Source organism: Rouxiella badensis (assembly GCF_002093665.1).
Classification (GTDB): domain Bacteria; phylum Pseudomonadota; class Gammaproteobacteria; order Enterobacterales; family Enterobacteriaceae; genus Rouxiella; species Rouxiella badensis.
The window spans coordinates 1-47,894 of record NZ_MRWE01000038.1; the positions used below are offsets into that span (position 1 = coordinate 1).

Here is a 47,894-nt window from a genome sequence, read left to right on the forward strand (position 1 = left end):
TGTGTCAATGATCGACACCAAATAACCCATTTAACACGTGTTAAATGGGTTATTTGGTGTCGATCATTGACACAGAGTCAAGTAATGACTTATTTTGAGTTCTCAGACATTGTTCTGAAATGTTCTTGATTATTGTTTCAATAATGCGGTGATTAAATATTATCCAGATCCTTGATATGTTCTGAATTTGTGTTACGATAATCTCAGTTAATTTTTATAGGAAATACACATGGCAAAGATAAAACTAGGGGAATTGATTCAGGCGCTCCAGAAGGAAGTCAGCGACGCGGATGCGTCGGACATGCCGCAGGGAGAAAAGACGAAGCGTTACAAGGCCGCTGCGTCGCGGTTTAAAAATGCGCTGTTTACAGATAAGCGAAAATATCGAGGTAAAACACTGGAAAAACGCATTACAGCAGGCACTTACAGCAACTACATGGCGCGGGCTAGAAAGCGGTTTGATGATTTATTACATCACCATTTTGAGGCCAATATTCACAGGCTAGCGGCCAAGTATCCTCTGTATGCCAATGAGTTGAATGAATGGCTCACCTTACCGGCGGCAGATATTCGTCGGCGTTATAGCGACCTTCTGGAGCACCTGAAATCCATTCTTTCGCTGGCCGAAGACCTCACCGGCATCAAGCCCGCCGTAAAAGCAAACGCGGGTAAGCTGGCACGCATCGCGAAGAAATATCCGAGCTGGGAATTTGCAGTGCTCGAGCTGGCAGACGAAGATGGGAAAGCGGCGCTGGCACACCTGCACAAGCTGTTCCAGCAGGGTCGCCTTTTGCTTGAGGACATCAGCAAGCTACGAATCAACCACGACGTTCTTTATAGCCTGCAATTGAGCGCAGCAGAGCGGAATTCTCTACAGCAGCGCGCCGATGCCATGTTGAGCGAGAAAAAGCGTAATACTATTCTGATTGATTACCCGGTCTACATGCAGGCCATTCATGAGCTGGTGGAAACCGCGCCTGAAAAATTCAACAACGGCACCCGCGTCGGCATGGCTCCCTTGGCATTCGCATTGGCCGCCGTATCGGGCCGTCGAATGATTGAGATAATGTATCAGGGTGAATTTGAAGTGACGGGTCCGAATACCGTCGAGTTTCTCGGGCAGGCCAAAAAGCGTAGTGATGACGGCAGGCCGCGCACGATTTATACCCTTTGCGACGCGGGACTGTTTGTTAGCCGTGTGAACGCGCTGCGCGGCTTCGCAGCGGTGGCGGATTTTGATGATGTGGTCGAGGGTTATGGCGCGCTCGATACGCGTTCCGAAAATGGACGCCTGAATGCCGTCCTCGCAAAAGCATTTAACCCGTGGGTTAAGCGCTTTTTTAACGACGGAAACCGCGTCTACAAAGACAGCCGTGCCATCTATGCCCGAATTGCATACGAAACATGGTTCCGCCATGACCCCAGATGGGAGTCGCTCGACGAGGATGTTTTCTTCGCGGAAATTTTGGGTCATGACGACGAAAATACCCAGCTGCACTATAAACAGTTCAAGCTTCACAACTTTTCGCGCACGTGGCACAGGACCGCTGGCAACGAGAACAGGCGGCTCCTGGCCCTGCAACGACTTGATGACGTCATGCCGGATTTTGCCCGAGGTGATGCCGGTATTCGTTTGCATGAGGAAGTGAAAAAGGTCATTGAGGAAACGCCGGACGCGTTGATAAACAGCAACATGCTTCGCAAGATGAAATTCAATCCAAAGCTGGTGGCGCGCTATCTGGAACTTGCCGCATCGGCACTCGGGCAGGTCGTCGGCGAAAACGGCCAATATCAGCTGCAGGATACCAGCCCACCGATGATTTTAAATGTCGAGACCCACGCCGACGAGCTGGACGACGAGGAAGACGAGGACGACGAGTCGCTGGACGACGACGAAATCGACACGGACGAGGACAACATAGAATCACCTGAGCAGGCTAAAGAGAGCAAGCCGGAAAAGCCTCGTTTCGGGACTACGCAACGCCGCGATGATGGCACGTGGAAGGTTGTTTATGAGTTTTGCGGCAAGGAATATAGCTGGGTTGGACCGGCGGACAATATCCGCGATGCCATGCTGAAAGCGTGGGAGGCTTGTCATGGCTAAAAGTGTTAACGTGACAGAAATCGCTGTGGAGTGTGCTGATTTTAGGGCTTTAGCCCTAAGTGCAGACGAATCAACTTTGTACATGCATATAGAAGACGGCCCGCTTGGCAAGCACTGGTATTGGTGGAAGCGCGGAAAGCCAGGCACTATGCGCGCTGAATTTGTCAGGCTGTCGAATAAATATCCACAAGTGGTGAATGGTAAATTTCAGATTAAGGCAGATGATTAAACCTATTGGGACCACGGTCCCAATCTTTGCATCAGTATCTTGAATTCCCCCAAAATATAGAAGGCAATAATGCTGCTATCGACGGGTGTTATTGCGCGATCGATAACTAGAATCGCGTCCTTTTTTATTCCTACACGCATTGAGGCTGTACTAGCCTTAAAAAGATAAACCGGCGCGCCACGCATATTACACAACGAGTCTAACGATAATGTTTTTTCGACGTACTCCGTCGCTGATGATGAAAATCCCATAAGATTTACCTCGCTAATACTGTTTATTTATACAGTAAATAAGCCGAAGGGAAATAATGAAAATGCAATTATCAGTTATGGGCGTTATCAATCTGAAACTAGGGGAAAATTATTTCCAGCGCATACCAATCGCGGGCGTTTATTTAATTTTACCTCCGTTAGCCATTATCCTAGATGCTAATCATTTCAACCCTGTAAACGTGATCCAGATGTTTTGTTATCTCTAAACACTACCAAACGATCTGGATCATCATTTCAACACCATTCTGCCCCTTGTCAGCTTGCCTCGAGGCGTTTAAGCGCCGCATGGTCGGACGTACTCAGGCTGCCAATATGGTCGGCCAGATACATTCCTGCCAGCGTAGAACGGGTCAGGTTGGCAGGCATGGTTGCCAGTTGTTTCATTTCCGACGTATTCAGCACGCGACATACCCAGCCGAACGGGACCGGCGTATTCGCGACCGCCTGCTTCACCGCAGCCATGTCTGCATTTTCACTGGCGGTGGTTTGGTCGGCATGGAGTGATCCAGATGTTTTATTATCTCTAAACACTACCAAACGATCTGGATCATCATCTCCTGGCATTTCTTCCGCGTCGTGCTTCATGCTGTAAAACGATTTCTTGGCCTGTACGCGGCGACTGTGCAGCTCCTGCATGAATGCGAAGGTATCGGCTTTAACCGTCATAACACGCGCACCACGCGCGCCAAGGCGGGAATTCTCCACTTCCCAACCCAAAGCCCCGCAAATGTCCTTAAATACGACGTCAGGGCGCTTGTTAGCGCCGTTGCGGCCGAGATAACCTCCGAAACGCAGGGTGGTATTAAAGGAACGCACGCTGACCATATCGACCACAGCTTGCAGGGCTGCTTTTTGCGCCTCTCGGGTCGCGTAGCCCTCGCCGGTTTCGATATCAATGCCGCAGGTCTTAAAGTACAGGCGCAGCGCGTTGCGGTGATACAGCGCGTTAATACGGTTCGGGATTTCGACCAGACGGACCCATCGCACTTTCGGGCTGCTCACCGCAGGTTGTAGGCGGCTGAATTTTTCGTCAGCTTCTTCTCGGGTATGCGCCAGCACGTTCACAAACTGCATGCGCCCGGCGCGGCGGAAACTGTAGCTGAAACTTTTTAGCTTCTGGTTGAGGTCGATAGCCGCCGCCGTTTCCTCATCCATGCGCATCAGCTCGAGCAGGCTTAATTTCTTTCGGCCCTGTTCAAGCATGAATTCCAGAGATTCCGGCGTCACCGGTAGCATCAGCTCGTTTTCGATTTCGTAACGGGCCAGCTGGGCCTGCTGGATAACGTCCAGATATTCGCACTCGAGCAAAGCATTGCGTTCTTCTTCGCTTGGCGTCTCGGCTTCCATGTGAATCAGTACGGTCTGGTTCCAGACGCGCTCGCGGGCATCGCGGCGCATGGCCTTTCCGGCCTCGCTAGCGGCATTGTTCTCGGCCAGTCGCTCAACGTCGTAGCCGTCAGCTTCGAGGATTAGCAGCAGGTTATTGCGAAAATCATTCCGCGATTCGGCTTCCTGCGCTGCAAGATGGATCTGCATGTCGGCAAAGTCGGAATCATCCAGCCCAAAGGTTACGCGTCCGGTTTCTTTGTCGAACATCACGTCGGACACGTTGCCGAGCACGTTATCAGTGTAAAGGGTGGCATCGGCATATGCGCCCCGCCTTTCGTCGACGCTGGTTTCCTTGCGGCCGTTTTGCTGCTCGACGCCGAGCAGGAACGTATGCGCATTGCGGTCACGGCGTAACATCTGGATCGCATCGGATGGAACAATCTGGCCGCAGAACATGCCGAAATGGCGCGTGAAGTGTTGCACCTCAAGCGACACGCCGGACGAAATGGCAGGGCTATAAATCAGGGCGTCATATTTGACTGCCTCGGCGTTCGGCTTGTCCGTGAACGCTTCCACGTCCGGCAGCTGCTTGGTGTCTTGGCTGACGTACAGAAATTTCTTGTCAGGAAACTCGGTGCAAAGCTGGTCATACATACCGCTGCCAAAGGCTTTAGAGTCGGTCGCCAGCAAGATTTTTTCGCCCTGCTTAACGGCGCGCACGGCTTCGACAAACAGGCGGTCGCGATCGGTATGCACGGCACGGCGGCGGCGTGGTTCGGTTTCGCCGTGCGGGGTAAACATCACATCGGTGGTGAGATCGATAACATGAATTTTCGACCAGCCAGGAATACCTAGTGATTCACGGCGTTTCATGACCAGTTCAAGAAAAGTAACCAGCGTATCGTTGGCATCGGCATCGGCCATCAGGGCGGTTCCGTCAGTGCGTGCGAACGCGTCCACCAGATGATTAAACACGGCCACCTGTCGTTCCATCGCCTTGCCGACCAGAATAGCGCGAAGGCATTGCGTAGCCTCATCTAGACCGACGAAGTCGTGATTGTGTACCAGCGGCTGCCACTTGTCTTTGATAATCGAGTTAATGCAGATAGTCAGCTTGTTGATAGCTTCCGGCGGAATACCGTTCAGGTCATCGCGGTAATAGAAAATACCGGCATCTGTCGCGGTGTTGTCGTCGCCCAGCTGCATTACGTCGTGCATTGAACTCATGAGGGCCACGCGGTTCGCCATGACGAAAGCGCGGAACGCTGCCTGCATTAGAGGGCGCAGCATTTCCTTTGTCTTGCCGCTGCCCATTGGCGCGCGCAGGATAACGGGACCAGTTAGGGAACGCTTTTGCACCATTGCCAGAATTTTCTTTGTGATCTTGGTGTCAGGCAGGCGGGTATAGGTCACGTGCGCTGCGCGCTTGCTCGGATCAGTGATGCTGCTGGTGAACGACCTCGGGGACTGCGCCTTTTGTTTCTTGGTCCGATATTTCCAATCAAGGCGACTTTGTACCTTCTCAATGATTTGTTCTGGCGCTTTCAAATCGCGCAGTTCTTCGTTCAGCAAGGTTTTCAAGTGATCGAAGGAAATGATGGCCGGGCAGCTCAACATGCCGGTATCCACACATTCAAAGGCTGCCTTTTCAAATGATGCTGTCTGACGAGAATCGGCAAAGCCAAGATTCATCAAAGCAGCATCAAACAGATTAGTAGGTAGAGTCAGCCGGTTGCTTTTGCTTTTCAACTGGTCAGCTGTTGCCTTTTGACCTTGCAATACAAATACATCATTGAAGTCGGTACCCTTTTCGCTGTCGAATGTCGGATAAACGCATCGGACATTGTCATCGCGAAACAGCTTGAGGATCTCGACACCGGTACGCATGCCGGTGTTGCCGTGTCCAATTTCCTTACGGTCGTTATCCAGAAGACAGACGATTTCAAAACTGCTTTCCAGTTCAATCAACTGGCTAACGATGTTTTTGATATTGTTGGCAGAACCGGCCATAAATACAGCGTCAAACTTTCCGAAATCTGCAAGATAGGCAGACGCTGCTGAGGCGAAACCCTCTGCAACGCCTACTCGCTTGGCATTAACCAGCGAGCCAATCATATGAGCAGCCCCGGAATAACTTACTCCCTCTACCGCTTCTGTATATTTTTTACTGCCATCCGCAAAAATTCTCTGCCAGCCTGCGACTTTACCGGCCAGTGGTCCGTTAATGTGCGACATCGGGATAGCCATAAACTCGGTCTTTTCAGAATTGGGACCACGGTCCCACAGCGTGACTCGGCGCACATTGCAGTGCGGGAACACGTCGGCGATCTGCTTATCGACGGCATACGGGAAAGACCCATTTTCGAGTGGCGCGGTGCTGAATGCTTCTTCGGTTCTTTGATAGTTGGCAAGGCGACGTGCGTTATCACGGCGCTTTTTATCTTCCGCCTGCGTCAGCAGGGCTTCGCGGTGGGCTTTATCAGCTTCGCGTTTTTCCTGTTGCTTTTGACGGCGTGTTTCCTCGTCCACAGAATTTGGGACCATGGTCCCAATTCGAGCACGTTCTTCTTTGTACAACTCCCATAGGAAGCTGTGGCCGCTCCAGATACCGCCATCATGACCTTTGCGTACAAAGTTAATGAACGGTGCGATAAGCCCGTCTTTTTCTTCCAGACGCGAGAAGAAATCAACCTTACTTTTATCGGACACGTTGAGGGGCTGGGGTTTGGAACGGGAATATTTCGAGAACCGGCTTTCAGGTCCGCCAGTGTTATGCAGGATTACTTGCGAGGATGTCGCGGACCAGTCAATACCGGCTAAAGCCGCCGCCGTCCGTAAATCATGCTCACCCGCGCGCATGAGCGCGTACGGGTCAGATCCAAACTCTGATTGATAGAATTCTATTAAATTCATTTTATAGCCATATTGGGTGCGCAAAAACTTGCACACAACGTCACGACTTGGCTACAATGAACATGGTTTGTAGTTCAGTAGTAGCAAGTCAAAACTTGGAATTGAAAGAAAAACCCGGACGGCAACCCGGGTTTTTTTTCGCCCAGAATCCGTGTTTCGCTTAAAAATCCGCCATTTATAGGTAATCGATAAGTACGTCGTCACCATCGGCAACATGATAACGATGTACAATCAACAATACAAACTTGGATAGTTAATTAGTCATACTTTTTGAATGTTCCACGCACTGACCACGGCAACTAAGGGGTGCATGAATAAAATCTCGTCCTCGTGGAAAGTCATTCTCTCCAGCGGTTCAGCCGCCGAATTGAACACAATTCCTTCCTCACGGGTATTAACCATCGATAATACCTGAATAAAATTATCATCACTTCTGAGTTTTACCAAATATAGCTCGCCGGGCATCCGTCGGCCATCTTTCTCGAAGATAACAACATCCCCGTAAGGGTATGCGACTGATTGAAGATTATCCACAATTCTCAGACCATATAAGGACCTAGCGCCCGAGGTCGGGATATCGACGAATTGATGGAATTTTTCCGGGTCATAGCCGTGATTTAAATAATCTGCCGCCGGGCCAGTCAGCGTTGTTCCAACAATCGGGATACCGTTCTCCATTGCAGCATCCACCCCTGTTAAAACCCACTCGACCGGCTTCCCATACAATTCAGCAAGTTTAATAGCAAAGTCCAGCGATGGCATAGCATCAGAACGCTCAAGGTGACTTAGCGCACTGTGAGAAACACCCAGTGCTTCAGCCACACCACGAAGCGACCACGCGCTGGCGTTATTCGAATTTTTTAATTTCAGCTCTTCACGGCGAGCTTGTAGCCACTGTCCTCTTTTCATAGCGCAAATGATAACTCCGTTCGGTTAAGCCAGCTATACATTATGTACATTCAGTGAGGAATAATTGATCCAAATGTACAATGCACTTTACAAAGATGTATTGTGTATTTACCATTGGCCGCATGAAAACCTCTGATGTGATTTTATACTACGGAACAAAAGCCGGGGCTGCGAAAGCTTTGAATTGCACCCGCAGCGCGATAGGCCAATGGGGCGATTTTGTCCCCATAACTCGTCAGTTTGAGATTGAGGTAAAGACAGGTGGCAAACTTTTATCAGACTACACGCTGAAAAAATGTCTGCATTTAAACGACAAGGATAAGCAGGAGAAGGGTTAATGCAGGGGGAATACGTCCGGCAGCAGTTACGTGCGGCCCTTTTTGATATGCCGTCAGGCCAAAAAAATCAAATTGTTATTATGGCCGAATCAGCCACCGGTGACAGGCATCTTGAGAAGCCTTCCCGGACCGTCGAGACGGACGATGCTGCAGTAGTTATTGATGCGGAAAAAGTGCGTTACCGGCAAGGGAAAAAGTATACCCAAAATAAGGTATTAATTTCAGAAGAGACCTTCCGAACAGGAGTCTGGCGTCAGTTAGTAAATAAGATGACCGGCGCACACCTTTCATGGGTGAAATATTGCTATGCCGAAAATCTAGAATTTGATCACCAAATGATCATTTGTAAAGAGGTGTGGGAACGATTTCAAGAGAAGGCGAAAGATAGTAGCCATAAGAAAATGGCAAAAAAGACATATGAAATCGTTAACCGCATGGTGTGGCTTGCCGCTCAGATTGCTGTGAGCAAAATTCGAGGCGTGCCACTTGAATATAAAGCTGCTGATTTATGTCGCTTAATCAGAATTTCACCAGATAACTGGTTACACAACTACGCCCCACGCTGGGCGATGCTTTTGAGCGTATGTGAAGACCTAGACAATGAGGTAATTGGCTATGTGGCTAGACAGCACAAAACGGAATCCGACATCCGGCGACGTGCCCGCGTGCTTATGTAAGGTTGTCATGGGGTTTATCCCAGAGGCTCCTCGCATTGGGTTCACTCGGGCGACCCAGGAGTTTGTAATGTACTGCCCCGCCTGTTTGATTCGTACCTATCCATCAACCAATAAGCATAGCGTGGTTGCTGAATGGTGCGGGATGAACCGGCGTGGTGATGAGCACATCGAGACACTCTGGCGTGAAAAGTACGAGTTGCAACAAGGCAATCTTCAAGCAGCTAACTAGCTTTGATTCTTGGGACCATGGTCCCAATCAATAATGGGTTATATAAATGGAAAATGAAAACTACGCACGCGTAGGGCGTCATGCTGCGCCTTTATTTGATTATAATTATACAAACGAATATTTGAATAAATTAAAAGGCGTAGATTATATACCGTGCCGAAAACGTGACGATTATAAGAAAATAGAAAAGCGCGTGCCTCATAGAAATTATATAACCCCACTCATGAAGACTATCAGTAACTCTCGACCTATAGGTAATCAAGTTAAATAATGAAAATATTCCGTAGTGTTTTCCCATATGCAACAGCAGACAAAATCCCTGAAAATATTTCAGAGTGTCTTTTAGGTCACTCTCACTCTAATTTAAGAGAGGGGTTAAAGAGCAGTTCTGGTTTTGTGTTATTAACAGAAAATGAACATTTCATACGAGTCGATCACCGATGGTTATTTAAGTATGTGTCAGAAAGCCGAAAAGCTAATGTCCATTCTGTGAATGCACTTTATCAGGAACGGTTACAAAAAACGTCAGAGTCAGGGCGAGAAATCACTGGCGAGGTGGCAGAGGAAATACGTGAACAAGCAACACGCGAAATGCTTAAGTATTCACCAATAACAGTTTCAGAGGTGTTTATTCTGTTTGATGAAAAAGCAGGGAAAATTTGGTGCTCTGGCAACACGCCAGCGAAATGTGAGAAAGCGCTGACTCGTCTTCGCCGTGCGATAGGCACTCTGAAAACGGCCCCGCTGATATTCGATAACGCTGGAAAAATATTAGCGCGGTATCTGTCTCGCGACCTACATTCGCCACTTTCAGTTTATCAGCTGCCGGAATGCCTTCAAGTTCCTGAGCATGGGAAGGCCGTAGCTATCGGTAATGATGGAGAAAAGGTTTTGTTTGATGGGATTTCGCTCAGGGAAAACGCTGTGCGTGAAATGTTAAGCAGCATGGAAGTAACAGCTCTGGAAATGTTCCTGGCAAATCACTGCCTCGATCGCACAGTTGAAGAGATCGCGCACTTTGAATTGCAGTCCACCAGCTCAGGCCGTGTGAATCTGAAGGGATTAAGCTACGAGGGATCAGCAGCAGACCAAGAGGGTGATGCTTCACATCACTATGCCACTGAAATTATTATAATTTCCCGTATATTTAACCAAGTATTTAGCGGTTTAAGAGGTTTGTTTGTTTAATTTGCAAACACCCCTTCGAACATGAGCTTAAAAACGGAAACATTTTATGCATTGAATTAGCAGGTTCAATAATATAGCGGGGATATATTCCCCGTTATTCATTTCTCACATTTTCTTTACATTGTCATTTACTGTTTTTAGGTAATACTCCTGTAAACGAGCGCAAGGGCTACGATTCTTGAAATAGATTCATTCTGGATGAATATGTAATATTCGAACACCTCAAAGAGCTATTTAAGAAAATTCGCAGGAATTATTCGCTATATAGCTTACGCATAAAAAATATTGCGGATTAGGTAGACGAAGTTGCAATCTTGGGATAATGTACGCTGCATAAGAAATTTCCTATTCCTTATTTTTTAAGCACTTTACCCCTGCGCGAGAATAAGTGCTATCCCGCCTTTGGAGGCGGAGAAAAATCAGACAGCATAGCTAATAACGGATTGCAACAATGACTACTGAAACAACCCCTCCTCACCAATTTGAAAGACTTGCAGAACTCTTGACCCGTATGCATTCGTCGATGACGTTAATGCAAATTTCGATAGATGCTGTTGACGCTCACCTATCAATCTCTAACGAGCTTAGCAAGCAGCTTGAAATGATTATGGAGCAATGCGTTGAATGCGAGCAGATAGCCTGCGAGGTTTTGAAGTAGGGGATCTGTTGGGACCGTGGTCCCAACGTTTCACGCTATTTGTACGATATGCAGATATTGATAGATGCCCCGCACGCCTTCGCGTATCGCTCCAGCGTTTTAATACTGGCGGAACGTGGGGCGTTTTCTAACCTTACTAATGCACTGGGCGTAATTCCCAGGAGCGTCGCCAGCTCAGATTTATTCAGCTTTGCATGTTCCCTCATTTCATACAGGGCCTCAATCAGCCTTGATTCAGAATCTGCGGTTTCGTACGCTTCCATTGCTTCTTCTGAATTCAGCATCATTTCCCGTAGTTGGTCTATAGACACTGGTACCATCAGAAATCCTCCACTCGTAGCATTGCCATCTTGCGTGCCTTCGCAGGCGTTGGCTTACTGCTTTTTGAGAACACCTGCAAAAGATAGATATTATCCCCCTGCACGCAGCCAAAAACAGACCACGCATTATTTTTCCCGACCTGTAACTCGAACACGTTCCAACCAACTGGCAGGTAGTGCGGCATCTTTAAAGGCCCTTCACATTCCAGCCGTTCAATCAGGCGAAACATATATCCGCGCAGCCCATCGGGAAGCTCTGTTAGTTCATTTGCCGCCAGCGTGTGCGTTTGCACTTTATACATGATTTTCTCCGTTACATAAGCGGTCACTATATCGCGCCATCCTACCCCGCATCAATCCATATCTTTAACTCATAAGTTAATTATAAATAAAAAAATCCAGAAAATTAACTTATAAGTTAAAAAAAGCTTTTTTTATTTTATCTGCGGAGTTATATTTGTTCTCGAAACGGAACGCACTCCGTTTCATGACAGATAAATCACAGGAGAAACATATGGTTAAGAGTTTTAGTTTTATGTTGCGCGGCGCATCGGTCAGCGTAGAAATTACCGGCACAGAAGTGATGGTGAAATTTGCCGGCCGCAAACAACTAATTTCCGCCTGTAGCGTCTCGGTACGCGAAAGCATCCGGACTGAGGCGCGGAAAGCCGGGATGCAGTCAGTGCTTGAAAAGGCAATGACGCCAAAAAAGCCAAGAAATAGAAGGATGGAACTCTCACTGCAGGGCTAAAAAAGATTGGGGCCTAAAGGCCCCAACGATAGATCACGCGGGACGCACCCCGCGCTATCCAATCGACAGGAGAACACCGCATGACGACCCAAAATATCGAAAGATATTCGGTTGTGGCTAAACGCAACCTTGAACGCGGCATGAAGCTTTTTAACGCCGGTTTTACGACTAAGCAGCAACAGAAAGACACCCTTACCTACATCAACCGAGCCTATGAGGCTTACAGAAGCTGTATCACTGACTTGCTTTGGGAGATACCACACGAAGAGCAGACAGAGGCTCAAAGTCGAATTTATTGGTCTATACCCCGCGCCGCTTACTTGCTCAAACTAAAGCACGTCGATGCCATTCTTGCCATTTTCCCTGCTGCATCCCCTTACCTTGAGGAAATGCTAAAGCTGGCCGAACTCAGAAGGGTTGTGAAAATCCAGGAAGTTGTGAAGCCAGATAAAGAAGGTGCCGAGATGCAAGCTAAGGCCGCCCATGTGCATGTAACTATCCTTGAACGTATGCAGAGACTTGGCCGCCAGTATGAAAAGGCGCTTACGCTGCCTGACCTTTTCGGCGGACTGAATGTGCACGCTAACGTTCACGTGGTCACCAACCAGCATGGCACGCGTTATCTGCGCGCTTTTTATTATCTGGACGGAAAGTTAACTCCGCTGCCGTTGATCATTGCCGCGCATGAGGCCCACGCGAGAAAGAAAAAAGACAAATAAAAACCTTGGGACCATGGTCCCAATTTCTAACAAAACTTAGATTATGGGACCATGGTCCCAATTTTAACGAGAGCAACAGCATGGCAAAAAGAAAACCTCACACGGCGCGCATCAAAGCATGGACAACCTATGGAACCTTTGAGGTCAACGGTTCTTCTGAGTTTGGTATCCAGCAAATTTTTCAGACGTTGCCAAAAAAGACCCGTGAACAATTACTAATAGATCTCGCTGATTTGCATGAAAAAGTAACCCAGTGGGAAGAAGAAAAACTGGCCGTTACCAAGGTACAGTCGGTGGCGGCATGAGAATAATTCACCTTATGCCTGTTTTAACCATGGATGGCCTTTTTTGCATCCAGACCCCTGCCAGTATGATTTTTGGATTAATGGTAATGATGTGTTATGCAATTTTTATAATCATGGAAACCGAGCGAAAGTGGAATGTACAGCAGCAAGATATTTGCAATATAGTCAATAATAAAAAAAGACTATTGACAAAAAATCAATAAAAAGTGTACCATTTCTGCAAGCTGGGTGATTTACACCCCAAACCACAAAAAGCCGCCGAAAGGCGGTTTTTTTATGCCTGCAATACGCCCGCCGGGCGATGTCCAATAACAAGCTCGGACACCGGCGCGCCGTGATGGCCTAAAACGCAACCGCGTTCCGAGCCATCACGATCCCCTTATAATTTATGAACACCACCAACCAAATTGGCGCGGCGAAGCTCGTACACGCCGATTCATTAGCATTCATCAAAACCTTACCTGACAACTCAATCGACCTTATTGCAACCGACCCGCCTTACTTTCGCGTGAAGGAAAATAGCTGGGACCGCCAGTGGAAAAACGACGAAGCCTATCTGGATTGGTTAGATGAAATGGTCTCAGAGTTCTGGCGCGTTCTAAAGCCCACAGGTTCGCTCTATATGTTCTGTGGACACAAGCTGGCCGCTGATACTGAGATTTTAATCCGTAACCGTCTCAACGTCTTAAATCATATCATCTGGGCGAAACCGTCTGGTGCATGGGGCAGGCAGAGAAAAGAAGGGTTACGACAATACTTCCCAGCCACCGAGCGGATCATCTTTGCCGAACACTACGGTGCAGAAAGCACTGCTGCCGGTCAGTCAGGCTACGCTGCGAAGTGTGAAGAGTTGCGGAAACAGACATTCAAACCGCTGATTGATTATTTCATGAACGCCCGTTCCTCGCTGGGCGTATCGGCGAAAGATATCAACACGGCCACCGGCACGCATATGTGCTCACACTGGTTCAGTGAGTCACAGTGGCAGCTTCCCAAGCGTGACCAGTACGAAACGTTGCAAGCTCTCTTTTCAAAGATAGAGCAGGAAAAGAATAAGGCTTCGCCGCTTACCGAACCACACGACCACTTGCAGACGGAATACGACAGTCTCAAGCGCAACTACGAAGGATTGCACCTTGAGTATGAAGATCTCCGCAAGCAATACGAAGAGTTACGCCGCCCGTTTAGCGTCAGCAAGTTTGTGCCGTTTACGGATGTATGGGTATTCAAGCCGGTTCAGTATTACGCCGGGAAACATCCCTGCGAAAAACCGGCAGAAATGATGGAGCACATCATTTCTGCCAGCACTCGCCCAGGCGAATTGGTCGCCGATTTCTTTATGGGTTCTGGATCAACGTTAAAAGCGGCTTTAAAGCTGGGCCGCCGCGTCATTGGCATCGAGTTAGAAGCCGATACGTACAACCAGACGGTAGAAAAATTGGAAGAATTTCATGCGGCATTAGCCGAGTGATGAATTGGGACCACGGTCCCAATTATTAAGTAAAGTTAGATATTGGGACCGTGGTCCCAATTTTACGGGTGATAAGCACATCTGGATGTGCGCTCGGCTGTTAACCGAAAGGTAGCGGGTTCGAATCCCGCATCATCCGCCAATTCACATAAACGAAAGGGCGTTAGATAGCCCCTTTTCGCTTATGTGAAAAAGAACTCCCTGCCTTCGAGGCGATCTGTCTCGATGCCACCCCCACCCAATAGGGGCGCATGCCCCTCCTACCCCTTTGCGAACTCCCGTGAAGTGGAGAGATGAACATGGACAACATTACAAAGACTTGTATCGGCTTACAGTGTGGCGCTGGAATCTTAAACCAGCTCACCCCCGACCAGTGGACGGCACTCGGCGTCATTGGAACCCTATGCTTTTCAGGGGCGACCTTTATCGCTTCCGTAGCATTTAAAATTTGGGACCGTAAGCACAATTTCATTCGGCGTGAGGAAGAGGATTAAGCCTATGCGGTTTAAATTCCCACCGGCGCTGCTTCGTAAAATTCTCACAACTGCAACCAGCGGTGCGGGTGCGGCTGGCATTGTTATTGTCCTGCTGTCTGGCCCCACTGGCGTTGAAGGGCGACGATATACGGCCTATCAAGATCCCGGCGGTGTATGGACCGTCTGTGATGGCATCACCGGTCCTGACGTTATCAGGGGTAAGCGTTACACCGATAGCGAATGTGATGCGCTGCTTAACAAACACTTGGCCCCGGTAAAACGTGTTGTTGATCGTGCTGTAAAAGTTCCGATTGACGATTACACGCGTGCTTCTCTGTATTCGTTTGCTTACAACGTCGGCCCCGGCGCATTTGAGCGTTCTTCGCTACTGAGACACCTTAACGAAGGTAACACCATTGAGGCATGTAACGACCTGAGAAAATGGGTTTACGTGAACAAGCAGCGTAATCGCGGGCTGATCAACCGGCGCGAGATAGACCGGCAGGTTTGCATGATGGGAGTAGAGCGATGATCTATTTGTACCTCCTTGTAGCCTTAACCAACCATTTACTCGGCCATGAGAAGTGGGCCATTTTCTGGGCAGGCTTGGCTGTGGGGTGCTTATTTTCATGATCAATAAAATCGCTGTGGTGCTTACTGCGCTAATTCTGCTGATGTTTTGCCTGATGATGTGGGTAGCCTTTCACTATTATGGGAAGACTGTAGCTGAGGCTGATGCAATATCACTTGCTGTAAAGCAAAAGAACGAAGCCGAATTCATCACGCAATCACAGGCGTTGAGCGTCGGCGTATTTAATCAGATTGCCGGAGCCACATTGGATGCGCAAAAAACAAATGCGACGGCCAGTCAGGACCGTCAGGTCATCATTAAAACGGTCCTGCAAGCTCAATCCTGTGCTGTGGCCCCTATCCCTGATGCTGCTACTGAGCAGTTGCTCAACCACTACAACGCAGTACGTCAAGACACCCGTGACGCCGATTCCCGCAAGTCTTCTTCAGCCGTGCCAGCCGTCGCCGCCACCAAATGACCCGTTAACTTACGGTGCAAGCGTTCTTTGGAACGAGCTGCTGCTCACAGACTTGCAGAGCTGCAACAGCCAGATTGATGGCATCAAGAAAATTGAGACAGCAAGAGATTCTAATTCTCCGAGAAATTCTTATTGATATATTCAGACAAAGTCATCACTCATCTCGCTGTAATTTTTGGGTTTACGATTAGATAAGAAATGCCATGCTCATCACTCATTTCTACTGCATCGAAACCTAAATGAGCGGCAACACGGCCCCGCAAGCGCTGCAACTCCCAACTGAATGCACCTTGATGGTCTGCAAAAGAGCGCGGTGATAGTACATCGTTGAACTCATCTGTTTCTTCATCATCAGCTATTGCATATGCCAATGCTTCGAGGACATCAGATTCTGCTTCAATTTCAGTATAAAGGAATGCAATAACTTCATCGATGCGAGCGTTCAAATCAGAACTTTCAGCGATGTTCGAAACTTCATAGCAGTGAATTGAGTTCTCTAAGCCGCCATGAGAATCAGCAATTTCACGGTCAGCTGAAGCAAACAAGCCATCAAATAAGTTATCGCCAGACATTGCATTAGCGCCAATTTTGATTACCGGCGCGATGCTGCTGTAAGAGCCGTGGAATAATTTCATTTTGATGTTCTCGTTTGCGTTTTGATGAACTCAGTGCAATCAAAAAATGATTACACCGCCAGAGGATTAGTTCCACCGCTGCCCGCACCCTGACTTCCTGCCAGGCTGTGTTGTGGCGCGCTAAATAATTTCCGCGCCCAGTTCCCGCATTTTCGCCACTATGGAATCTATCTGTTTTGGCTCGAGCACAAGCTGTGCAGCGATGTAGAAAAGCATTTGTGCACTCATGGACCTTGGCGTTTTCCCGCCAGTGTATTTTCGCCATTGTTCGCCGCCAGCCAGCCCCGCAAGGTCAGCCATTTGGTTGCCGGTCATGCCTAACCGGTCCTTGAGTTGCATCAGATCTTCTGGTGTAGGCGCTGAATATTCATTGATGATCCGCATTGTTTCCCCATTGAAAAAAGGCCCCTTGCGGGGCCTCGTTTTAAACCAGTTTGATAATTAGTGCTGTGACCGTTGCCACTGCGCCAATCATGCCGGTCGCGATTGCCACCGGATACCAGAAAGTTTCGCGGTTGAACTTGTTAGCTTCTGCATTCAGCTTCTGAGTTTCAGCCATTAGCTTAGCGATTTCGGCGTGGATTTTTTCAGACTGTGCATTATCCATATTCATAGTTTCGTCGCTCATTTTTACTCCCTTAGGGGTTAACGGGTCGCGCCCTATGCGCTGCCCTATGTCCAAAATAATAGACCCTTTGGGTCTGTTCGTCAACAACTATCTACCGGCTTATCGCCGGTTTTTTTTGGAGTTTTTTCTGTGAAAAAGATCGCCATCATTGGTGCCGCTGTTGTTGCTCTTATTCTTGTCATTTCGTTAGTTAGTTGCCACGACGACACGCCAAGCCAAACCGCCGTAATTCAGGCGCAAGAGCAGGCCCTGACGCAGCAGCGTCAGATTATTAACCAACTCCAACAAGGGGCCGCACCGGCAAGTTCGCCTTCCGTGGTCGCACCGGCACCAGTCATCGTCCAGCAGCCCGCTGTCGTGAATAACGGTGATAACGGGCTTGTAACCGGCATGGTTCTCGGCCATTTGTTATCCGGTGGTGCAGGCTATTCCGGCTCACATACGACTGTAGTTAATCACTATAGCACCACCCATACCGCAGTAAACGCCACACGACCGGTGAGCCGTAGCAGCTTTTTTTCCTCCCGTTCATCTCGTAGTTATTCCTCGCCGGTAAGTCGTTCAAGCAGTTATGCCCGCAGCTCATACAGCAGCGGTGCGCGTTCGTCGTTCTCATCCAGCCGAAGTTTTGGCCGTCGTTAAATTTAACGAGGTAATGCCATGTTTACATCCCTTCAAAGAAAACGCCGCCCGCAATTTTTGAATCAACGCAGATCGGTAACGACCACAACCAGCCAAACTGTCGAATATAACGATGGCGGCTTGGCGGAAGTGATTATTGAGGCTGTTATTGAAAGCAACGATTACGGGGGCAGCTGTGACGACTACAGCAGTAACAGCAGCTGTGACACCGATTCAGGCAGCTGGTAATGCCATCACCGAGCCAGTCTTAAGGCTGGCTCGCTAATGCCATTACAGGAGTAAACAATGAGCATTTTTGACTGGCTAAAAGCCGAACTTACTGAAAAGGAGACCGATGTGTCTGATACCGATACTACCGCCGCAGCTGATGCAACCATCGCCGCAACCTCAACCGTATCCACCGATACCGCAGTCGCATCTGGCGTTGTCGATGCTGCTAATTCATCCACCACTTCCGCAGCAGCAACTGATGTTACCGCATCCGATGCTTCTTCTGCCGCTGCTTCTGATGCTGCCACATCCACTACTACCGCTGTTGCTGCTTCTCCTGTTGCCGCATCCTCAGCGACTGCTGTTGCTTCTACCGCGTCCAGTATTGACGCCGATGAAGACGCTGATAATGGCAAAGTGGCTGCACAAGACGCGTTGGTTGATGACATCGACCCGTTCCTGGAAAAACTCAAGGGGCTATTGGAATTCGCAGGCCATGAACTAGGCCACGTCTGGTATGAAGCGGTAGATTTCGCTAAAAAACTGGCCTAATCGCCATTTGATAAAAGCTCGATAAACGGGCTTTTTTTCATTTTCACGGCTTAAAAGAGAATCTGAATGTTTTCCATTAAAATGACGAAAGACGGCAGCACGCTACTAACCGAAGCGGCGATTGTCGCCGTACATTATCCGCAATCTACTGCATTCGAAGATGCTATTTACTACGCTGCCTCTTTAGACGTCATGCCGCCAGATGTGATCACCACATTCCCTGAAACGTATACTGATTCATTATGTGAAGAGGTAGATGTTCCCGGCCTTGTGACTGCGCAATCTCGCGATGGTCATTCTTTCCCGGTTGCCGTGATTGTGACGGATATCGAAGACGAACAAGCCTCGCCGTTGCCGGGCGTAAATTACCAGTTCGTCTATCCGGGCGATTTTGCCATTGTGTTCGACCATTCAGGCAGCGTGCTTGAGGAAGTCTAAGTAACATCATAAAGCGTCCCTCAGGGCGCTTTTTAATGCGACTTATCACTGGGACCATGGTCCCAATCTCTAATAAAACTTAGATTTTGGGACCATGGTCCCAATGGATGAGACATGAACGGAATTAAAGACTTATCCGCGCAGGTCAAATCATTGAAGAAGCAAATTCCCTTTGCGACCGCGCAGGCGCTTACCAGCGTCGCTCGAAAAATACAGGCTGCCGAGAAAATTGCCTTTTCAAAGAAGCTGGAAAATCCGACCCCCTTTACAATTAACGCCGTAGGATCTACAGCGGCGCGTCGCGATAAATTGATGGCTAAAGTGTTCGTGCGAGATATTGCGGCCAGCTATCTTGAGCCGTTCGAGTTCGGCGGAGAGCACAAACTAAATAGCCAGGCATTGTTGAATCCTAAAAACATCAAACTCAACAAATACGGCAACTTGACGCGTAACAAAATGTCGCAGCTCAAAGCACGCCCGGATGTCTTTATCGGCACGATTGATGGTGTGAACGGTGTATGGCAGAGGAAGAAGCCAAAGGGCAAGAAAGGTAAAAGGCGCAAGCGGTCGAAGAATGGCACCCATGCGGCCAGACAGCCCTCCAGCGCCCCCAAGTTGCTTATCCGATTTGGTAATGCGCTGCCCGTTAAGCCCGTTCTAGGCTATATGGCGCGCGCTGAGACTATGGCCGCAAACTTGATGCAGGTTGAGTTAAACCGCGCCATACGCGCCGCGATCGCTTCTGCAAAGTAGAGAAAAAAATGCACGTTGTTTTTCCTCCCATCGAAACCTTCACGCCTGCTGACTTGAGAGAAGGCCGGGCTAGTACTGCCATCACCCGTAATAACGCCTTCCGTGAAGCAGGCAAAGCTATAGAAAAGGCCGGCGGGACATTCAGCTACGCCGAACCTCCAGAGCCGGTCCGTCTGGTCGATGGCCTGCTGATATTTCCGAAGGATTGGCCGCCAGATTAGCCAATTGGGACCGTGGTCCCAATCGAACACCAATTAAACGATTGGGACCACGGTCCCAATTTTCCAGACATGGCCGTCGCCTCTGTTAATCCAGCTTTCACCTGTGTTTATCACGCGGCGGTCTTCTATTCGCGAGAATCCCATGCAAGTTTTACCAAGCCCTGACTATGTGATTGTTTCTGTTAAGGCATTTTCCAAAGATGGCACGCAGTTAATGAAAAATAAGTGCACAGTCTCGATGCTCAAAATTAAAACCGAACCGTTCCCCGTGCTGGCTGAAGCCGCCGCCGCGTGTGCTATTCAATTTGAAGAACGCCTCGTCGACGCTTACTAAGGCTCACCCAGAAATCATTTTTAGCCGTGGCGACCTGCATCAAGATAGTTTTGCTGGCGTGTTGCCACACGCAGGCAAACGTAATCCGTGAATGCTCAGCGAAGGTTTCACACTCGCTCGGTCGTCGCGGCAGTAGTGATTCGCTCAGTGATTGGGACCACGGTCCCAATATTTGCCTCAGCCCCAGATTGACTGCTGGGGCTTTTTTTTATCCATGTGAATGACTGCTGACGGCGTGCCCATAGGGGGTTTAGCGTCGAGAGGACCGAGGCTGCGGCCCGCCGTTTCAGCACTCATTCACATGAACAAATCCACGACTCCGCGCAACGCTTACAAGGATTAGACCGATGCAAAAGCATTATGAATTGAAATACAGCTTCCCATCACTGGCAGATGTGCAGGGCATTGTTAAGAAAATCGCCTCACGTTATGAAGGTTTGCCAGCCAGCCTGTCAGTTGCTTGCTTGATACGCGATGAAGCCCATAAAGAAATTAGTAAATTATTCAATCTATCTGTTGAGATTTTGTGTGATCAAAAACCATTGACGAAAGATTCTGTGAAGGTTGTGCAGGTTGTAAATAAAACCTCAAATGTCAAAGCTGTAAGGTTGAGTGAATTAGATAGTGAAATTAAAAAAACGGAAGATGACATCATCCAGTTATTGAATGAACAAGCGGCCATTATAAGCAAGTGCTTTTTCACACCCAATCAGTTCCAGCCCAGCCCGCTCCGAGGCATCTATTAACCCGCCGGGCATCATGGAACAGTCACCCTCCATCACCTTTTGTGGGTCCCTCCCCGGACCTTTTTAAGACGCGGGCATTGCGCGCCGCGTGTTTTCACTAGCTAAAAATTTTTCGTTTTTTGGGTAACAGGTAACAGGTAACGCGACCAATGAATCAGGCCGATTTTGCAAAACTCCACGGCGTTAGCCGAAAGACGGTGACGACGTGGAAGGCACGCGGCTGGCTGGTTATGGAAGGTGACGAGGTGAACGTCGAGGCGTCAAACGCCAACATCGAGATGCACCGGAAAACTGTTACCCCCGCCGAAAAAAAAAAGAAATCGTCCGTAATCGAGGTAACACTCCGGCTGCGGATCGAGGTAACAGCGGACCAGCCGGTGACAGTGACGACGACAGCGACGACGGCATAACCGCTGCAGCCGCCCGGCTCGTTAAAGAGTACGGCGCGAACCTCACGTTCGACGAAGCGCGAACGGTGAAGGCCAACTTCCACGCGAAGCTGGTACAACTGGAATACGAACAGAAGGCAGGACGCCTTCTCCCCTTTGAAGACATGCTCCGAACCATCGGCGACGAGTATGGACGCATCCGCACCCGCCTGATTGCAATCGCCCCCGAACACGGCCCACGGCTTAGGCTGCTGGCGCTCACCAGTGACGACACGGTATTCACGGCGGCATTGCAGGAAATTATACACGAAGCTATGGAGGAGCTGAGTGCTGATGGGATCACACCACCAGACAGCGGATAAGCCGACAGCATGGCAGAATTTCAAAAGCCTGCTGTTAGCCGTTCGCCGGGCGTTAAAGCCGCCCGAACCGCTTCGCCTCAGTGAGTGGGCGAACAAATACGCGATGCTCTCAAAAGAGACATCCGCACAGACAGGCCGGTTTCGCTCGTTCCGCTATCAGGACGGCATCATGGACGCTTTCACCGACCCACTGGTGGAAACCATCAGCGTCATGAAATCCGCGCGTGTGGGTTACACGAAGATTCTCGATCACGTCATTGGCTATTACATCGCCCACGACCCGTCGCCAATCCTCGCCATCCAGCCCCGCGAAACGGATGCTGAAGACTATAGCAAAACCGAAATCGCCCCCATGCTTCGCGACACGCCGGTCCTTGCTGAAGTGACCGGCGGCGCGAAAGCCAAAGACTCTAACCAGACGATCTTAAAGCGCACGTTTTCGAACGGCGCGAACCTGACGCTGGTTGGCGCAAACAGCCCCGGCGGTTTTCGTCGTATTTCCTGCCGCATCATTCTTTTTGATGAGGTGGACGGCTATCCCGCCAGCGGAGCCGGTAACGAAGGTGACCAGATTGCGCTCGGTAAAAAGCGCTCTGAATCCTTCTGGAACCGCAAGATTGGCATCGGTTCGACGCCCACCGTAAAAGGGATCAGCCGTATTGAAAAGTCGTTCAACGATAGCGACCAGCGGTACTTCTTTGTGCCGTGCCCGCATTGCGGCGAAATGCAGGTGCTGGAGTGGGGCGACCGCACGTCGCCTTACGGCATCAAATGGGACCGCGACGAAGACGGCAACAGCCTCCCGGAAACGGTCTACTACGCCTGCAGACATAACGGTTGTGTTATCCAGCACACCAGCCTGCCGCTGATGTTACAGGGCGGCGAATGGCGCGCCACTAAGCCATTTAAAGGCCACGCCGGTTTCCACATCTGGACCGCTTACAGCCTGTTCCCGAACGCAGCCTGGAAAAAGCTGGTCGAGGAGTGGTTGAGCGTTAAAGACGACCCGGTGATGCGGCAAACCTTCATTAACACCACGCTGGGCCTGCCTTATGAGGATTCCGGCGAAAAAGCCCTGAGCGAGAAAAAGCTGGTCGAGCGCACCGAAGTGTTTGGTGCCGAAGTGCCTGACGGGGTTGCGCTATTAACGGCTGGCATCGATACGCAGGACGGGCGACTGGAAGTGGAGGTGGTTGGCTGGGGCCGCAACGAGGAAAGTTGGTCCATTGCCTACGACGTGATCGAGGGCGATATGGATACGCCGGAACCGTGGGCGCGCCTTGATGCGTATCTCAAACAGGTGTGGCGTCGCGCTGACGGCAGAGGCTTCCCGATTATGGCGGCCTGTATCGACTCAGGCGGGCATCACACGCAGGCGGTTTATACGTTTGCAAAAGAGCGCATCGGTCGCCGCATTTGGGCAATTAAGGGCGAATCAGCCCGCAACGGCAAGCGTTCGCCGGTCTGGCCTAACCAGAAGCCGTCCAAACGCAGCAAGTCGGCTTACCGCCCGATCATTATCGGCGTGAACGCCGCGAAAGATGCTATCCGCAACAGGCTGCATCTGGACCCGCCAGCACCGGGAGAAGCGCAGGCCGGTTACATGCACTACCCGGCTGACCGCGACCTGAACTACTTCAGCCAGCTGCTGGCTGAAAGTTCCATCGTGAAGCGTTCTGGCGGCTACCCGTACCGCGTATGGGAACTGCGACCGGGCCGCGCTAACGAGGCGCTCGACTGCCGCGTGTACAACTACGCCGCGCTTCACGGCCTGATGCATTCCGGCCTGAAATTAAACGTGATCGCCGCCAGCGTGGAAAACAACACCGCGAAACTGATTTCGGCCCCGGCGGTAGTTGAGCCGAAGCCGAGCTTCCAGTTACCCGGCGTCGTTCTGCCGGAGGAAACCAAAGAGCCGCGCAAGCGCCGCCACAAACGACTCCCGTCATAAGGCTAACCCATGCAAACACCCAACAGCGGCATCCTAGCCGGGATGAGCCGTGTTCAACTGCAGGCGATGTTAACGCAGGCGCAAGCCGCGCTAATTGAACTGCAGATGGGCAAAAAAGGCGTCTCATTCAGCTATACGCAGGGCGATGGTACCCGCTCGGTATCTTACCAGCCGACCAGCATTGCTGACGTTTCCGCGCTGATTATGCAAATCCAGCGCGCGCTCGGCATTGGCGGTCGCCGTCGCCGCGTGAGGTTCCGTTACTGATGCAAACGAACGACGTCCGAATCCTTGGCGCTAACGGGCAACCGTTGCCGCCATCCCGGCCTAAATACGGCGCGCTGAGTGGAACCGGGCACGTTCCGTATGACGCCGCAGACACATTCAGCGATTACGGTGCCGACTGGCTGCCAAATCTCTGGTCGCCTGATAACGAAATCAACATCTACCGCGACCGCATTGTGTCGCGCGTGCGCGATATGGTGCGCAACGATGGCTGGGCCAGCGGCACGGTAACGCGCATTCTGGACAACGCCGTCGGTGCGGTATTCAGGCCGATTTTCAAGCCGGACTATCGCGTGCTCGCGCAGATGACCGGCAACGACCAGTTCAACGCGGAGTGGGCCGAAGAGTATTCCCGCTACATGAACGCGCAGTGGCGAACGTGGGCAGAAGACGAAGGCCGCTGGTGCGACATGGAACGCAAGCAGACGGTCTCGCAGATGCTTCGCCTTGCCATGCGGCACAAGCTGGTCGACGGCGACAGCCTGATACTGATGCACTACGAAATGGAGCGCCTCGGTTACGGCATGGCGTCGTTTGCCACCGCCATGCAGGTTATCGACCCGGACCGGCTGAGCAATCCCCAGCAGGTTTACGACATGCCCAACGTGCGCGGCGGCGTAGAAATTAACGCTTACGGCGCGCCGTGCGCGTACCACATCCGCGAAGCCCACGTCGGCGACTGGTACACCGCTGAAAAAACCATGACGTGGCAGCGCATTCCGCGCGAAACGTCGTGGGGCCGCCCGATTGTGATCCACGATTTCGATCACGACCGTGCTGGCCAGCATCGCGGCATCAGCATTTTTGCGCCCGTCGTGCAGCGTCTGAAAATGCTGATTAAGTACGACCAGACGGAGCTGGAAAGCGCCATCCTGAACGCCATGTTCGGTGCGTTTATCCAGTCGCCCTACGACCCGGCAATGGTCGAGGAAGCGCTGGGCGAAGGTGACAGCCTCGGTGCGTATCAGGAAGACCGCATCGACTTTCACAAAGACCGCCGCATTTCGCTGAACGGCGGCGCGGGTATGTCGATTCTGTTCCCCGGTGAAACGGTGAACACCATCAACGCCGCGCGACCGTACAGCAACTTCTCGGTGTTCCAGGACGCGTTTTTACGCAACATCGCCGCGCAGACCGGCCTTTCCACGCAGCAAATCACGCAGGACTGGTCGAACGTCAACTATTCATCAGCCCGCGCCGCCATGCTGGAAGCGTGGAAGACGCTCACCCGTCGCCGCCATGAATTTGCCATCGGCACCTGCCAGCCCATCGCCACCTGCTTTGTTGAGGAAATTCATTCCCTCGGCGGCGTTCCGCTGCCTGCCGGTGCGCCCGATTTTCTGGAAGCGCGATCGGCCTACAGCCATGCGAAATGGATCGGTCCGGGACGCGGCTGGGTTGACCCGGTGGCAGAGAAAAAAGGCGCGATTCTGGCGCTGGACGCCAGCCTGACGACAATGGAAATGGAAACCACCGAAAACGTGGGCGAAGACCACGAAGTGCTGCTGGAGCAGCGCGCGCTGGAAATCAAACAGATGCGCCGACTTGGCCTGCCGCTTCCCGAATGGGCGGCGCAGGACGAAGACGCCACCAAAACTGTTAAAGACCCGGAGGAAAAATGAACCTGCCGCTCTTAGCCCAGCGCATGTTTAACACCCCGCTGGCGCTTCACCCAGCGAAAGCTGAAGTGGCGATGGCGGCACTGTCTGAGCGTTTCGGCATCACGCGGATCACTGCCTCGGACTGGCTCGGAGACGATGAAAAGGAATCTTTCAGCCGCAAGAGCCGCGACGCCGGTTACGACGTTGTCGGCGGGGTCGCCATTGTGCCGGTTCACGGCACGCTGGTGCAAAAGCTGGGCAGCCTTCGCCCCTACAGCGGCATGACCGGTTACGATGGTATCCGCCGGGCATTCCTGACAGCGCTCACGGATGACGCGGTGAAAGGTATTATGCTGGATATTGATTCACCCGGCGGTGAAGTTGCCGGTTGCTTCGACCTTGTGGACGAAATTTACCGGGCACGCGGCACGAAGCCAATCTGGTCGGTGCTGACCGAAAGCGCTTATTCAGCCGCCTACGCCATTGCCAGCGCTGCAGACCGCATTGTGGTCCCGCGCACCGGCGGCGTTGGCTCTATCGGCGTGATCGTTATGCACTGCGACTGGACACAGAAGGTCAAGGATGACGGATTAGCTGTCACGATCATCAATTTCGGCGACCGCAAAGCGGAGTCCAACCCCTACCGCAAGCTGAGCGAACAGGCCCGCGATGCCATCCAGCACGACGTGGATGCCATGGGCGAGTTGTTCGTTAACACCGTTTCCCGCAATCGCGGGCTTTCATTCAAAACCATTCGCAACACGCAGGCCGCGACGTTTCTCGCTGCTGATGGCGTCGAGCTGGGGCTGGCTGACGCTATCGCCTCGCCGGACGCCGCGTTCCGCGACCTTATTGCACTGACTGGAGACTGATATGTCATTCCCGCAAAAATTTGCACACCTGCTGGGCATTAAGCCGAAAGGCTCAAAGGCTGAAGACGACGACGAAAAGCCGCAGGGCCGTGCCGAAGACGACGACCGCGAAGAAAACGCGGAAGACGACGATGACGACAAGCCGCAGGGCCGAAAAGCCAAAGGCAAGCGCGCCGAAGATGACGATGACAGCGAACGCGCCGAAGACGGCGACGACGATGACGCGGATGCGGAGGAAGACGACGAAAAGCCACAGGGCCGCAAGGCGAAGGGCAAGCGTGCTGATGATGACGAAGACGAAGCCGACGCCAAAGCGCGTGGCCGTGCTATCGAGCGCAAACGCTGTATGCGCATTTTCACCAGTAAAGCCGCAGGCATTCGCCCGGATATGGCTGCATCTCTGGCGTTTACCACCAACCTGAGCGCCAGCGCTGCCATTGCGCAGCTGGAGCAGGCCGCCGCGTTCGGCGCACCGCAGGGCGGGCGTATGTCGCTCGATGAGCGTATGCGGGGCGAACAAAAGCACCGTTTAGGCCAGGACGCCAAACAACCCGAAGCCAGCAGCCCGAATGCGCTGGTCGCCAAAATGACCAAGCTTTATGACCAATCGCAGGGAGCTAAATAATGTCCACCACCGTTAACTCATTAGGCCAGAACCAGTGGGGGCCGGGCGCACGTTCCGACGCCTTCATTCCCGATCAGCTTATCGCCAGCAACAGCCCGCTGCCGGTTACGGATGACATCACCATCGCGTCTGGCCAGACGCTGAAACGCGGCGCAATCCTCGGTCGCCAGTCGCTGAAATCGGTCGCTGCAGTCGCCGCCAGCGGCAACACCGGCAACGGCACGCTCGTCGTTTCCCTCGCTTCTGCAGCTGAGGTTGGCGCGTACTCGCTGACCGCAACCAGCGCGACCGAGTTCACGCTGAAAGACCCGAACGGCAACGAAGTCGCCACCGTAACCGCCGGTACCGCGTACAGCGGCAACCAGCTGGTGCTGACCCTGACCGCAGGCGCGACCGCGTTCGTCGCCGGTGACGTATTCACGATCACCGTTACCGCTGCTGCGGGCACTTACGTGCTGAGTGTGCGCACGGCAACCGACGGCAGCCAGTATCCGAGCGCGGTACTGGTCGATGACGCTGACGCCTCGGCGGGTGCGGTAGTCGCGGGCGGTTACTTCCAAGCGGCGGTAAACGTTAACCGCATCACCTACGACGACAGCTGGACCGTTGACGACCTCAAAGCGGAGCTGCGCGGCAAGGGCATCTTCCTGCGCGACAGCCTGAGCGCCACGCCGGTTTAACCGGCACCCTCCTGTAATTCCCCGATGCGAATTTATGCCCTTAACCGGGCAGGGATTCGCACGTCCAAATTTTGCCCGGTTCGCCGGGTTTAGCGAGACCCTATGTCCGACGTAAACATTGATATTTTCACCACTGCCACGCTTGCTGGCGTCGTACCGAACCTCAAAACCTCACAAAACTGGATGCTGGACCGCTTCTTCCCGAACATCGTGGAAAGCCAGTCTGAAGAAGTGGCGATTGACGTTGACGTTGGTAAACGTCGAATGGCCCCGTTCGTGTCGCCACTGGTACAGGGCAAGCTGGTCGAGTCGCGCCGCATTCAGACCAACACCTTTAAACCGGCTTATATCAAAGACAAACGCGCCCCTGACTTACGTAAGCCTATCCGTCGCCAGATTGGCGAGCGCATCGGTGGCAGCTTCACCGGTGCAGAGCGCGCCATGCTGAACATTCAGTTCGAAATGGCAGATCAGATCGACATTCTGAACCGCCGCATGGAATGGATGGGCTGCTCGGCGCTGACCAGCGGCACCGTCACCATTAAGGGCGACGGCTTCCCGACCACCGTGATTGATTTCGGGCGCGACCCGGAACTGACCATCACGAACACCGGTTCGGATAAATGGCCTACCAGCGTTGCCGCCGGTGCGACCAACACCCAGCCGACCGATGACATTGACGAATGGCAGACGCTGATTCTGAAGAAATCCGGTGCGAAGGTGACGGACATTATCTTCACCAATTCCAGCTGGAAGGCATTCCGTCTCGATACCTCGCTGGAAGGCGCGATCATCTTCCCGGCGATGAACCCGAACGGGAACGTGATTAACCCCGGCCCGCAGATTGAAAACGGCGCTATCTACAAAGGCCGCTGGGGCCAGTATGACCTCTGGTTATACAACGACTGGTACGTGGACCCGGACACCGACGAAGAGGAGCCAATGCTGCCGGACGGTTGCGTGATTATGACCGGCGGCGCGCTGATGGGCACCCGTGCGTTCGGCATGATTATGGACCCGGCGTTCAACTACGGTGCGCTGGCCTATGCGCCGAAAACGTGGCTGGAGCAAGACCCGGCGCAGCAGATTCTGCTGATGCAGTCAGCGCCGATCGTTATCCCGAGCCGGGTTAACGCCTCGCTTTGCGCGACCGTGGTGTAACGGATGACGGCCCGTAAAACCGCAGCGGCTGAAAAGGCCGCTGTAAGCGCTGCTGAGGCGTCCGAAGCCAAAACCCCGGCAACCATAGGCGAAGCGGCAGAAAGCGCCGCTGTGATCGATTCTGTCCCCAATCTGAGCGAATCCGAAGACGACGGCCCCGTTCCCGTTGTTGTCCTGCCCCGAAACACCCTGCGCCATAACGGCAAAACCTACCGCCCGCACGCAAAAGTGCGCGTTCCGGCCGCCGAAGTTCCGCGCCTCGTTAAGCGCGGGATCGTGGTGACGGCCGAACAGGCGTTAGCGGATGCGCTGGCGCAGGAAGGCGTCTCGGTTAGCGTGCAGGACGGCGTAAGCATCGGGCGGGGCTGACGATGATTGACTGGGACCAGCACTTACTGGCCCCGCTGCAGGAGACGTTCGGCGAGCCGGTTAACTACCGGCCTGCCAGTTCGGCGGCCTTCGATATTTCCGGAATTTTTGACCGGGCGTATACGCAGGAAGTCGAACCGCTGGACGACGACGACCCGACGATCAACACCACGCACCCGGTGCTGGGCGTTCGCGACTCGGATTTCGTGAAACCTCCGCTGCAGGGCGACCGCCTGTATATCCCCCGCGTGGCGCAGCTGTTTGTCGTGAAAGACGTGCAGCCCGACAGCCACGGCGGCACGAAACTCATTCTTAACCGCGTGAAGACCTCATGAATCCAGCCACTATCCGCTCGCTTGTGGTGGATGCGCTGACCGTGGCGGCAACGGATGCCGCCGACCGCGTGTATTCCCCACGCGACTGGCCCACAACCAGCCCGGATTATCCCGTGCTGCTGGTCCAGACGCCGTTCGACCATAAGCATTCAATGGGCCGCAATGCCCCGCAGTTTACCAGCGTGACCACGGTACGGATCACCGGTCGCGTGGAAGCGTTCGACACTGAAACCAGTAACGCAGGCGCCATGCTTGCCGAAGCCGCCGCAGAGGAACTACGCGAACAGGTGGGCCGGGCGGTAATCAACAGCTACGAGCTGACCCGCCAGACGCAGCAATACAAGGAAGTGCGCTCAACCATCGACGTTGATTCCAGCGGGGATAGCCATATCGGCCAGCTGCTCTATGAACTCGATATCGAGTATTACCAAGGTCCAGAAGATTTCTACCCGATTGTGGGTACCGCGCTTGAAACCGTAGCACTACGTAACGTCGAACCCGCAGGAACAATCGAGACCGGCGCAGATATTACCCTCCCGCAATAACCGAGAACTCAATCCATGAAATTGAAACCCGCTGACGGGCGCGCCGTGCGTGATCCCGTCAAAGGCCAGCTTTTGCCCGCAGACGGCGCAGAAGTCGAGCTTAACGCGTTCTGGCGTCGCCGTCTGCGCGACTACGACGTTGTGGAAGTGACCGATACCACGGCCAGCAGCATCACCACGGCCAGTACTGCCAGCACAGCGACCGCTGATACCACGACCATCCCCGGAGCAACCTCTTAATGACGATTAGCTTTCCAAACATTCCGAGTAAGCTCCGCGTTCCGCTGTTCTATGCGGATATGGATAACTCGATGGCAAACTCAGCCACCGCGACGCAGTTAACGCTCATCATCGGTCAGCAATTGAGTACCGCATTACAAACCCCCGGTGTGCCATTCTTAGCTTCTTCAGCCTCTACGGTCGGCGGTTTGTGTGGTTATGGTTCGATGGTCCATCAAATGATGACCGCATACATGGCGAACGACACTGCTGCGAAGATTTATATCTTACCGCTTGCTGATGATTCGGCCGCTATAGCAGCAACTGGCAAAATCACGATTACCAGCGTCGCCACTGCCGCCGGTACGTTGTCGCTCTATGTCGCTGGTACCCGCGTACAGATTGCTATCGCAACCACAGACACGCTGACCACCATCGCGACCGCACTGGCCGCTGCGATTAATGCGACCACCTCGTTACCGGTCACCGCTGCCGCGTCTGCCGCAGTCATTACCGTTACTGCAAAAAATAAAGGTGCCCACGGTAACGATATTGATATGCGACTTAATTACCTCGGCACCGCCGGTGAAGAATCCTCACCGACCAGTTTTGCGTGTACGATCACCGCAATGAGCGGCGGTAGTGCGACCCCAGCGCTGGACGATGCACTGGCAAACCTTGGCGATAAGTTATTCGACTTTATTGTTAACCCATACACGGATACGACCTCGCTTACGTCTATGGCGACTTTTCTGTCAGATAAGACGGGCCGCTGGTCCTATTCTGAGCAGCTTTACGGGCATTCACTAGGCGTTCTTTCCGGGAGCTATGGAGAGTTAACAGCCGCCGGGTTGCTGCGAAATAACCAGCATGAAACGCTTATCGGAATCTATGATTCACCGACTGCCCCATGGGTATGGTCGGCGGCCTGTTATGGCGCAGCAGCGGTAAGCCTACGAAGCGACCCCGGTCGCCCGCTGCAAACCCTGACCGTATCCGGGGTCCTCGCGCCGCCATTGGCCTCACGCTTTACCATGACAGAACGCAATAACCTCCTTTACAGCGGAATAGCCACTGTGGCCGTAGCTGATGATGGCACTGTTACGCTCGAGAACATCATCACGACGTATCAGACAAACAGTTATGGGGACGCTGACGATTCATACCTAGAAATCGAGACGATGTTTCTGTTGATGTATATCACCCGCTATCTACGCAGTGCTGTCACCAGCAAGTTTGGACGTATGAAGCTGGTTGCTACAGGGACCAAGTTTGCAGCAGGGGCTGCTATCGTGACGCCAAACACCATCCGCGCTGAAGTCATCGCGCAATACACCACACTGGTTAAGAATGGCTATTGCCAAGATGCCACAAGCTTCGCCTCCGCACTGATTGTTGAGCAAAACAGCTCTAACCCGAATCGGGTTGATGTCCTGTTCCCAGGAACGCTTGTTAATCAACTCCGCATCTTTGCATTACTCAACCAATTCCGCCAGCAAGCCTCCTCGTAGTAAGGACTAAAAAATGGGTGATACTTCTAACCGTATTGCGGGGACGGCTAGCGTTTCCGTAGACGGTGTAACCATCATGATTGTCGGGCAGTTTAAATACCGCCCCGGCACCGTAAAACGTGAAACTCTAACCGGTATGGATGGCGTACACGGTTTTAAAGAAAAGCCGAATCCATGCATGATTTCGGCGCAAGTTCGTGACAGCGGCGGTACGACCGTTGCTGACTTCAACAGCATGACCAACGTTACCGTCACTGCCGAGCTGGCGAACGGGAAAACCATCATTGGCTCGGGTATGTGGACCACTGATGTACAGGAGGTTGACAGTGAAGACGCTGTCTTCGACGTGACGTTTGAAGGCGGATCGGTAACGGAGAGTTAAAAATGTCAGGAATTTTTGATCTAAATTTTGGCCCCGGTGGGGCCATTCCTTTACGTGAGCCGAAATATTTTGAGGTTTCCGATTTCTATAAGGAAAAAGATAAAACTGACCAGCATGAAGCCATGGCTAGCTTAATGGCGAAGATTTCCGGCCAGTCCCGAAAAGAAATTGCACAGCTCCCGATTAAGGTCTTCCGAGAGGGGCATGCTTTTTTGCTGGAATATCTGAATTACTGGCCGACGGTCGAGCAGGATGATAGCTACATCATTCAGCTGGATAACGTGATCACCAGCTTAAACGGCGTCGAAGGATGGAACGAAGTTGCTCTCCGAGAGCCTGTGTTCAGCGAGTTTTCACAGTTTAACGCTGAGGCGAAAAAGACAAGCGATCAGGATGCTATGGGGTTGTTGATGTCGCTGATTTCAGGTGTTAACCGCATCGCTATCACCAAAATGCCGATTAGCAAGTATCGGGAGGGTTCGGCGTATCTGATGGGTTTTTTGACATATTTCCCCAAATCGAAAGATGGCGGGACCGAATCGCCGAGCTGACGTATTTCTACCGCTGGGGACCGAAAGAAGCTGCTGCCTTAACTTGGGGTGAGTTGCAGTTCTGGACCGAACAAGGGTTCAGGATTAAAAAAATCATGAAAGAGGGCGGCAATGGCTAACAGGTTTGATTTTGAGCTTCGTGCTGATGATGGGGTTTCTAAAAAGCTTGATGATATTACGGGTCGTTTAGCGGAATTAAACCCCGAACTCGACGAGGTGGCGGAAAAGTTAAAGCTTGGTGGAAAGAATAACCAGTCCAATTTATCTGACATTGAAAAATCGTTTTATGAGCTTGGTAGACTGGCGAAATCGAACGTTCAATATCTTGGGGATATGGTTCCGCCTTTGAGGAACTTTATCGGGTTAGGGGGTAAGGTCGGCGGCGTAATTGGTAAGCTCGGAATTACTGGGGGTGCTGCTTATGTTGCAGGGAAGGGCATTTCCTCATTCGGTCATACACTTATCGATGCAGCCGACAATGCTTATGCGCTAAGTGTTGCTGCTGAAAATGCTGGGATGACGGTTAAAGATTTTAGTCAGATGGCGGGAGCAATGCGCCTGCTTGGGACCGACAGCGAGACAGCAAAAAACAGTATTGAGGGTCTATATGGAACCTTCAACGATGGATTGCAGGGCCGAAATAATGCCGTATTAGCGGTAATGAATCAGATCCATGCGGTGATTTATAAAAACGCCGATGGCACGGCCAACGTGCTTAAAACAGTAGAATCCCTCGCTGATGTTCTCCCACGCCTCTCCCCACAAACGCAAAAAACGGTTACTGATGCGCTAAACCTGAATGCAGACACGCTGCAATTGCTTCGCGAAGGCGCTCATTTAAAAGGGCTTCTTGCAGAATCTGATGCAATAGGATTAACCGTTGACCCTAAGACGACAGCTGACCTTGCATCGTTTAATCGCCAGTTAACTGAAGCCAGCGCGGCTTGGGACGGTTTAAAGCAACGCACCGTACAAAAGGCAGCTAAGGGGTTACTTTCCGACGGGTCATTACGGGATACGGTATCAGGATTTACCGATGGTGCAACGCATAATGATGCTGCTGGCTGGGGTCATATGCTTGGTGAAAATGATGGACCTTACGAAGCCGTTGCATTACGAAGGATGAAAGGCGACAAGAAGTTTTTAGCTGAGGCTACGCCGCAGGAAAGGGCAAACGTCGGCATCGGCAGGATGAACGACGATTTACGCAAAAAATACAATGCTTATTACGGAGAATCATTAACCGACGGCTGGCAGCTTGATAAGGAAATGGCAAAAAACCCGGAGTATTTTACAAGGTTGAATGACCGGTCAAATCAGCTTTTGTTAGATATGCAACTGGCAGAGCATCCGACATTATTGCCCCCAATTGGCGCACAACCCGTAGACCCGAATGCCTCGTCCGTTAGAAATAATAACCCGTGGAATATCCGTTATGCCGGTCAATCCGGCGCGGTGCCAGCGGCGAAAAATTTTGCACATTTCCAGACGCCAGAAGAAGGTGTTTTAGCCGCCGACAGGCAGTTGCAGCTTTACACCTCCGGGAAGTCGGCCAACGTGGATCACCCCCTGAGAACGGTAGCTGAAATCGTTAGTACTGCATCCCCTGAAAAGGATGGCAATAACACGGCACTGATGATTAAGAACGCCAGTAAAGAACTCGGCGTAGACCCTACCCAGCCGCTCGATTTCAGCAATGTGCAAACCCGTTCACGTTTCCTCGCTGCTGTTTTCCATCAAGAAGGGAACAGCCCTTATAGCTCGTCTAATATTGAAAATATTTTGACCCGTAACAGCAATGACGCGTCACTGCTGACACCTGCTGCGGCCAGTGGACAGGCTCCGGGTCAGATGGTTGATTTTAAACAAACGTTATCCTCTGTGCTGAAAGAAACGGGGATGAAGATAGAACTGACAGTAATCAACCAGAAAACCGGAGAAAAGCAGACGTTCACCGGCACTGGGGGCAGTAAAGTCTCGGCTGCGATGCAGTTTCCCTAAATCCCATTCTATTACGAACCGGCCTCGTGCCGGTTTTTCTGTTTATGGACCCTGAACATGACGATTGTTAGCTCGGCCATTTCGGCAATTACTGGCGGGTCAGGCGATACATTCAGCTGGCAAGATAACCTTCACAAAGCTTCTTTTCGTGGTGTGCCCTTTGCCGTAGAAGGTGGAGATGGCGAGTTTGGCCGCAGGCAGGCTGTACATGAATACCCGTACCGTGATTCTGTATGGGTAGAGGACATGGGCCGCGCAACCCGGCGTATTACGCTAACTGGCTACATCCTACAAAGTAGCCTGCTTTATACCGCTTCAGACGTGATGACCCAGCGAAATTCCTTAGTTGCTGCGGCAGAGTCGTCTGGGGCCGGTACGCTGATTCATCCGACTCTTGGCGAACTTACCGTAAGTATTCCGCCCGGCGGTCTGAAAATTTCCGAGAGCAAAGACGAAGCCCGCATGTTTCGTTTTACGCTCACGGCCATTGAATCTGGTCTAAAAGTCTTCGCAATTACCAGCGCGACCGATGCCGCATCGACAGTACAAACCTCTTGGCTATCGACCGTAACCACAGCTGCAGCAAGAGCCATTGCTGAAGTTAAGGGGGATATGCGCAGTGTGACACAGGCAATCAAGACGCTAAAAAGCACCCTGACATTTTGGACCGGCATGGTGACCGACACGTTCAACGAAGCCACAAATTTAAGCAATGTACTAAAAAGCACATTCGGTTCCACACGATATGGGCGGTACAACACCGGCAGTATTGGGGGCAATGCCACCGGCACATCGAGCACCGCAGACAATACGGCAGATACAGACGATTATGCCGGGCTGGTCGCCACCAAAATTGCAGAATCTATAGAGAACTCGGCGGCGATGAGTGCTGCAATTAGCACGCTGCTGGCCAGCACGAATATTGAAGATTATGCGGCCAATGTTCAGGCCGTCGTAACTGAAATGGTCGGCAGCGTGGCAGGCGGTGCAGATTTGATTAACGCATTAGAAACGTTGTCAGATTTTAGTGATTCAACCTACCGGCCAGACAGCAGCGATAGTGCGGTTGCCTCGGCAAACCAAATCTTTGTTAATACGTTGACCACCGCAGCTATGGCTTATGCCGTCTCCCTCTACACTCCTGCAAACTATGATGAAGCTGCCAACTTAACCCGGCGTATTACTGACGTTCTTGATGCCGCCATCGTTGCCGTGGCGGATGCAGGTTATGACGATGTTTATCTCCAACTGCAAGAACTGCAATCGAACGTGATTACCACGCTTGAAACATTGGGAGCCAGTCTAGCGCATGTTCAGACCGTTTCGTTTGCTAAACCTCTTCCTGCCCTTACGCTAGCTAACCGCCTGTATCAAGACGCCTCACGGGCCGAGGCACTGGTGAAAATGGCGGATCCCATTCACCCGGCATTCATGCCTACCAGTTTTAAGGCGTTGACCTCATGAGTGATGACCTCACACTGATATGCAACGGTAAAATTTTGTCCGGGTGGGATTCTGTCCGGGTCACTCGCAGCATTGAGAAGTTACCCAGCGATTTTGAGCTTTCACTCATGGACTATTTCCCAGGAAGCGATGACAAGCAGCTTGTAAAAGAAGGAAATCCCTGTGTTGTTAAAATAGGAGCAGATACGGTTATTACTGGCTATATCGACCGATGGGCACCGATGATTTCAAGCCAGCGGCACGCCGTCCGCGCCATCGGTCGCAGCAAATGCCAAGACCTTGTCGACTGTTCAGCAACTTGGCCCAATAACGTTGTTAGCCAAGTAACCCCGCTGCAGCTAGCTCAACGCTTAGCCAGCCCCTATGGCATTACGGTATCCAGTGACGTTGATGTTGGGACCGTGGTCCCACAATTTACGCTCAACTGGGGGGAGTCCTCCCAAGAAGTTATTGAACGTGTAACGCGCTGGGCCGCATTGCTCTATTACGATTTGCCAGACGGTAGCCTTTTCCTGACGCGCGTTGGCACTACTCAGGCCGCCAGCGGAGTGAAGCAAGGCCAGAATATTCAAGCAGCTGCTTACGGCGCGACGATGGATGAACGGTTTTCTATTTACACCGGCGTATCGATGTCCGTTAGCCCATTGAATGAGGAAAGCGGGAATGAGGCTTACAGCTCGGTGGCGTTGGCGACTGCCAGTGATCCAGAAGCTACACAAATGCGCTATCGGAACCGAACAATCATTGTTGAAAGCACCATGACCGCTAATCAGCAGGCCCAGCAGTGTATCGATTGGGAAATGAACCGCCGTTATGGCCGCTCAAAGACATTGCAGATCACTGTGGATAGCTGGCGCGACAGTGCCGGGACGTTATGGACCCCTAACACGCTGATCCCTATTTCGCTCCCTGTTTTCGGTCTCGAGGATGAGCTATGGCTTCTCGGCGAGGTGACGTACATAAAGGACGATCAGGGAACAGTGGCGGAAATGGTCCTTATGCCGCCTGCTGCATTTAGCGTCGAACCCTATCAGTTTTACACAAATATCCGAGAGGCTAACTATGGTTGATCTCTCACGCCTCTATCGGCAAATAAAAATGCTAATCGGCATTGGGAAAGTAACTGCAATAGACGATGGCGGGTTAACTCAAAACTTGCAGTATCAAACCCCGCTCGAAATCCGCAGCAATACGCCCAGAATGGCTGATTTTGGCTTTTCTTCTGGCTTGCCTGTGGGTAGCGATGTTGTTGTGGCTTATCTCGGTGGCGACCGTTCTAGTGCGGTTGTTATCGCAACCAACAATAAGAAATACCGACACACTGGGCTTAATGCCGGGGAGACGGTTATCTATGATCAATGGGGCGGTTATGTGAAGTTGACCGAAGCCGGGATTGAAGTCGAGGCAAACAACCAGCCTGTGACAGTCTCTAACGCAACCATTGTCACGATTAACGCAACCGAAAAGATTGTGGCTAACACGCCGAGATTTGAGTGTAGTGGTGACATCATCGATAACAGCGGCAGCAACAGCACTACGCTCAAGCAGTTTCGAGATGTTTATAACGAGCACGCGCATTTTCTGAAAAACGTGCAAAGCGGAAACAGCACCATCGAGAGCGAAGTACCGGGGGTAATAGTTGAATGACAGACATTACAACCGTATGGGATCCCGACCAAGGTGTAGGGGACTGGGTCATTGGAAGTGGTGATCTACTTTCTGGATTAGACCTTCAAACGGCTATTTATATCAGCCTGTTTAGTGACCGTAAGGCGCGTGATGATGATAACTATGATGGAACCGACCGCAAGGGATGGTGGGGTGATACAGATTCAGATTATGAGATAGGTTCCCGGCTCTGGCTTCTCCGGCGTCAAAAGTTATCGGTAAATGTGGCCCAGCAGGCCGTAACGTATGCCAAAGAGGCCCTACAGTGGCTTCTCGATGACAATGTGGTCGCTAGTATCACAGTGACACCGCAAATTATTTACCCCAGCCGCCTCTACATGACGATCACCTATCAAAAACCCAATTTAACTACTGAAACGGTCCAATATTACTGGGTCTGGGAGTAACCCGCTATGCCTTATAGCAGGCCACCGCTTAGCGAACTGCGTAAAAGAAATAAAAGCTATATCAAGTCGGCATTAGAGAATATTGGTGCGCTGCTCCGTTTCTCTAATATGGCAATCCTCGCTGACGTCAATGCCGGGATGAGTTATATGCACTATGGCTATCTTGATTGGATAGCCAAGCAATCAAACCCCTTTACCGCGACCGATGACTTTTTAGCAGCATGGGCCGCGCTGGTCCGCACATTTCGAAAAGCGGCAACCGCCGCAACGGGTTCTAGTATCCCTTTCAGCGGAACGGCAGGTAGCGTTGTTACTGCAGGCGCAGTGTTAAACCGTGGTGACGGGTATCAATATACTGTAGATACCGCCATCACGTTGGACAGTACCGGGAACGGGAGTGGTTCGATTACTGCCGTTCTGCCAGATACTGCAACAGACTCCACCGGTGGCGGTGAAAATGGCAATGCTGATGCAGGCATTCAGCTAACGTTTGATGTGGCTCTATCGGGCATCAATTCGACGATAACGACGACGACGGCCATCACGGGCGGCGCTGACATCGAGGACGAGGAAGTATTTCGATCCCGCATGCTGTCAGCCTTTCAGAATAAACCGCAGGGCGGCAGTGATAGCGATTATGAAGAATGGGCCCTTGCTGTTTCAGGGGTTACGCGTGCCTGGGTCGCACGTCGTTTAATGGGCGCTGGAACGGTCGGACTTTACATCATGCTCGATACGGAAGACGACACGAACGCGAGTGGATTCCCAAAAGGTACTGATGGCTTTTCAAGTTATGAGAAGCAGTATGCAACAGGATTCGCCACGGGCGATCAGCTTCGTGTTGCTGATGCGTTGTACTCACAGCAACCGAGCACCGCCATGTTATATGTCTGTTCTCCTATTCAAACCAGCGTAGATTTCACCATTTCTGGCTTATCCAGTGCGACCGACACACTGAAAACCAGCATTTCAACAGCCATTAACACGGTATTCTACAATAACGGCGCACCGGGTGGCACGATTGACTTATCTGACATTCTGGAGGCCATTGCAGGCATTTCTGGGACGTCTGGGTTCATCATGATCACTCCGACAACCAACATCATTATGGAGACTGGTTGCCTGCCTGTGTTGGGAACCATTACTTATTCATGAGCCAATTTACCGTTGAAGAATACACGGGGGGATTGCAATCGCTGATGCCGACGGGGCAAGTCTGGCCCCGCGACAGTGATTCTGTGCAAACCGCTGTTCTCACAGCGTGGGCAAATGAGTTTCAGCAAAGCGACAGCGACGCGCTTAGCCTGCTCGCTGGGGCCTTTCCGAGTACTGCAACAACAATGTTGGCTGAATGGGAGTCAACCCTTGGATTGCCTGATGCCTGCGCGATTGGTGAGACCGATAGCATTGCCCTACGCCAGAATGCCGTCACGACAAAGTTAACAACGGTCGGCGGCCAGTCGATTGATTATTTTGTCGCACAAGCCGCCGCGCTGGGTTATAGCATTGCAATCACACAGTATCGTCCAGCCCGTGCCGGGCTTTCTGCGTGCGGTGCAGCAATTAACGGCGACGACTGGCCGTTTGTAATGCTGGTCACTGCCCCAGACACAACAATTACGACAGCACAGGCAGGCGTTAATTACGCTGGAGACCCGTTGCGTTCATGGGGTAATAAAATATTAGAGTGTAGAATAAACAGCATTGCACCGTCACATGTAATCGTTAAATATGCATACATAGACTTCGGCTTTGATGATCAGACAGTCTATGAATTGACCAGCGAATTCTGCAAGTATTTAGACACCTCTATGTCCCTCCTGAAGTAGCCCCCACATTCTCCACAGAATTAAATAATAGGTATGCGAATGAGCATGTTTAACACCGGTAATTCGGTTCCGTCTAACTCCGTTTTAGATTTAAATGATAACATTCTTGTATTAGATAATTTCATAAATAATGAATCTGGTACGGTAGATAAAAGGACTGGTGAAGCCATTCCTGTATTGCAGGAACAAGTAACAAGCCAAGTAAGCGCAAAACTAGATTCATTAACAGCCGATGCTCAGAGTGCAATAACTTCAGCTGCTGCCTCGGCGGCTGATGCTAAAACCTCGGCTGAATCCTCAGCCACTCTCGTTAATAACCTTTCTCTTCCAGCCGGTGCCGGTCTGAGCGGTTATGCTTTGGCTCAACCCTACACCACTGACACCGTAGGGAATAAGCTCAACAATATCATCATGGTTGAGGACTTTGCCTCATATGTTACCGATGAAACAGATTACTCACCTGCATTTAATGCCGCGATAGCATATGCAAATGTTAATAATATTGGAGAGTTAAGGGCGAACGGTAAATATACCATTTCAAATCCTATTAAGCTTGTCGGATTCCCTCTCACTGGATTTAAATTATACATAAATGAACTTTTTGCATCTGACACTTGGCCGGTAAGTAGTTCGCTTTTTGGCGGAACAGCAATGATTCAGACAGGCGTCGACAGCGGAAATATTAACGGAATAGATATTTGGATAAATAGGGTTGATGGTAATGTTAACTGCCGCGCTGATGCAATAACTGGTCTCCGTGATGGGATGTCATCATCGAGATTGTGGATAGGTATGGCAATGTACTGCAACATTGTCACTAACTTTAGCAATAACACCTCGCCTAATGGCACAATAGATATTCTTGGTGGGTTCTGGACGGAAAATAGATTAGGCGTTTATCTTACCAATGGTGCAACCGGAACCGCTCAGATAAATGAAGGTTGCAATATTGATATTAAATTCAATGCTGCTAATAGTCACGGTGGTGTTTTTTGTCACACATATGGTCAATATCTCCAAGTAAAAGGGAATATGGACTATAATGGCAAGAATTTAGCTGTTATTCGTCTTACAGATACCACTGGTCTTAGTAATATCTGGGGGCAGCAGGGCCTTAAATTGACCGATGGCACCACGGAACTTGATTTTATGTTCCATTATACAAGCCAGGGTTGGTTTTATGTCGTTGTGTCATCTTGGGATAGTAGTCTCGCATATACTGATACTGGCGGTAAATTTGTTTGGACAGCTGGTTCAACGATAAGCTGTACCACAGTTGATGGTGTGGCAATCACGTTTGATACGGTGAATACAGCCACAGACGATACTGCAACAGGTGGAACCAACTATTTTGATATTTTGCACGATTATGAGATGGCCCCGTTCGGGCGTATGAATGCCAACATGGCATATATGTCTGGTTATATTGGAGGGAAGACGTATACAAGTAACTTTGTTTACGCTAACTCTTTCTCTGGTATGACGACAAATATGCAAGATGTCTCGATTTATAACACAGGAAATGGTCAGTATGGCTGGGCATCATTTGTAAATAAAGCCTATAGTGATATCCCATTCCTTAACGTAAATGGTGATTATGTTAATATCGCCTCTAAACTCTATATGGGGTATAGAGGAATTGAAGGCGGCGCGACAATTGTCCAATTAGCTATCGGCAATGGGACTGCGACGCGAGTATTTGGTTTAAGCGACCAAACTACAGATAAATATCTGAATGAAGGTACTGTTTTCCGCGTAACGATGACCAGTGATTTCAGTGGCTGTTTTGGTTCCTTTGATGTGCATATGAAAGGGAATGACTCATGCTCGATATTTAATGAGAACATCGATGCTTCGTGGGAACTTACCGCTCAAACAGAGTATGCCGATGATGGAGTAACAGCAACCGGTGTTGGCTTCTATGCCCGACAGGAATCTCAGCCATCAATTACCATGAAATTTAACATTGTGAGGTTCTAATATATGAATTACTCAAGCAATAGTACAGATACTATTACTAGCAATAAAACTATTAACCTGAGAGGTGGCGGTGCTATTTCCATCACCCCATACGGACAAACAATATTAACGCAAGCAAATTTAGCAAGCGTTAAAGGACTGTTAGAAATACCGGGTATAGTGCCGTCAACTGCTAATTTACCCACAACTTATACAGATACTGCTGCCACTGATATCAGCGAAGCTGCTGATAGAACACAGACTAAAAACATTGCAGACAAACTAAATAATCTTATTTCCCTGCTGACAGCCGCAGGGATAATTAGTAGCGAAATCACCGTCACCTCGGCTGGTGATGTCGAAAGTGCCACTGCGGGAAGTACATATGACATGTATTCTTTGTTTAATTTTGCCAACGCCCCAGCACTTGATTACGATTACACAATATCGCCAACTGACGCGGGAACAATTGTTTCATTGTCAAATCCTACATATTCCTCATACGGCATTCAAATTAGCTCAACGTATACCGGAAATATTTCAGTCACGGCAACGCATAAAACTCTGACCGATGTCACGGCAACAACCAATATTGATAACGTCACAGTGGCAACCACCACGACGGATGCGACATCGACCACTGACACAACTACAACTACAACGACGTCTACATCTTAATAGGATAATTATATGAGTATTAAAGGCTCCTGGAATTTCAGAGGTTCTTTATTTCCCGAAGCGTATGCAACGGCACACAATACCCAGCGTAATGGCAGTAATGTTTCTGGGTGGATGGCGGTTTATTCGAATGAAGCCTATGCAAAACTTAACGGCTCCCTACCTATAGCTAATATCCCGCTCCAGACAAACGCCTCAAGTACTGTTGATAATGATACCGCCTTGGAAAATTACGCGCTGACCACTGGGATTTTTAGTGGCTTCACTGCTGTTGTGGATTCAACGACTACGGCCACCACGACGTCCAATAGTTCAAGCACATCGACTGACTCCACCGCCACAACTTCCGCGTAATACCTATTCCCCTCTAAACGCCATACTTGGGATCCCCATGGAAAAAATTAGTTCATATACCACCACTGCTGACGCCAATAATGAATTCACCAATGGCAGCGTAGCCAGTGGCGTATCCCCGACGAATCTTGTCGCAGGTTGGTTTAACATGATTCAGCGCGAGCTGGTCGCGGTAGCAACCGCTGCAAACATTACGTTAGATTCAAGTAACGACGCGCAGCTGCTTGCAGCGCTACAGGCGTTATTTATCACACGCGAAGGTGGGGACCTCACCGGGCAGTTAACAGTCCAGAACCTACTGGCCGCCATAAAATCGGCCCCCGGCGCGCTGGGCGGCGTTTTAGAAGCGATTAACGAGTCATCAGATGCTGATTCCTCAGCAGCTTTCAATTTTGGCTTCGGCTCGGCTGTAATGGCATCAGCCAGCTCGGCGATCGCCGATGACGGTTCGACTAACATTACGTTTTCTGTAAGCCCCCCCGGCACAGTCTCAGACCGCCGTACAGCTGGGCTAGAAGTCATTGGGGAAACGCAACAGACGAACAGCGTGTTTGACCTGTATGAGAACGGCCAGCGCGTTTACAGCCCGAATAATATCCCGTCGCCAGCTACTGTCGGAGCTTTAGCCCTGACAGGTGGAAACCTCTCCGGGAACGTCAGTAGTTCAGCGCAATTTTCCAGCTCTAATGGCACGGTGGGATTTATTGCTACCGGCCTGACCCAGCCGAGCAGCACAACCTATAACTTAACCGGTTATCGTCTGGCGGCAAATACTACACAATACGCAGATTTGTATTGGTATAACGGTGATGGCGGATCACGTTTTGGGGTGCATGTACAAGACCCTACTGCGAATTCCTATTTCGAATTTTTCTACACTGGTGTGTTCAAAGCACCGGGCAATATCTATTCCGGTGAAGCCTGCTATCAAAATGATGGAAACATCTATGGCACTGCTTGGGGCGGCTATATCTCTGATTATCTCGCGGCAATGAAGACAGCGACCGCCGCTGCCTATAGCTCGACTAACCTCCCGCTGTTCGCCGCTGGAGAGGTAGGCAGTTATGCCTTCGCGGGTACGAACCAGAACGTGGCATTGTCCTTCGGTGATACGGTCGCGGGTTCAAGCCTCTATGCTGCGTCCGTTCATGCAGCATGGAACGCCTCAGACGATGTAGCCTCTATCTATTCCTCCGCAGTGCTGACAGGTACATGGCGTTGTCTCGGTTACTTTGCCGCAAATTCAAATACCAGTTTCGGGCACGTTACCCTTTTCCAGAGAATTGCATAATGTCAATGACTTACACCGATGTAAAAAACCCGAGCTATAAGAATTCAGACAGCACGATCATTGATTGTGAGGTGAAATTTGATGGCTTTGATGATTACCTACAGTTCACGGCCACCGCGACTGATACTACGGATTATGGCGTAGATATTTTCAATGCGTGTGTCGCGGGGACTTATGGAACCGTTGCAGCCTATGTTGCAACCAAAACAAATGCCGAAGCGGTCGCTACTGCGAAGAAAGCGGCTTTATTGCAGTCAATCAATAACACCACGCAACTGTGGCAGACTCAGCTGGCACTGGGCATTATCACTGATGCTGACAAGACGACCTTAACGGCGTGGATGAAGTACGCGCAGGAAGTACAGGCTATTGATACGACAGCTACAAGTATCACATGGCCAGAAGAGCCTACTACACTGACCACAACCACTACTGAAGCATCTTCCGACACAGCTACATCAACAGATACGACCACGACCACCACGACCGAGACCGCATAAAAAAAGCCGCATTTGCGGCTTTGTAAGATTGCGACAGGAGTGGTAAATTACGCGCATCGTCGTTTCTCCTGTCAATTGAATCGTCGATAGCCCTTGCGGGGTGCGTCCTGCAAGGGCACCTACTTATTTTTTTCCTGTTAACTTTTGTTCTAGCGTCCCTAATAGCTGGTTGACGTCACTAGATATCCCGCCTTCTTTCCCCATCGCTTCCAGAATCGATTCAACCCGTTTTATCAGGTCAGGTGCAACGCCACGGAATGAGAGGTCTACATCGTCACCCTTATAGCGTGCGGTGATACCCGGACCAAAATTACGAACGGTCACCTCTTTCTTTCGCTCATTTTCCGGTTCTTTCCCTGCGTTTTTGAGCGTCTTAATTATCAATGCTGTGTCTAACTTCTCGCCTGCTTTTTTATAGGCTGCAAATTCTTCAACCAACGACATCATTTCTGCTTTGTGTGATTCATGAACTTTGTGCAATTCCTCGCCTGCTCGGGCGGATAGCTCAGTCGGGTTCGTAAAAAGGCTGATAACTTCGATAGGTAGTTCAGCAGTATTCACACATCGCATAATCACTTTTCTGTCAATGTTTTCAGCGTCGGCAAGTTGGCTGACGTTATTGTCATACTTTGTCTCGAGAAGACGCGTATAGCGCTTCCCACGCTCATAAGCGCTGGTTGGCCTGTACTCATTCCCCAGCAGAGAAAACTGGGACATTTGCTCGTCATCTAGATCGCCAACAAGAACCCGGTAATCACTGCCGGTGATGATGGCTGCCTTACGTCTCCGACTACCGTCTGCAACTTCGACGACACCGGATATTTCACGGCCAAAGGCCGGATTTTGCTGGCCCGAACTCAAGAAAGAGGGGATCAGGTCATCGAGCGAGGTCTCTGTCAGAAGCTCCTGCAGGCGTTCATTGCCAGCCCAAACCATGGTTGCTTTCTCAACGCGTTCGCCGGGTATGGTTTTTAGCGTAAACTTTACATTTTTTCCGCATATGGGCAGGGTTATCACATTGCCAACTATCGCCCCAACTCGCTCCCGAAGGGTATTAACAATAGGTGCCGATGATGGTTGAACTGCGCCAGATGCCGCTGCGTTCAGCCTTTCCTGGGAAATATTAGGTGCGTTGCGCACGCCTCCACGTTTCATTATTCGGCCCCCTTATTATTCCAGCGTGGTTTAATCAGTTTGTTAAATATCTCAGAGCAAACAGGCTCCCAAATTTTGATCGCATTGTTCCATGCTCTGCTACTTGAGCGTTGATTTGCCGCCTGCTCAAATACTGTGCGCATTTTTAGCTGTCCCTTACCGACTTCATCTGTCACACGGACGACTTCATCGAGGACCATATCACCAAACGCCTTACGCATATTTTCAGCCATCATTTCAGATTGAGAGCCTGACGCAAGGCTATATTTTGTAATCAGAACTCGCACGTCAGGCTCAAACACATCTCCACCGTCGGCCATTAATGCGGCCATCAGGTCGCGCAACATAGCAAAGAACTGGTTTGCCGAGGCGTAATCGTACAGCTCCGCAGGTGTTGGAATAACGAGAACATCTGAAGCGCAGACGACGTTTGCGGCCCCTATACCAAGGCTGGGCGCGCTATCAATAATAACCACGTCATAGCCGTCCCAAACAGATTCAATTGCTGAGCGTAAAAGCATTTGTGGCGCGATCCCTCCCAGCATATTTTTATCGTGTAATGGCATGACTTCGCTTTCTATGCGGTGAATTGCCAGGCACGATGGGATAATGTCGAGGTTCGGCCAGCAGGTTGGTTTAATCGCATACATTGCATCAGTACGCTGACCTAGATAGAAGGGCAGTAACGTATCATCGGCATGAATATGCAAGTCAGGGACGTAGCCATGATAAAGCGACGCTGTAGCCTGTGGGTCATTAGCATCGCATAACAGAACCCGAAGCCCATCTAACGCTAACTTTTGGGCTAGATGTACCGCCGTGGCAGTTTTGAAAGCCCCGCCTTTATGCTGCGCTATACCAACGACCACCGGGTCCTCACCCTCGGGACGATATGGCAACGTTCCAAAGACTTCCCGCATTGTGTTGATTTGTTGAATGGTATAGCCATCACGTTGCTCAATTCGGCCCTTTTTAACCATATCTGGAGGCGGTAGGCGTCCGTCGTCTTCAGCGTTGCGAATAGTCGGCTGGCTTACGCCTACCATTAACGCCGCCTCCTGAATACCCCAGCGGCGAGTAATGGCCCTTGAATCTGGAGAGTCATCCCCGAACATATCCTCAGCAATAAGCTTGGTCATTGCTGCGCCGCGTGATAAACATACATCTAAGCGTTCTAAAAGGTTCATTTGTTTCTCCTGTCGTTTTGCGTGTTTTCATTAAAACAGTCAGAAACACGCAAAGCAAGCACTTTTTGAAACAACAACAAAGAATATTGATTTCGGACACATAAAGCACAATACAGAAAAAAGAAGGCCAGAAGCTCCTTAAGAAACATGGAGCTTGAAGGTAACAATTCTAACATTATGATTTTAATGTCTTTATTATTATTCCTGACAGGTAACAGACTAAGTAAAACAAGAGTAAAAAGAACAACCACAACATAGTTACCCTCCATCCTTCACTCACCTCGCAACTTTGAAACAAAAATTCAGAACAACATAGCTTGATATTTTTAGCCCAAATCTATGCATACCTCAATATCGACACAATACTTAGGAACCGTTTATCGTAACAACAATTCGGAATGATTTCGACACCAAATAACCCATTTAACACGTGTTAAATGGGTTATTTGGTGTCGAAATCATTCCGA

59 protein-coding genes and 1 tRNA gene are annotated in these 47,894 nt (G+C 50.8%); 50 read left to right on the forward strand and 10 right to left on the reverse strand.

Translation table 11 applies throughout. The features are described 5' to 3' along the window. The first annotated feature begins 229 nt into the window (after positions 1–229). Both BS640_RS18570 and BS640_RS18575 read left to right on the forward strand, forming a co-directional pair. The gene (locus tag BS640_RS18570; protein WP_084913078.1) at positions 230–2,104 is read left to right on the forward strand and encodes a protelomerase family protein; all 1,875 of its coding nucleotides are present in this window, start codon (positions 230–232) and stop codon (positions 2,102–2,104) included. Continuing rightward, on the forward strand, positions 2,097–2,333 hold the full coding sequence (locus tag BS640_RS18575) for a hypothetical protein (RefSeq protein ID WP_084913079.1): 237 nt from the start codon (positions 2,097–2,099) through the stop codon (positions 2,331–2,333). Before BS640_RS18570 ends, BS640_RS18575 begins: the two co-directional genes overlap by 8 nt. Before the next feature lie 2 nt (positions 2,334–2,335). Here BS640_RS18575 and BS640_RS22400 read toward each other — a convergent pair whose 3' ends face one another. The 3 genes from BS640_RS22400 to BS640_RS18590 all read right to left on the reverse strand — a co-directional run bounded on the left by BS640_RS22400 (position 2,336) and on the right by BS640_RS18590 (position 7,756). Next, a complete protein-coding gene (locus tag BS640_RS22400; RefSeq protein ID WP_084913080.1) occupies positions 2,336–2,584 on the reverse strand; it encodes a S24 family peptidase in 249 nt (82 codons plus the stop codon). A 276-nt stretch (positions 2,585–2,860) separates the two neighbouring features. Further along, positions 2,861–6,847 (reverse strand): plasmid replication protein, CyRepA1 family, encoded by a 3,987-nt coding sequence (locus tag BS640_RS18585; protein ID WP_084913081.1) that lies wholly within the window; start codon positions 6,845–6,847, stop codon positions 2,861–2,863. A 261-nt stretch (positions 6,848–7,108) separates the two neighbouring features. After that, entirely contained in the window at positions 7,109–7,756 is a 648-nt protein-coding gene (locus BS640_RS18590; protein ID WP_084913082.1) for a helix-turn-helix domain-containing protein, read from the reverse strand. Positions 7,757–7,878: 122 nt separating this feature from the next. Between BS640_RS18590 and BS640_RS18595 the strand changes: the two genes are divergently transcribed. The 3 genes from BS640_RS18595 (at position 7,879) to rdgC (ending at position 10,188) form a co-directional block, all read left to right on the forward strand. Then, a complete protein-coding gene (locus BS640_RS18595; RefSeq protein WP_084913132.1) occupies positions 7,879–8,094 on the forward strand; it encodes a Cro/CI family transcriptional regulator in 216 nt (71 codons plus the stop codon). Next, positions 8,094–8,771, forward strand: coding sequence for a bacteriophage antitermination protein Q (locus BS640_RS18600; RefSeq protein WP_084913083.1), 678 nt, complete (start codon positions 8,094–8,096; stop codon positions 8,769–8,771). The genes BS640_RS18595 and BS640_RS18600 overlap by 1 nt, the downstream gene beginning before the upstream one ends. Positions 8,772–9,270: 499 nt before the next feature. Continuing rightward, positions 9,271–10,188, forward strand: a complete 918-nt coding sequence (gene rdgC / locus BS640_RS18605) for a recombination-associated protein RdgC (protein WP_084913084.1) — start codon at positions 9,271–9,273, stop codon at positions 10,186–10,188. Positions 10,189–10,881: 693 nt separating this feature from the next. Here rdgC and BS640_RS18615 read toward each other — a convergent pair. Both BS640_RS18615 and BS640_RS18620 read right to left on the reverse strand, forming a co-directional pair. After that, positions 10,882–11,166, reverse strand: a complete 285-nt coding sequence (locus BS640_RS18615) for a helix-turn-helix domain-containing protein (RefSeq protein ID WP_084913086.1) — start codon at positions 11,164–11,166, stop codon at positions 10,882–10,884. Then, positions 11,166–11,468, reverse strand: a complete 303-nt coding sequence (locus BS640_RS18620; RefSeq protein WP_084913087.1) for a type II toxin-antitoxin system RelE/ParE family toxin — start codon at positions 11,466–11,468, stop codon at positions 11,166–11,168. Before BS640_RS18620 ends, BS640_RS18615 begins: the two co-directional genes overlap by 1 nt. Before the next feature lie 212 nt (positions 11,469–11,680). Here BS640_RS18620 and BS640_RS18625 point away from each other — a divergent pair, with 212 nt between their 5' ends. From BS640_RS18625 to lysC, 9 genes are all read left to right on the forward strand, one after another. After that, a complete protein-coding gene (locus BS640_RS18625; protein WP_084913088.1) occupies positions 11,681–11,917 on the forward strand; it encodes a hypothetical protein in 237 nt (78 codons plus the stop codon). 80 nt (positions 11,918–11,997) lie between these two features. Further along, positions 11,998–12,636, forward strand: coding sequence for a hypothetical protein (locus BS640_RS18630; protein WP_084913089.1), 639 nt, complete (start codon positions 11,998–12,000; stop codon positions 12,634–12,636). Between the two features lie 80 nt (positions 12,637–12,716). Continuing rightward, positions 12,717–12,941, forward strand: coding sequence for a hypothetical protein (locus BS640_RS18635; protein WP_084913090.1), 225 nt, complete (start codon positions 12,717–12,719; stop codon positions 12,939–12,941). Positions 12,942–13,329: 388 nt separating this feature from the next. Continuing rightward, on the forward strand, positions 13,330–14,412 hold the full coding sequence (locus tag BS640_RS18645) for a DNA-methyltransferase (protein ID WP_084913092.1): 1,083 nt from the start codon (positions 13,330–13,332) through the stop codon (positions 14,410–14,412). 66 nt (positions 14,413–14,478) lie between these two features. Continuing rightward, a tRNA-Asn gene (locus tag BS640_RS18650) sits at positions 14,479–14,554 on the forward strand. A gap of 157 nt (positions 14,555–14,711) precedes the next feature. Next, a complete protein-coding gene (locus tag BS640_RS22405; RefSeq protein ID WP_158086755.1) occupies positions 14,712–14,906 on the forward strand; it encodes a phage holin in 195 nt (64 codons plus the stop codon). A gap of 4 nt (positions 14,907–14,910) precedes the next feature. Further along, positions 14,911–15,420, forward strand: a complete 510-nt coding sequence (locus BS640_RS18660; RefSeq protein WP_084913094.1) for a lysozyme — start codon at positions 14,911–14,913, stop codon at positions 15,418–15,420. Positions 15,421–15,517: 97 nt separating this feature from the next. Then, entirely contained in the window at positions 15,518–15,937 is a 420-nt protein-coding gene (locus tag BS640_RS22095; RefSeq protein WP_158086756.1) for a hypothetical protein, read from the forward strand. After that, the gene (lysC, locus tag BS640_RS22410) at positions 15,825–16,073 is read left to right on the forward strand and encodes an Rz1-like lysis system protein LysC (protein ID WP_420916433.1); all 249 of its coding nucleotides are present in this window, start codon (positions 15,825–15,827) and stop codon (positions 16,071–16,073) included. Before BS640_RS22095 ends, lysC begins: the two co-directional genes overlap by 113 nt. Before the next feature lie 22 nt (positions 16,074–16,095). On the opposite strand, the gene BS640_RS18670 is transcribed toward lysC, so the two are convergent. The 3 genes from BS640_RS18670 to BS640_RS18680 form a co-directional block, all read right to left on the reverse strand. Continuing rightward, a complete protein-coding gene (locus tag BS640_RS18670; RefSeq protein ID WP_084913096.1) occupies positions 16,096–16,572 on the reverse strand; it encodes an AcrIF11 family anti-CRISPR ADP-ribosyltransferase in 477 nt (158 codons plus the stop codon). Between the two features lie 120 nt (positions 16,573–16,692). Next, entirely contained in the window at positions 16,693–16,956 is a 264-nt protein-coding gene (locus tag BS640_RS18675; RefSeq protein ID WP_084913097.1) for a transcriptional regulator, read from the reverse strand. Positions 16,957–16,996: 40 nt separating this feature from the next. Continuing rightward, positions 16,997–17,200 carry a hypothetical protein gene (locus tag BS640_RS18680; RefSeq protein WP_206600942.1) on the reverse strand — a complete coding sequence of 68 codons (204 nt, stop codon included), beginning with the start codon at positions 17,198–17,200 and terminating at the stop codon, positions 16,997–16,999. Positions 17,201–17,329: 129 nt separating this feature from the next. Between BS640_RS18680 and BS640_RS21985 the strand changes: the two genes are divergently transcribed. The 36 genes from BS640_RS21985 to BS640_RS18845 all read left to right on the forward strand — a co-directional run bounded on the left by BS640_RS21985 (position 17,330) and on the right by BS640_RS18845 (position 45,085). Continuing rightward, positions 17,330–17,842: a hypothetical protein gene (locus tag BS640_RS21985; protein WP_139802837.1), complete on the forward strand. Its 513-nt coding sequence runs from the start codon at positions 17,330–17,332 to the stop codon at positions 17,840–17,842. 18 nt (positions 17,843–17,860) lie between these two features. Further along, on the forward strand, positions 17,861–18,070 hold the full coding sequence (locus tag BS640_RS18690; RefSeq protein WP_084913099.1) for a hypothetical protein: 210 nt from the start codon (positions 17,861–17,863) through the stop codon (positions 18,068–18,070). Between the two features lie 57 nt (positions 18,071–18,127). Further along, positions 18,128–18,604 carry a hypothetical protein gene (locus tag BS640_RS18695; RefSeq protein ID WP_084913100.1) on the forward strand — a complete coding sequence of 159 codons (477 nt, stop codon included), beginning with the start codon at positions 18,128–18,130 and terminating at the stop codon, positions 18,602–18,604. A 66-nt stretch (positions 18,605–18,670) separates the two neighbouring features. Continuing rightward, on the forward strand, positions 18,671–19,042 hold the full coding sequence (locus BS640_RS18700; RefSeq protein ID WP_084913101.1) for a hypothetical protein: 372 nt from the start codon (positions 18,671–18,673) through the stop codon (positions 19,040–19,042). A gap of 114 nt (positions 19,043–19,156) precedes the next feature. Then, positions 19,157–19,795, forward strand: coding sequence for a hypothetical protein (locus tag BS640_RS18705; RefSeq protein ID WP_084913102.1), 639 nt, complete (start codon positions 19,157–19,159; stop codon positions 19,793–19,795). Positions 19,796–19,803: 8 nt separating this feature from the next. Further along, positions 19,804–20,016 (forward strand): hypothetical protein, encoded by a 213-nt coding sequence (locus tag BS640_RS18710; protein WP_084913103.1) that lies wholly within the window; start codon positions 19,804–19,806, stop codon positions 20,014–20,016. A gap of 142 nt (positions 20,017–20,158) precedes the next feature. Further along, entirely contained in the window at positions 20,159–20,350 is a 192-nt protein-coding gene (locus BS640_RS18715; protein WP_084913104.1) for a hypothetical protein, read from the forward strand. 347 nt (positions 20,351–20,697) lie between these two features. Further along, positions 20,698–21,096: a hypothetical protein gene (locus tag BS640_RS18720; protein ID WP_084913105.1), complete on the forward strand. Its 399-nt coding sequence runs from the start codon at positions 20,698–20,700 to the stop codon at positions 21,094–21,096. Positions 21,097–21,245: 149 nt separating this feature from the next. Next, positions 21,246–21,506: a hypothetical protein gene (locus BS640_RS22280; RefSeq protein ID WP_241528256.1), complete on the forward strand. Its 261-nt coding sequence runs from the start codon at positions 21,246–21,248 to the stop codon at positions 21,504–21,506. A gap of 65 nt (positions 21,507–21,571) precedes the next feature. Next, on the forward strand, positions 21,572–21,847 hold the full coding sequence (locus BS640_RS22285) for a hypothetical protein (protein ID WP_241528257.1): 276 nt from the start codon (positions 21,572–21,574) through the stop codon (positions 21,845–21,847). A 169-nt stretch (positions 21,848–22,016) separates the two neighbouring features. Then, positions 22,017–23,798, forward strand: a complete 1,782-nt coding sequence (locus tag BS640_RS18730; RefSeq protein ID WP_420916434.1) for a phage terminase large subunit family protein — start codon at positions 22,017–22,019, stop codon at positions 23,796–23,798. 9 nt (positions 23,799–23,807) lie between these two features. Continuing rightward, the gene (gene gpW, locus BS640_RS18735) at positions 23,808–24,065 is read left to right on the forward strand and encodes a gpW family head-tail joining protein (RefSeq protein WP_084913107.1); all 258 of its coding nucleotides are present in this window, start codon (positions 23,808–23,810) and stop codon (positions 24,063–24,065) included. After that, the gene (locus tag BS640_RS18740) at positions 24,065–25,705 is read left to right on the forward strand and encodes a phage portal protein (protein WP_084913108.1); all 1,641 of its coding nucleotides are present in this window, start codon (positions 24,065–24,067) and stop codon (positions 25,703–25,705) included. Before gpW ends, BS640_RS18740 begins: the two co-directional genes overlap by 1 nt. Further along, positions 25,702–26,556 carry a S49 family peptidase gene (locus tag BS640_RS18745; RefSeq protein WP_084913109.1) on the forward strand — a complete coding sequence of 285 codons (855 nt, stop codon included), beginning with the start codon at positions 25,702–25,704 and terminating at the stop codon, positions 26,554–26,556. The genes BS640_RS18740 and BS640_RS18745 overlap by 4 nt, the downstream gene beginning before the upstream one ends. Before the next feature lies 1 nt (position 26,557). Continuing rightward, complete coding sequence (locus BS640_RS22100) at positions 26,558–27,181, forward strand: hypothetical protein (RefSeq protein ID WP_084913110.1); 624 nt, start codon at positions 26,558–26,560, stop codon at positions 27,179–27,181. Further along, positions 27,181–27,861 carry a head decoration protein gene (locus tag BS640_RS18755; protein ID WP_084913111.1) on the forward strand — a complete coding sequence of 227 codons (681 nt, stop codon included), beginning with the start codon at positions 27,181–27,183 and terminating at the stop codon, positions 27,859–27,861. Before BS640_RS22100 ends, BS640_RS18755 begins: the two co-directional genes overlap by 1 nt. Positions 27,862–27,963: 102 nt before the next feature. Then, the gene (locus BS640_RS18760; RefSeq protein ID WP_084913112.1) at positions 27,964–29,022 is read left to right on the forward strand and encodes a major capsid protein; all 1,059 of its coding nucleotides are present in this window, start codon (positions 27,964–27,966) and stop codon (positions 29,020–29,022) included. Between the two features lie 3 nt (positions 29,023–29,025). Further along, on the forward strand, positions 29,026–29,391 hold the full coding sequence (locus BS640_RS18765) for a hypothetical protein (RefSeq protein WP_084913113.1): 366 nt from the start codon (positions 29,026–29,028) through the stop codon (positions 29,389–29,391). A 2-nt stretch (positions 29,392–29,393) separates the two neighbouring features. After that, a complete protein-coding gene (locus BS640_RS18770; RefSeq protein ID WP_084913114.1) occupies positions 29,394–29,726 on the forward strand; it encodes a head-tail joining protein in 333 nt (110 codons plus the stop codon). Then, positions 29,723–30,271: an ATP-binding protein gene (locus BS640_RS18775; RefSeq protein ID WP_084913115.1), complete on the forward strand. Its 549-nt coding sequence runs from the start codon at positions 29,723–29,725 to the stop codon at positions 30,269–30,271. Before BS640_RS18770 ends, BS640_RS18775 begins: the two co-directional genes overlap by 4 nt. Before the next feature lie 15 nt (positions 30,272–30,286). Then, entirely contained in the window at positions 30,287–30,511 is a 225-nt protein-coding gene (locus BS640_RS18780) for a DUF2635 domain-containing protein (RefSeq protein WP_084913116.1), read from the forward strand. Continuing rightward, positions 30,511–32,001: a phage tail sheath subtilisin-like domain-containing protein gene (locus BS640_RS18785; protein WP_084913117.1), complete on the forward strand. Its 1,491-nt coding sequence runs from the start codon at positions 30,511–30,513 to the stop codon at positions 31,999–32,001. Before BS640_RS18780 ends, BS640_RS18785 begins: the two co-directional genes overlap by 1 nt. 13 nt (positions 32,002–32,014) lie before the next feature. After that, a complete protein-coding gene (locus BS640_RS18790; protein ID WP_084913118.1) occupies positions 32,015–32,383 on the forward strand; it encodes a phage tail tube protein in 369 nt (122 codons plus the stop codon). A 2-nt stretch (positions 32,384–32,385) separates the two neighbouring features. After that, positions 32,386–32,934, forward strand: a complete 549-nt coding sequence (locus tag BS640_RS18795; RefSeq protein ID WP_084913119.1) for a phage tail assembly protein — start codon at positions 32,386–32,388, stop codon at positions 32,932–32,934. 111 nt (positions 32,935–33,045) lie between these two features. Continuing rightward, on the forward strand, positions 33,046–34,935 hold the full coding sequence (locus BS640_RS18800; RefSeq protein WP_084913120.1) for a hypothetical protein: 1,890 nt from the start codon (positions 33,046–33,048) through the stop codon (positions 34,933–34,935). Positions 34,936–34,992: 57 nt separating this feature from the next. Next, a complete protein-coding gene (locus BS640_RS18805; RefSeq protein WP_084913121.1) occupies positions 34,993–36,399 on the forward strand; it encodes a DNA circularization protein in 1,407 nt (468 codons plus the stop codon). Further along, positions 36,396–37,469 carry a phage baseplate assembly protein gene (locus BS640_RS18810; RefSeq protein WP_084913122.1) on the forward strand — a complete coding sequence of 358 codons (1,074 nt, stop codon included), beginning with the start codon at positions 36,396–36,398 and terminating at the stop codon, positions 37,467–37,469. The genes BS640_RS18805 and BS640_RS18810 overlap by 4 nt, the downstream gene beginning before the upstream one ends. After that, positions 37,462–38,046 (forward strand): phage baseplate assembly protein V, encoded by a 585-nt coding sequence (locus BS640_RS18815; protein ID WP_084913123.1) that lies wholly within the window; start codon positions 37,462–37,464, stop codon positions 38,044–38,046. Before BS640_RS18810 ends, BS640_RS18815 begins: the two co-directional genes overlap by 8 nt. Continuing rightward, the gene (locus BS640_RS18820; RefSeq protein WP_084913124.1) at positions 38,043–38,474 is read left to right on the forward strand and encodes a phage GP46 family protein; all 432 of its coding nucleotides are present in this window, start codon (positions 38,043–38,045) and stop codon (positions 38,472–38,474) included. The genes BS640_RS18815 and BS640_RS18820 overlap by 4 nt, the downstream gene beginning before the upstream one ends. 6 nt (positions 38,475–38,480) lie before the next feature. Beyond that, positions 38,481–39,629, forward strand: coding sequence for a baseplate J/gp47 family protein (locus BS640_RS18825; RefSeq protein ID WP_084913125.1), 1,149 nt, complete (start codon positions 38,481–38,483; stop codon positions 39,627–39,629). Then, positions 39,626–40,303, forward strand: a complete 678-nt coding sequence (locus BS640_RS18830) for a YmfQ family protein (RefSeq protein ID WP_084913126.1) — start codon at positions 39,626–39,628, stop codon at positions 40,301–40,303. The genes BS640_RS18825 and BS640_RS18830 overlap by 4 nt, the downstream gene beginning before the upstream one ends. Before the next feature lie 39 nt (positions 40,304–40,342). Beyond that, positions 40,343–42,283, forward strand: coding sequence for a hypothetical protein (locus tag BS640_RS18835; protein WP_084913127.1), 1,941 nt, complete (start codon positions 40,343–40,345; stop codon positions 42,281–42,283). A gap of 3 nt (positions 42,284–42,286) precedes the next feature. Then, positions 42,287–42,940, forward strand: coding sequence for a hypothetical protein (locus BS640_RS21995; protein ID WP_139802838.1), 654 nt, complete (start codon positions 42,287–42,289; stop codon positions 42,938–42,940). Positions 42,941–42,952: 12 nt separating this feature from the next. Further along, the gene (locus BS640_RS22000) at positions 42,953–43,294 is read left to right on the forward strand and encodes a hypothetical protein (protein WP_139802839.1); all 342 of its coding nucleotides are present in this window, start codon (positions 42,953–42,955) and stop codon (positions 43,292–43,294) included. Positions 43,295–43,331: 37 nt separating this feature from the next. Further along, complete coding sequence (locus BS640_RS22290) at positions 43,332–44,585, forward strand: hypothetical protein (protein ID WP_241528258.1); 1,254 nt, start codon at positions 43,332–43,334, stop codon at positions 44,583–44,585. Beyond that, on the forward strand, positions 44,585–45,085 hold the full coding sequence (locus BS640_RS18845) for a tail fiber assembly protein (RefSeq protein ID WP_241528259.1): 501 nt from the start codon (positions 44,585–44,587) through the stop codon (positions 45,083–45,085). Before BS640_RS22290 ends, BS640_RS18845 begins: the two co-directional genes overlap by 1 nt. A 123-nt stretch (positions 45,086–45,208) precedes the next feature. Here the strand turns inward: BS640_RS18845 and BS640_RS18850 are convergent, their stop codons facing one another. Next, a complete protein-coding gene (locus BS640_RS18850) occupies positions 45,209–46,240 on the reverse strand; it encodes a ParB/RepB/Spo0J family plasmid partition protein (protein WP_241528260.1) in 1,032 nt (343 codons plus the stop codon). After that, positions 46,240–47,427 (reverse strand): AAA family ATPase, encoded by a 1,188-nt coding sequence (locus tag BS640_RS18855; protein ID WP_139802840.1) that lies wholly within the window; start codon positions 47,425–47,427, stop codon positions 46,240–46,242. The genes BS640_RS18850 and BS640_RS18855 overlap by 1 nt, the downstream gene beginning before the upstream one ends. Positions 47,428–47,894: the final 467 nt, after the last annotated feature.

What these genes read in the sequence shown, in the direction of transcription:
- BS640_RS18570 (WP_084913078.1), top strand. Translation starts at nt 230, where the DNA reads ATGGCAAAGATAAAACTAGGGGAATTGATTCAGGCGCTCCAGAAGGAA.
- BS640_RS18575 (WP_084913079.1), top strand. Translation starts at nt 2,097, where the DNA reads ATGGCTAAAAGTGTTAACGTGACAGAAATCGCTGTGGAGTGTGCTGAT.
- BS640_RS22400 (WP_084913080.1), bottom strand. Translation starts at nt 2,584, where the DNA reads ATGGGATTTTCATCATCAGCGACGGAGTACGTCGAAAAAACATTATCG.
- BS640_RS18585 (WP_084913081.1), bottom strand. Translation starts at nt 6,847, where the DNA reads ATGAATTTAATAGAATTCTATCAATCAGAGTTTGGATCTGACCCGTAC.
- BS640_RS18590 (WP_084913082.1), bottom strand. Translation starts at nt 7,756, where the DNA reads ATGAAAAGAGGACAGTGGCTACAAGCTCGCCGTGAAGAGCTGAAATTA.
- BS640_RS18595 (WP_084913132.1), top strand. Translation starts at nt 7,879, where the DNA reads ATGAAAACCTCTGATGTGATTTTATACTACGGAACAAAAGCCGGGGCT.
- BS640_RS18600 (WP_084913083.1), top strand. Translation starts at nt 8,094, where the DNA reads ATGCAGGGGGAATACGTCCGGCAGCAGTTACGTGCGGCCCTTTTTGAT.
- rdgC (WP_084913084.1), top strand. Translation starts at nt 9,271, where the DNA reads ATGAAAATATTCCGTAGTGTTTTCCCATATGCAACAGCAGACAAAATC.
- BS640_RS18615 (WP_084913086.1), bottom strand. Translation starts at nt 11,166, where the DNA reads ATGGTACCAGTGTCTATAGACCAACTACGGGAAATGATGCTGAATTCA.
- BS640_RS18620 (WP_084913087.1), bottom strand. Translation starts at nt 11,468, where the DNA reads ATGTATAAAGTGCAAACGCACACGCTGGCGGCAAATGAACTAACAGAG.
- BS640_RS18625 (WP_084913088.1), top strand. Translation starts at nt 11,681, where the DNA reads ATGGTTAAGAGTTTTAGTTTTATGTTGCGCGGCGCATCGGTCAGCGTA.
- BS640_RS18630 (WP_084913089.1), top strand. Translation starts at nt 11,998, where the DNA reads ATGACGACCCAAAATATCGAAAGATATTCGGTTGTGGCTAAACGCAAC.
- BS640_RS18635 (WP_084913090.1), top strand. Translation starts at nt 12,717, where the DNA reads ATGGCAAAAAGAAAACCTCACACGGCGCGCATCAAAGCATGGACAACC.
- BS640_RS18645 (WP_084913092.1), top strand. Translation starts at nt 13,330, where the DNA reads ATGAACACCACCAACCAAATTGGCGCGGCGAAGCTCGTACACGCCGAT.
- BS640_RS22405 (WP_158086755.1), top strand. Translation starts at nt 14,712, where the DNA reads ATGGACAACATTACAAAGACTTGTATCGGCTTACAGTGTGGCGCTGGA.
- BS640_RS18660 (WP_084913094.1), top strand. Translation starts at nt 14,911, where the DNA reads ATGCGGTTTAAATTCCCACCGGCGCTGCTTCGTAAAATTCTCACAACT.
- BS640_RS22095 (WP_158086756.1), top strand. Translation starts at nt 15,518, where the DNA reads ATGATCAATAAAATCGCTGTGGTGCTTACTGCGCTAATTCTGCTGATG.
- lysC (WP_420916433.1), top strand. Translation starts at nt 15,825, where the DNA reads ATGCTGCTACTGAGCAGTTGCTCAACCACTACAACGCAGTACGTCAAG.
- BS640_RS18670 (WP_084913096.1), bottom strand. Translation starts at nt 16,572, where the DNA reads ATGAAATTATTCCACGGCTCTTACAGCAGCATCGCGCCGGTAATCAAA.
- BS640_RS18675 (WP_084913097.1), bottom strand. Translation starts at nt 16,956, where the DNA reads ATGCGGATCATCAATGAATATTCAGCGCCTACACCAGAAGATCTGATG.
- BS640_RS18680 (WP_206600942.1), bottom strand. Translation starts at nt 17,200, where the DNA reads ATGAGCGACGAAACTATGAATATGGATAATGCACAGTCTGAAAAAATC.
- BS640_RS18690 (WP_084913099.1), top strand. Translation starts at nt 17,861, where the DNA reads ATGTTTACATCCCTTCAAAGAAAACGCCGCCCGCAATTTTTGAATCAA.
- BS640_RS18695 (WP_084913100.1), top strand. Translation starts at nt 18,128, where the DNA reads ATGAGCATTTTTGACTGGCTAAAAGCCGAACTTACTGAAAAGGAGACC.
- BS640_RS18700 (WP_084913101.1), top strand. Translation starts at nt 18,671, where the DNA reads ATGTTTTCCATTAAAATGACGAAAGACGGCAGCACGCTACTAACCGAA.
- BS640_RS18705 (WP_084913102.1), top strand. Translation starts at nt 19,157, where the DNA reads ATGAACGGAATTAAAGACTTATCCGCGCAGGTCAAATCATTGAAGAAG.
- BS640_RS18710 (WP_084913103.1), top strand. Translation starts at nt 19,804, where the DNA reads ATGCACGTTGTTTTTCCTCCCATCGAAACCTTCACGCCTGCTGACTTG.
- BS640_RS18715 (WP_084913104.1), top strand. Translation starts at nt 20,159, where the DNA reads ATGCAAGTTTTACCAAGCCCTGACTATGTGATTGTTTCTGTTAAGGCA.
- BS640_RS18720 (WP_084913105.1), top strand. Translation starts at nt 20,698, where the DNA reads ATGCAAAAGCATTATGAATTGAAATACAGCTTCCCATCACTGGCAGAT.
- BS640_RS22280 (WP_241528256.1), top strand. Translation starts at nt 21,246, where the DNA reads ATGAATCAGGCCGATTTTGCAAAACTCCACGGCGTTAGCCGAAAGACG.
- BS640_RS18730 (WP_420916434.1), top strand. Translation starts at nt 22,017, where the DNA reads ATGGACGCTTTCACCGACCCACTGGTGGAAACCATCAGCGTCATGAAA.
- gpW (WP_084913107.1), top strand. Translation starts at nt 23,808, where the DNA reads ATGCAAACACCCAACAGCGGCATCCTAGCCGGGATGAGCCGTGTTCAA.
- BS640_RS18740 (WP_084913108.1), top strand. Translation starts at nt 24,065, where the DNA reads ATGCAAACGAACGACGTCCGAATCCTTGGCGCTAACGGGCAACCGTTG.
- BS640_RS18745 (WP_084913109.1), top strand. Translation starts at nt 25,702, where the DNA reads ATGAACCTGCCGCTCTTAGCCCAGCGCATGTTTAACACCCCGCTGGCG.
- BS640_RS22100 (WP_084913110.1), top strand. Translation starts at nt 26,558, where the DNA reads ATGTCATTCCCGCAAAAATTTGCACACCTGCTGGGCATTAAGCCGAAA.
- BS640_RS18755 (WP_084913111.1), top strand. Translation starts at nt 27,181, where the DNA reads ATGTCCACCACCGTTAACTCATTAGGCCAGAACCAGTGGGGGCCGGGC.
- BS640_RS18760 (WP_084913112.1), top strand. Translation starts at nt 27,964, where the DNA reads ATGTCCGACGTAAACATTGATATTTTCACCACTGCCACGCTTGCTGGC.
- BS640_RS18765 (WP_084913113.1), top strand. Translation starts at nt 29,026, where the DNA reads ATGACGGCCCGTAAAACCGCAGCGGCTGAAAAGGCCGCTGTAAGCGCT.
- BS640_RS18770 (WP_084913114.1), top strand. Translation starts at nt 29,394, where the DNA reads ATGATTGACTGGGACCAGCACTTACTGGCCCCGCTGCAGGAGACGTTC.
- BS640_RS18775 (WP_084913115.1), top strand. Translation starts at nt 29,723, where the DNA reads ATGAATCCAGCCACTATCCGCTCGCTTGTGGTGGATGCGCTGACCGTG.
- BS640_RS18780 (WP_084913116.1), top strand. Translation starts at nt 30,287, where the DNA reads ATGAAATTGAAACCCGCTGACGGGCGCGCCGTGCGTGATCCCGTCAAA.
- BS640_RS18785 (WP_084913117.1), top strand. Translation starts at nt 30,511, where the DNA reads ATGACGATTAGCTTTCCAAACATTCCGAGTAAGCTCCGCGTTCCGCTG.
- BS640_RS18790 (WP_084913118.1), top strand. Translation starts at nt 32,015, where the DNA reads ATGGGTGATACTTCTAACCGTATTGCGGGGACGGCTAGCGTTTCCGTA.
- BS640_RS18795 (WP_084913119.1), top strand. Translation starts at nt 32,386, where the DNA reads ATGTCAGGAATTTTTGATCTAAATTTTGGCCCCGGTGGGGCCATTCCT.
- BS640_RS18800 (WP_084913120.1), top strand. Translation starts at nt 33,046, where the DNA reads ATGGCTAACAGGTTTGATTTTGAGCTTCGTGCTGATGATGGGGTTTCT.
- BS640_RS18805 (WP_084913121.1), top strand. Translation starts at nt 34,993, where the DNA reads ATGACGATTGTTAGCTCGGCCATTTCGGCAATTACTGGCGGGTCAGGC.
- BS640_RS18810 (WP_084913122.1), top strand. Translation starts at nt 36,396, where the DNA reads ATGAGTGATGACCTCACACTGATATGCAACGGTAAAATTTTGTCCGGG.
- BS640_RS18815 (WP_084913123.1), top strand. Translation starts at nt 37,462, where the DNA reads ATGGTTGATCTCTCACGCCTCTATCGGCAAATAAAAATGCTAATCGGC.
- BS640_RS18820 (WP_084913124.1), top strand. Translation starts at nt 38,043, where the DNA reads ATGACAGACATTACAACCGTATGGGATCCCGACCAAGGTGTAGGGGAC.
- BS640_RS18825 (WP_084913125.1), top strand. Translation starts at nt 38,481, where the DNA reads ATGCCTTATAGCAGGCCACCGCTTAGCGAACTGCGTAAAAGAAATAAA.
- BS640_RS18830 (WP_084913126.1), top strand. Translation starts at nt 39,626, where the DNA reads ATGAGCCAATTTACCGTTGAAGAATACACGGGGGGATTGCAATCGCTG.
- BS640_RS18835 (WP_084913127.1), top strand. Translation starts at nt 40,343, where the DNA reads ATGAGCATGTTTAACACCGGTAATTCGGTTCCGTCTAACTCCGTTTTA.
- BS640_RS21995 (WP_139802838.1), top strand. Translation starts at nt 42,287, where the DNA reads ATGAATTACTCAAGCAATAGTACAGATACTATTACTAGCAATAAAACT.
- BS640_RS22000 (WP_139802839.1), top strand. Translation starts at nt 42,953, where the DNA reads ATGAGTATTAAAGGCTCCTGGAATTTCAGAGGTTCTTTATTTCCCGAA.
- BS640_RS22290 (WP_241528258.1), top strand. Translation starts at nt 43,332, where the DNA reads ATGGAAAAAATTAGTTCATATACCACCACTGCTGACGCCAATAATGAA.
- BS640_RS18845 (WP_241528259.1), top strand. Translation starts at nt 44,585, where the DNA reads ATGTCAATGACTTACACCGATGTAAAAAACCCGAGCTATAAGAATTCA.
- BS640_RS18850 (WP_241528260.1), bottom strand. Translation starts at nt 46,240, where the DNA reads ATGAAACGTGGAGGCGTGCGCAACGCACCTAATATTTCCCAGGAAAGG.
- BS640_RS18855 (WP_139802840.1), bottom strand. Translation starts at nt 47,427, where the DNA reads ATGAACCTTTTAGAACGCTTAGATGTATGTTTATCACGCGGCGCAGCA.